The following is a 57,671-nucleotide window of genomic DNA, read 5'->3' as shown; positions in this document are numbered from 1 at the left end:
GCCTCAAGGCTAGTATTCCTTAAAGCTTGTGATAGGTCGGTTTCATATTTGGATAAATCGACACTTAAAACAGAGCCTATATGCTTCATAAACTCGGCCTTAGTAGGGATTTGGCCGTTAGCTGTCTCAAAATATCTCAATTCATATAAAGCGTTAAATACTCTTATTATGTCTGTTTTTGCGCCTCTTTTGCTTTGATTAAGCTTAAACAAAGGTTCTAAGGTAGGTGTAGATATCTGCTCATGCACATCTTGTTTGTTATTAGTATCGTTAGGTTTGAAACCTTCAATATCATACTTAAAGTATGAATTCATAACATTAGGTGCATGAGGGTATTCTCGGTCGAATGCAGTATTTAAGAACCTGAATAGTACATTATGGTAGTTAATCCTACTAGGCTCTTTGCTTTGCCAGTCGTTAAATGTTATTTTATTATGAATTGCTACTAGTACCCAAAAGAATAAAGCTTCAATTCTTCTCCCAGCTTCATTAGGTGTTTCATTTCCCTTTGGTAATTTTAGTAATTTATATAGTGTAGCAGGTTTATCAAATAAGGCTTTTGATAATTCAATAGATTCATAAATTTCATTAAGGAAATGGAGGGGCTGAAATGCATGACCATATCTTTCTTCTAAATCATAATAGATATCTGTATTAAATTCATTGACTAAATAATTATCTATACTTCTTTCAGCTTTTATAAATAAGAATTCAGGAGCTAAAAATTTGTTGCTAGCTAGATGACCATACTTACTATACAATAGTTTATAAATGATGGCTAAATTGATATCAAATTTAGGATTAGAAGAAATTCCTGTCTCGCCAATAAGGATGCAAAACAGAGATTCCCAAAAGCGTTGTGGACTTGCATAATAAATCTCAATGTCCTTATCTCCGAAAGGTAAATCCTCAACCCACTCGAAATATTCAACAACTTCATCTGGAGATGAACTGTGCTTTAATATAATTGCTAACTGATTATGAATGAGATTATAAAATTCTAAGTCAGCTAAATTGCTATAGTAATCCTTTATGAGTTGATTGTATGGATTAGTCAAATAATCGTTGATATCAACTTTAGGAGTGAATGGGGTGAATACATTCAGCATAATTCGTCCTTTTCAAAATAGCTTAAAATTCTAGTTTAATTTTTCCTGCGGCCTCTCGTTTAGCCTTATCAATTACTTTGGCATAAACCTGTGTAGTTTTCAATTCCCTATGTCCTAGCATTTTGGAAACGGTGTAAATGTCGGTTCCTAAGGATAATTGAAGAGTGGCGTAGGTATGTCGGAAACAGTGAAAGGTAATATGCTTTTCTATCCCTGCGAGCTTTACCCAGTCTCTTAGAATCCCGTTGATGTAAGCTGAGTATTCTAATCCCTCAAAGACCTTTTCGGATGGATTGCCACGGTCTGCCAATAACTCAAAAGCTTGTTCGGATATGGGTAAAACCTCTGTGCCTTGCGTTTTTTTCTGTCTGAACTGAATGTAATACCCCTCGGCTTTGCTGTGCTGAACTTCGCTCCATGTGAGCTTTTGAATGTCGGAAAAGCGTAAGCCAGTCAAGGCAGAAAAAATAGCGGCTTTCTTTAAAATAGGTAATGCGCAATTGGTACGGTTAAGAGTATGCAGTTCTTCAAGCGTCAGGTATTGCCGCTGTGTTTCGCCAGCCTTTATACTAGGAATCTGCGGGTTAATGTCTTTAGCTAATAGGCCATCTTTGTAAGCTTGTTTAAGGACCGCCTTTAGCTTATTAAAGTAGGAAACAGCTGTATTCCTAGATATGATTCTAGTCTTCGTGTGGGGCTTGTTTGTCCTTTGGCTGGGGGCTGTTAGAAGATACTCCTTATACTCAGTGCATAGCATAGGCGTAAGCTCAGATAGTTTTACACCATCGTCAAAAAATTGACTTATGTAGTAAAGCGAGCTTTGCCAGTTACCGCTATTCGTGCCTGAGCGTTTGGCCGCTTGTGCCTTATAGTAGTCCGCTAAGGTCGTTTTCTGGCTTTCAGATGGTAGAAATCCATACCGTTTATTCTGAATAGCAAGCTGCCTTTTTGCCTTGATGTTTTCGGCTAAAGCTTGGGTGTCTTTATTGTGTTGTTTGTCTAGCTGGCTTTTGGGCTTATCGAATAGGTGCAGGCCCAGGTATTCCTTGCGTACTAGCTTACCCGTTTCAGGATGGGGGATAGGTGGGTAATAGTCCAGAAACAGCGACTGCCTACCGTTGCTGATAGGCTTTAGCCTTAGCGTTACTTTTGTCATCGTCCTTTTTATTTGTCGTCCTTTGTGTGATTAGCGTTTAAGCTGATTGGTCAAGATAATATCAATCTCAGATTTCGACACATAGCTAATGCGTCCTTGCTTGTGCTTGGTAATGTTGTTGCGCTTTATCACATCGTATAAGGCCTTTTCTGATATAGTGTAAAGGCTCAACACCTGTGATATAGTGTAACAGTAGTCCGCGTTGAACGTGTGTTGTGCAGGCTCTTTCGGGCCTGTATTGAGTGGTTGCAATGCAAAGAGTTTGTCGATTGCTGTCCGCTGTATGATGGTCGTCCTACCAATCTTAGCGGCTGTAAGCTCTCGTTTCTTGATGGCTCTCCAGATAGTCCAGCGGCTAAGCCCTAAAAGCTTGCAAGCGTCCGCAATACTAAGATATTCTTTATTCTTAATATCCTGCAATGGCTTCTCTTTCATCTTCTTGGTTACCTGATTGCTTGCTTCAATAGTGACGGCTTTTTGTCGGGCCTTATAAGCCCTTTTAGCGCATGAATCCCCGCAATACTGGGTTACGGTGGTCCTAGCGGTGAACTCACTTCCGCAGTGCTGGCAAATACGCCGTAAGAATATGTTTGAACTCATGTTAATCTGTTGCTATACGTTTCAGCTTGTTGCTGTATGGTGCAATATGTTGCATGATTTCGCCAAATAAACGGTCTGGGGGACAAACTCAGACCGTAGGGGACAAATGAGGGACAAAACCGATATAAATATACGGATAACAGAATTATATAAGCTATTAAATTAATAAATAAAAAACCCCCTAAACCAGACGTTTAAGGGGTTTGTTATAAGTATGGTATTGTGCTGTTTGTAAGAATTACTTTCCGATGCAGAACTTGGTAAAGATATTGTCCAATAAGTCGTCAGTTGTGATTTCGCCTGTAATCTCACCCAGGCTGTAAAGTGCGCGGCGGATATCGGCCGCTACCAAATCACCACTCATTCCTAAGCCAATTCCATTCAGCACGTCATCAAGGGCTGTATAGGTTTTGTTCAGGCTGTCGACGTGTCGCAGGTTTGTCACGATAGTCTGCTGTTGAGTGTTGAGTTTACCGAGGTTGACGCGTTCTACCAAGGCTTTTTTCAGAACCTCCAGGTTGGCACCGTCCGCTGCGGATATCTGCACCAGGCCGGCTATACCTGCAAAGGAAGCCAGCGTTTCCGGAGAAGCCTCGTCTATTTTGTTAGCCACCGGCAGCAGGGGCCGTTCCTTCGGGTTTAGTTGTTCCAATTCTGACTGTAGTTCCGCTGGAGTAGTGGTGGTCACGTCAAACAGGTAGATGATGAGCGATGATTGGCTCAGCTTCTGCATGGTACGCTCTACCCCGATAGCCTCCACCTTGTCTGTTGTTTCGCGGAGGCCAGCCGTATCGATGAAACGGAAAGTGATGCCCTCGATGCTTATTTCGTCCTCTATGAAGTCTCGGGTTGTGCCTGGCACATCCGACACGATGGCTTTCTCTTCATTAAGAAGCTTATTGAGCAGGGTAGATTTGCCGGCATTCGGTTTGCCCACAATTACAGTTGGTACCCCGTTTTTTATCACGTTGCCCAGTTCGAAAGACTTGAGCAAATCCCGGATGATGTGCTGTATGTTCAGTATGAGCGCACGGAGTTGGTCGCGGTCAGCAAACTCCACATCTTCCTCCCCGAAATCCAATTCTAACTCAATCATAGAGGCGAAGTGCACCAGCTCAGCCCGAAGTCGCTTGATTTCCTGCGAAAAGCCACCACGCATCTGCTTCATGGCTACATCATGCGATAAGGCGGAGTCCGAAGCAATCAAGTCGGCAACAGCTTCGGCCTGTGCCAGGTCAAATTGCCCATTCAGGAATGCGCGTTTGGTGAATTCACCGGCATTTGCCAGACGAGCGCCTTTTTTTAATAGAAGCTTGACAATCTGTTGCACGATGAAATCTGAGCCATGGCAAGATATTTCCACCACATTTTCTTTGGTATAAGAGTGTGGGGCGATGAAAAGCGACACCAGCACTTCATCCAGAATCTTTCCCTTGTCGCGTATGGTGCCGAAATGGATGGTATGGCTAGCCTGCTGCCTCAAGTCCTTACCTCTGAAAACGGAGTTCGTCAACGTTATGGCTTCGGGTCCTGAAAGGCGTATGACGGCGATGGCGCCTGTGCCTGACGCGGTGGCTAGGGCTACAATGGTATCGGTATTAAAGAAATGGTTTGTCAAGATAATGCTGTTTTATGCTTATGCAAAATTAGTGAATTCTTATTAGATGATGGTTTTATGGTATAGTAGCTTAAAAGCTAATGCATAAGAACTACTACCAGTGGAACTACTATTTTGTTTGTAGCTGTTGGCTCTGTAGCTTGCCCTGGCCGGGCGGGCCTCACTTTTTGTCTTGACACAAAAAGTAAGCAAAAAAGTCAAGACGCTCCAAACTCGCTGACCGCTCGAACAGTGGAGCGCCAAGTGGTGCACCTGTCTGCTGTCTTGGCTGCGTGGCTGCTGTTGTAAGTATGCCTTGCTATACCTGCCAGTGTTATGTATAAGGAGTTTCAGATGCAACCGCGCCTATACCTCTGGATTAGCTACTGTAGTTTCTGTCATTCCGACGAAAGGAGGAATCTGTTACGCTGCCCACCGCCGGTTCGAGCGCAGCGTGAACCGGCGGTGAGACATGAGATGGCTACAGAAGTCCTCAAAAGAGCAGCATCTGCGCTGGCGCTAGTTGTGCGGTCAAGGGTATGAGATTCTCCCTCTCAGAAGGGGTGGTTGAAACAGGTATATCAATCACTACTACCGAAATATGCATGCTCTATTTTCGCTTTCCAAACTCCTGCCACGTCATGCTTTTGTGGTGGTTGCCGCCGAAGTAGGTGAGAATCTTGGTGAGGGTAGGGGCATCAAGGTAGCCCGGGACAGGGGTAAGCATGTTGAACTGTTCGTCCAGGTATACGGTGGTGGGGTAGCTCATCTGCCCTTGCAGCAGGGCGACGGCCAACTCATGCGACCTATATTGTTGGTTGTAGGTATAGGTCTTACCTCCCACAGTGATAGGCGCTTTTCCTTCCGCATCCAGTTTCACGGCGTAGTAATGCTTGTTAATGTAGTCTACCACAGCCGGGTCGGTGAAAGTGGACTTGTCCATTTTCTTGCACCAGCCACACCAATCGGTGTACACATCAATGATGACCTTGCGGGGCTGCTTTTTTATCTTGGCCTCGGCCTCTTCCATCGTCAACCAGTTGATTTTAGGCGATCTAGACTTATCTCCCTTGTCAGGGAAAGTGAAAGCCGTCAGTAGAAACAACAGAATAAGGAGCGGAAGGAGCGACACTTTTCGAATCATAAAACTAATTTTCTTTTAGTCAAACGACAAGTTGATGGCCTCAGTATAGTGAATGCCATACCTATACCGGCTGCAGTTGTTTTCGCCTGATGAGCAGCCCGCGTGAAGGGGAGAACAGGATTGCCAGCAGAAACTCCATACCTGTCACAGTGGCAATGGCACCGGCAATAGAACCATCGAGCCAAACCGCTAGGTAATACCCCCCCACTGAGGCCAGTATGCCCAGCAGCACGGATAGCACCAGCATCACTTTAAAGTTATCCGTCAGCAAGTATGCTGTAGCCGGAGGGGCCACCAGGAAGGCCACCACCAGGATAGCGCCTACCGACTCAAATGAGGCTACCGTCGTGAGCGACACCGCCGTCATGAGCAGGTAGTACCACAGCGACGTGGAGATGCCGATGGCAGCCGCAAACGCCGGGTCGAAGGTAGTCAGGAAGAGCTCTTTGTAGCCCAGCACGATGAACAGGATGATAAGCAGCGTGGTGATACTAAGCGTCCAGACGGTGCGCGGTCCCATGCTCAGGCCACTTTCAGTTATCCAGAGGTCGAGCGGCACGTAAGCTATCTCGCCATAAAGCACGCAATCCTGGTCCAAGTCCACCTGTCCGGCAAAGACGGAAATGAGGATGATGCCGATGGCAAACAGCCAGGTGAAGGTAACGCCGATGGCAGCATCGGCCTGAACCCGTGCGTAGCGGTGGAAGAACTCGATGAGGAAGGTGGTAAGCACCCCCAGCAGACCTGCCCCAATGAGCATGGGCACCGAATCGCGGGAACCCGTCAGCAGGAAGGCAATGACAATGCCCGGCAGCACGGCATGGGAAATGGCGTCGCCCACCATGGCCATGCGACGCAGAATGAGGTAACAACCCAGCAAGCTGCAACAGGTCGCTACCAAAGAGCCGGTCAGTATTATCCAGAATGCGTTCACCTATTTTTAATTATGAATTACTAATTATGAATTACGAATGATTGACTCGTGACTCAGAACTCAAGATTCAGAACTCCCATCATGGAATCCTGGCGCTGTGCGGGTCTAGGTCGGGGTAGTTCAGTTCCTCGAGCAGGCGTTTTTCCAGCTCCGGCGTGATGATGTGCTCAATGGTTTCGGCATCTTCGTGCACATGGTCAGCTGCCAAATGCAGGTACTGCGTCAGGTATAGCTCCCATAGCCGGTGCAGGCGCACCACGCGTCTCCCGCGCTTTTTCCCTTCCGTCGTCAGAGTCCAGCTTTGATGGTCCCGCTTCACATAGCCTTGTCGTTTGAGTTTCTGCAAGCCACTTATGGCTTCTCCTTTAGGTATGCTGCGACGCTCCAGTAACTCCGACAGGCTGCGGGAGGTATAGAAATCCTGCTTCAACTCGCCCAGTTGGTAAAGTAGCTTGAGCAGGTTCTCTTCCAGAATCTGGGTCCTGTTGCGGCGCTGCCGCAGGAGGCGAGCCACCCAGCCACGGCCAGGAGCCAGAGCAAAGGAGAATATGGCTATCATGGATACAATGAGCACAATCCAGGGTCCTGTAGGCATGGCCGGCGCGGTATACGACACATAAGCTCCGGCTATACCTGAAAAAGCACCAATTAGGGCAGCCAACAGCAGCATCACCTTCAGGTTTTCGGTCCAGAATCGGGCGGCGGCGGCGGGCGTGATGAGCATGGCCGCCATCAGCACGACGCCTACCGCCTGTATACCTACCACCACGGCAAACACGGTTAAAGTAGTCAGCAGCAGCTCCAGTGCCCGCACTGGGTAACCGATAGTACGGGCATAAGCCTCGTCAAAGCACAGCAGCGTGAGCTCTTTATAGAAGAGGATGACCACCAGAAGCAGCAGCACAGCCACCACACTGAAGGTAATCAGGTCTTCGCCGATTAGTGAGGCTGCCTTTCCAAACAGAAACTTGTCGAGGCCGCTCTGGGCGGCGTTGCCGGAATGTTGGATGGAGGTGAGCAGCAGGATGCCGATGCCAAAGAACACAGACAGAACAAGCCCAATGGCTGTGTCTTCTTTGATGCGGGAGCGGCTCGTGATGAAGTCAATCGTCACCAGTGAGAGCCAACCGGTTACAAAGGCGCCAATGAGCAGGATAAAGGGATTCTTGGTGCCCGACAGGATGAAGGCGAGGCAGACGCCCGGCAGCACCGCATGCGCTACGGCATCGCCTACCAGTGCCCGCTTCCGGAGCAGCGTGAAGCAGCCCACTACCGCTGAACTACTGGCCAGCAAAACGGAGCCCAGCGTGACATAGCGGATGTTGGCGTCTGCAAACGAGAAAAACTCCAGAAACTCCTGCATGTACTAATTGTTGATTGTTTAACAGGTATAACTCTCCAAATCTCCCAACTCCTAAGCTCACTTCACCTTCGTTTCCCGGGCTGGGAATTCCTGTCTGCGCAGTAGGTCGCCCACTTTGGAGAGGAGGGTGAGCTTGCCTCCGTACGTCTGCTCCAGCAGCTCCTGTGTCAGCACTTTATCGGTTGGGCCAGAGGCTACCAAGCGCATGTTCAATAGCACCACCCAGTCGAAATACTCGGAGGCCGATTGCAAGTCGTGGTGCACCACAATGACGGTTTTGCCCTGGTCCCGCATCTGGCGGAGCAGCTGGATGATAGCGGTTTCGGTCGCGATGTCCACACCGGCGAAAGGCTCATCCATAAAATAGATGTCAGCGTTCTGGGCAAGGGCGCGGGCCAGGAACACACGCTGCTGCTGCCCGCCGGAGAGCTGCGAGATTTGCCGGTTGGCAAAACTCTGCATGCCCACTTTCTCCAGTGCCTCCATAGCGGCATCCTTGTCGGCTTTGCGAGGCCGCTTGAAAAGCCCCATATTTCCATAGCGGCCCATGAGCACCACATCAAACACAGAAGCCGGGAAATCCCAGTCCACCGACTCGCGCTGCGGCACATAGCTGATGCGGTTGTATACCTGTTTCAGGGGCTGGTCGAATATGCGCACATAGCCGCTGCTGATGGGCAACAGGCTCATCATGGCCTTGATTAGCGTAGACTTGCCGGCACCGTTCGGGCCAATAACGCCCACCAGGGCGCCTGCCGGCAGCGTCAGGTCAATGCCCCAAAGCACCGGTTTCCGGTCGTAGCTCACGGTGAGGTCGTGTACCTCCACTACTGGATTGTCTACTTGAAGTATCATGTAATATTTATCTTATTTTAAGGAAGATACGATGGTGTTCACATTGTATCTGACCATACCTTCGTAGGTGCCTTCAGGAGTGCTATCTGCGCCCAGCGCATCGGAGTAGAGCGTACCGCCGATTTTGACATCGTGGCCCCGCTGCCTGCTACCCTCCACCACCGCTTCAATGGCTTTGGGCGATACCGAGGATTCTACAAAAACCGCCTTTATCTTGTTATCGGCAATGAACTTCACAAGCGACGATACATCCTGCAGCCCAAATTCAGACACAGTGGAGATTCCCTGCAGCCCCCGCACTTGTATTCCGTAGGCCTCTCCGAAGTAGCCGAAGGCATCGTGCGCGGTAATGAGGATGCGCTGTGATTCAGGTATAGCGGAAACCGCTGCCTTCACTTCATTGTGCAGCTCTGAAAGCCTGCGGAGGTAGGCAGCAGTTTGCTGCTGGTACACTTCTGCATTTTGCGGGTCCTTCTTCTGCAGTTCGGTACTTATGTAAATGACAACCTGCATCCAGAGCGATACATCAAACCAAAGGTGGGGGTCATAGCTGCCCTGAAACTGCGTGGAGCTTCGGAGGTCGGTTTCAGGTATACCCTCACCGGCGGCGATGACGGTCTTCTGGCGGCTCAGCTTCTCCAGTACCTCGCCCATCTTTCCCTCCAGGTGCAGGCCGTTATAGATGATGACATCGGCTCCCGTGAGTTTGTTCAGGTCACCCTGTGTTGCCTTGTACAGGTGCGGGTCCACGCCACTGCCCATAATGGACTCTACTTCCGCCGCATCGCCAACGATATTAGCTACGGCGTCTTTCAGTATACCTGTCGTGGTGACCACCTTCATGCGTTGGCCTGGAGCCACTTCGCCTTTGCTCTCGGTCTGGGTGCAGGCACCCAGGAAAAGTGACAGGAGCAGGCAAACTGCTAATAGTAGGAGAGCAGGCTTCATGCTAAGCAGAGAGGAAAATGTTTCTGGAGACTTCACTCGAAACGATTAGGTTCTTTTTGTTTTCAAGGTTGATTTCTAATGAATTATCGTAAGGCATCTTGTCTATCACTTTAATCTTGGCACCCAGGTATATGCCCATCTTGTCGAGGTACTGCAGGAAGAGTGGCTGCGAGTCGTTCACGCCCACCACGATGCCAGCCTCGCTCACTTCCATATCTGCCAGCAGCTTCTGTTGCTTCACGTTCATCTCTCCGTTCTCAGAAGGTATAGGGTCGCCATGCGGGTCGAACTTGGGGTAGCCTAAAAACTCGTCGAGGCGCTTAATGAGCAGGTCTGATTTGATGTGCTCCAGTTCCTCAGCCACCTCGTGCACCTCGTCCCAGTTGAACTTCAGCTTCTCTACCAGAAACACTTCCCAAAGCCGGTGCTTGCGAATAATCTGCAGGGCCACATGCTCCCCCTTGGCAGTGAGGGTGACACCTTTGTATTTCACATAGTCAGCAATGCCTTTTTTGCTCAGCTTCCGCAGCATGTCTGTAACGGAGGCCGCCTTGGTGTCGAGCGCCTCCGCAATGGCGTTGGTGTTCACGTCCTGTGTGCCGTTAGCCGAAAGCTTGTAGATAGCCTTGATGTAGTTCTCCTCAGTAAAGCTGTGCAAGTCCTTTGGTCAATTATGAATTATGAGTTATGAATTATGAATGGAAAACCAGCAGTCCTCACGTACATAATTCATAATTCATAATCCAGCATTCATAATTCATTAAACTACCAGCGGATTAAGGCGGAAGCCCAGGTGAAGCCGCTGCCGAACGCTGCCAGACATACCAGGTCGCCTTCTTTGATGCGCCCTTCTTCCATGGCCTCGCTCAGCGCAATGGGCACAGATGCTGCGGTGGTGTTGCCATACTTGTGGATGTTGCTCATGACTTTATCAACCGGCAAGCCCATCTTCTGCTGTATATAGGAGGTGATGCGCAGGTTGGCCTGGTGGGGTATAAGCATATCAATATCAGCAGGTTTGTATCCATTCTTATGAAGCGCTTCTTCAATTACTTCCGGGAAGCGGGTGACGGCGTGCTTAAACACCATGTTGCCGTTCATGTGCGGGAATATGGTCCCCTCGTCAATCATCTCATGCGTGAGGCGTTCTTGCTTGTTGCTGCCTGGGTCCAGCACGGCCAACTCCTCGGCGAACTCTCCATCGGCGTGCAGGTGCGTGGACAGAATGCCGCTTTCGCTGCTTTGTGAAGGGGTGAGAACCACTGCACCAGCGCCGTCGCCAAATATCACCGATACGCCTCGGCCGCGTGTACTGAAGTCCAAACCGCTGGAGTGGATTTCAGAGCCTACCACCAATACGTTGTTGTACATGCCTGTCTTGATGAACTGGTCGGCCACCGAAAGCGCATAAATGAAGCCAGAGCACTGGTTGCGTACATCCAGGGCCGGAATCTCCTTAATGCCCAGTTCGCGCTGCAAGAGTACACCAGAGCCAGGAAACACATAATCGGGGCTGAGGGTGGCGAACACAATCATGTCGAGGTCTTCCGCCTGCAGGTTGGCCATTTCAAGAGCCTTCTCTGCGGCCCTGGCACCCATGTTGGCGGTCGTGTCCGTGCCCTCCACAAAGTAGCGGCGCTCTACTATACCTGTCCGCTCCCGAATCCACTCATCCGTCGTGTCCATGAGTTTCTCCAGGTCTTTATTCGTTACGACTCTCTCAGGTACATAGTGACCTACACCGGCTATTCTAGAATTTCGCATATAAAGGGGTTTAGCTTTACAAATATACTGATATCAAGTGAATTTAGATTCGTCTAAAAATATTTTTTATTTTAATAAGTCATGCAAGTAGGGGCTGTACCACCTGCAGGAGTTTTTTCTCCTCGGTCTCCCAATAGATGTCCGCTGGTATTCCTGTTGCATAAAAGGGTTGCTGTAACATTTGGGAGTAAAGCGCCTCTAAATCAGGTTGACTGAAGTCAATTGACATACCTGCTCCAGTTTCATCTACTAAGGTCTCCCACAAAGGGTTTTGCTGGATGAGGATGGAAAGCGCATGCGCCATGTACTCAAACAGTTTGGTAGGTATACAGCGGAATGTGCTCTCGTTGGGGCGGTAGGGCAGCAGCCCTACATGGCTCTGCGTGATTTGCTCCAGTATCTGCTGATGCGGGACCAGTTGATTTCCACCTATCAGCTTGATATACGATTTGCCACTGCTTCGTTGCAAAATGCTTTCCCAGGTAGCGGTGTTGGCGCAGTATCCGATGATGGTCAATGTTGTCTCAGGTCTAATCAGGTATAGCTTCTCAGCCAGCTCAATGGCCTCGAAAACGCCATATTCCTCGGCGATGGTGCCACTGTAGAGCAGCCGAAGCGGACCTTGACTAGGTATAGCTACAGGCGTAATCGCTGGTGCATGCGCTGACGGGGCTTTGAATTTGTTTTCCAGCAAGGTATAGCGACCCTTCAAAAAAGGCAGCTCCTGCGCGTAGCTGCGCTCGGCCAGCAGGAAATGGTCGGTGCCAGTGGCGGTCAGGTGTTCCATTGAACGGACGCCTAATGCCAGCAGCTGCTTCAGGGGCCAATTGTAATTGTGTTGCGCCCGCAGGTTCAGGCTGTAGTTCTCCTGCACATCATAGATGAGGCGGCAGCCATACCTGTTCTTGTACAGAAGGCTAACCAGCAGGAGTTCATGCGTAGTAACTAGTAGGAGTTGAGGTTTTACTTGAAGCAACAGACGGTAAAACTGCAGTTGTGCCTTTGCCCTCCCCAGGCTGAGCCTCTTAAAATTAAATATTGAGTGGAAAACGATGTTAGGCGGCGCGCCAGCCGGAACAGTAGCCCGGAAGCCACAGATATGGACAGTAGCTCCTGGAATTTTGCTCAGAGACAGGCCCAGCTTCTCGTACATGCGGGTGTCACTGATGGGCTTGAGTAAAGAGGCTAAGAGGATTCTCTTTTCAGACATCGCTTAAATTTAATACTTTTGCGCAGTATTTTTACTAACCGAACATAATATGGCGCTTCAGCAAATTATAGAGCAAGCCTGGGAGAACCGGGAGTTATTGAAGGAGCAGGCGACTGTGGAGGCAGTGCGTGCCGTGATTGAGGAACTGGACAAAGGCCGGCTGCGTGTGGCAGAACCTGCGGGCGATGACTGGAAGGTGAATGAGTGGGTGAAGAAGGCGGTATTGATGTATTTCCCAATCCAAGCCATGAAAACCATTGAGGTAGGCCCTTTTGAATTCCATGACAAGATTGCCCTGAAGACGAACTATGCCCAACTGGGTGTTCGCGTGGTGCCGCATGCCGTAGCCCGCTACGGCGCATACCTTTCAAAAGGCGTGATAGTGATGCCTTCTTATGTGAACATAGGCGCTTATGTTGACGAAGGGACGATGGTCGATACCTGGGCTACGGTTGGCAGCTGCGCACAGGTGGGCAAGCACGTGCACCTGAGCGGGGGCGTAGGCCTGGGCGGTGTATTGGAGCCGGTGCAAGCTGCTCCTGTTATCATCGAGGATGGCGCGTTTATCGGTTCCCGAAGCATTCTGGTAGAGGGCTGTCGCATTGGCAAGGAGGCAGTGATTGGAGCGGGCGTGACCATCACGGGCAGCTCCAAGATAATCGACGTGACAGGCTCTGAGCCGAAGGAGTACAAAGGCTATGTGCCGCCACGTGCAGTCGTGATTCCGGGTTCCTATACCAAGAAATTTCCAGCGGGTGACTTTCAGGTGCCTTGCGCCCTGATTATCGGTCAGCGCAAGGAGAGCACAGACCTGAAGACTTCCCTGAACGATGCCCTGCGGGAGAATGCGGTAGCCGTGTAACAATTAATACCTAGCAGTTACCAATAATAAAGAAGGAGCCGTTGCAGTCTGCAACGGCTCCTTCTTTTATAGCTATACCTAACTGTTAACAGCTATGTGTTTACTGTCTACACCCGAGAGTGCAGGGCTACGCGGTTTCCTTCAGTGTCTAGGAAGAGGGCCATATAGCCGATTTCTTCTGTAATCAGTGATTTTTCCCGCAGCACCTTGCCTCCGGCTTTTTCGACTCTGGCCAGTTCATGGGACAGGTCACCCGATGGAGAGCTGAAGTATACGATGGTGCCGTCGGCTGAGGGTTTATAAAGCGTTTCGTGCTTCACCAGCGACCCAGAAGCTCCCGAGCCGCTTTCGCTCCACGGAAACCAGGCCATTTCTTCATCACCAAACTGCTGGCTTTCCATTTCAAAATCGAATACAGCACTGTAGAACCGGATGGCGCGTGCCATATCGTTGACCGGAATCTCGAACCAGCCGACTACGTTGTTTTTTTCTTGTTTCATAGGTATAGCTTTATCTTATTTCTTCTTGAATCGGTCCGCTACCACCAGTTCCTTGCTGCCGGGAGTCCAGGTATAGAAACCCTGTCCGGTCTTAACGCCTTTGTGACCGGCTTGCACCATGTTCACCAGCAGCGGGCACGGGGCGTATTTCGGGTTGCCAAAGCCGTCGTGCAACACGTTCAGGATGGAAAGGCATACGTCCAAACCAATAAAGTCGGCAAGTTGTAGCGGGCCCATTGGGTGCGCCATACCTAGCTTCATGATAGTGTCAATCTCTTCCACTCCGGCCACGCCTTCATAGAGCGAGTAAATTGCCTCGTTAATCATAGGCATCAGGATGCGGTTGGCCACAAAGCCGGGGTAGTCGTTGCACTCTGTCGGGACTTTGCCCAATTGCAGGGAGACGTCCATTATCTGGCTGGTCACCTCATCTGAAGTCGAGTAGCCCTGGATGATTTCTACCAGTTTCATGACAGGCACCGGATTCATGAAGTGCATGCCTATCACCTTATCCGGCCGACTGGTGACTGAGGCGATTTTGGTGATAGAGATAGAAGAGGTGTTGCTAGCTAATATGGCTTCAGGCTTGGCAAAGGCATCCAAGTCCTTGAAGATTTTCAGTTTCAGGTCTACGTTCTCGGTAGCCGCTTCCACAATTAGGTCAGCCTCCTGCACGCCTTGCCGCATGTCGGTATAGGTGGCGATGTGGCTGAGGGTCTGCTCTTTCTGTTCCTCGGTCAGGTTGCCTTTTGCCACGATGCGGTCCAGGTTTCTGGAGATGGTGGCGAGGGCCTTGTTCAAGGCTTCTTCGGATATGTCAATCAGGGAGACCTGGAAGCCGTTCTGCGCAAAAACGTGGGCGATGCCATTGCCCATGGTGCCGGAACCGATAACTGCTACTTTTTTCATAGGTTCTGTCTGTTCTAGGGTTAAAATAGAATACAAATCTAAGATAAATAGGTAAAACCATGTTTTAAAAAACGTTTATCTTGGAAGACTTCAATTTTCAGATTTGCAGGTAGAGGTTCGCCCTAAGGAGTGGAGAAGGAGGCTTGGTGCTGATGTGTCAAAATTTGGATAGAGTGGACCTGTCAGCACCTGCTGTATTTGATTGATAATGTGTGATATGGGCTTGTTTTTCAGGTGTTGCGGTTATTACGACACCTAAAATTGTTTATAACTATATACAAAATTTCGAGTTTATCCAAATCTTTTATTTAGCGAGCCCCGTAAAAAGCTAAAACAAAAAAATACAAAGTCGGCTAAGACCGGCCTGTAGAAGTGGGGGAGCAGCCGGCTCCTGCCCTGATACAACACAAAAGGAGAAATTAAAAAAGAAAACTATGGGAAATTTACTTTACATCATAGCCGTTGTGCTTGTGATTTTCTGGCTTATCGGATTCCTAGGGTTTCCTGATGCCGTTGGTGGAATCATCCACGTATTACTAGTGCTTGCCGTAATCGCAGTTTTGCTGCGCTTAATACGGAGAGCTTAACCTATATAGCGAAACTACGTTAGTACAGGTAACGAATCATTATTTTGACAAACAAAAATACTTAAAACTATGGGAAATTTATTGTATATTATAGCAGTAGTGCTTGTAATCTTCTGGCTCATCGGGTTCCTTGGATTCCCTGATGCCGTAGGTGGTCTAATCCACATCCTACTTGTAATCGCTGTAATCGTGGTGCTGCTGCGACTCATACGCGGTTAACGTTAAACACATAAAACAAAAGAGGGGCTGCTAAGCAATTGGCAGCCCCTCTTTGTTTTATACCTGTCTGTTCTTACCTGAACGGAATACTGAAGCCTGCCCGGATGACCGGGTTTGAGTAAGGCGATGGGAACGTATCGTTGAAGTTATACAGCACCAGGATGTCTGCCGCTGCCTTTGCTCCAATCCGCTGCCTATACCCCAGACCCGCCATAGGTATACCTTTTGATTGTCTTCTGCGGTCCGCTATACCTGTGCCGTTGTTCCAGAAATACTCCACGCTCAAGTGCTCGTACTCAGCATGAACCAGGAAATTATTGAAAACCTGCTGCTGCGCAAAGGCTCGTCCGCCGTAGTTGTTCAGGTTCTCCCGCTGGTACCGCTGAAAATGGTACACACCGCCTACACCCACCCAAAACGTCTCGGTGGCTCTGAAGCCAAGCACCGGAAGCAACGATACGTTGGTGTACGTACCGAACTGCAAGCCAAAACTACCGCCCCAAAACATGCGGTCAAGCAGCGTCTGCTGCTCCTCATCTTCAGGCTTGACTACCTCAGGCAAGATAACCCCGTTCTGCGGTTGCACCACCCGCGGCCTTTGCTGCTGTGGTTGTTGCTGCGCAGGAGGGCCTGTTGGCAACTCGCGTTTACGGCGTACGGTATCAGGCTCCGTCTGCGCAAAGGCAGTGGAGCAACACAAAACTATTAATACAAGAAAAGTAAGCTGGCGTAGCAATGGTAATCGCAGGAACATAGCTATCGTTTTACAGGTATACGCAAGTCTATATTTGTGATTTATACCATTTCGGTGGCGTACATCTTCTTGCGCAGCTCCTTTATATTGGCGTCGTTGAGGTACTCCTCGTAGCCCATGCGCTTATCTATGATGCCGCCAGGTGTCAGCTCAATGATGCGGTTGGCAATGGTATCCACAAACTGCAAGTCATGGGACGAGAACAGGATGGTGCCATCGAAATCGCGCAGCGAGTTGTTCAAAGCCGTGATGGACTCCAGGTCCAGGTGGTTGGTAGGCTCATCAAAAACCAGTGCGTTGCCCGATTGTAGCATCATGCGGGAGAACATGCAGCGCACCTTCTCACCACCCGAGAGCACATTGGCTTTCTTAAGCGACTCCTCGCCAGAGAAAAGCATACGGCCCAGGAAGCCGCGGATGAAGCTTTCGTCTTTCTCCACGGAGTATTGGCGCAGCCAGTCCACCAGGTTCAGGCTACCGTCTGCAAAAAACTCCTGATTGTCTTTCGGGAAGAAGGATGCGGTGATGGTAGTGCCCCACTTGAAGTCACCGGAATCGGCCTGCTCTTCGTTGAAGAGTATCTTAAAGAAGGAGGAGGCAGCCAGGTCATTGCGGCCAATCACAGCTATCTTGTCGCCTTTGTCCACCATGAAATTGATGCCGGTGAAAATCGGCTGGCCATCCACGTATTTGCTCAGGTTCTCTACGTTCAGTATCTGGTTACCCGCCTCACGCTCCGGCTTGAAGGCGATGTATGGGTATTTACGCGAAGAAGGCTTGATGTCCTCTACCGTCAGCTTTTCCAGCAACTTGGCGCGGGAAGTGGCCTGCTTTGATTTAGAAGCGTTGGCGCTAAATCGGCGAATGAACTCCTCCAGTTCCTTGCGCTTGTCCTCTGTCTTTTTGTTGGCGTCAGAACGCTGTTTCAGCGCCAATTGACTAGACTGGTACCAGAAGCTGTAGTTACCCGCAAACATCTGTATTTTGCCAAAGTCAATATCGGCCACGTGCGTACACACGGCGTCCAGGAAGTGGCGGTCGTGCGACACTACTATAACGGTGTTCTGGAAGTTGTCGAGGAAGTTCTCCAGCCACATGATGGACTCGGCGTCCAAGTGGTTGGTAGGTTCATCCAGTAACAGGATATCCGGGTTGCCGAAGAGAGCCTGTGCCAGGAGCACACGTACCTTCTCGCTACCGCTGAGTTCCTTCATGAGAGAGTAGTGCAGGTTCTCGCTGATGCCCAGTCCGCTCAGTAATTCTGCTGCCTCATATTCTGCATTCCAGCCTTCCAGGTCGGCGAACTCGCCTTCTAGTTCGGCGGCACGCTCACCGTCAGCCTCCGTAAAATCGGCTTTGGCATAGATGGCGTCTTTCTCCTGCATGATATCGAACAGGCGCTTGTGGCCCATGATGACGGTCTGCAGAACCGGGTACTCGTCATACTCAAAGTGGTTCTGCTTCAGCACGGCCAGGCGCGCTGTGGCCGGTATATCCACGGTACCAGTGTTGGGGTCTATCTCTCCGGAAAGGATTTTCAGGAAAGTAGACTTGCCTGCGCCGTTAGCGCCGATGAGGCCGTAGCAGTTGCCGGGCAAAAACTTGATGGTTACATCTTCAAACAGAGTACGCTTGCCATAGGACAGGCTTACATTGCTGGTACTGATCATAGATAGCTTAAAATGAGTATGTAAAACGGTTACGGTGCAAAACTACGAAATAAAACCCGTGTTTGTCCAGAGCGGCCGTACACAGGTGTCAGGCCTAATTTTTAGCATTTGCTAATTCCTTTGAAATGAACGGATTCCGGGTGGCAAGCGAAAAAATTATAAGTCAAATCACAACGCCACCCTACCTTCTCTAGTATATTGATTTAATAATATACAACAGATTGCACGCTTTTCTTCTGTTCTGGCTGAATCGTCAGCTACAGATGATAACCAAACGCGCACTTAATATGTTCATTTCAAGAATAATAGATATTGTTATAAAGTAATAAGACATGGCATCTGGAAAAGTATCGTACCGCATGATTTCAGTTAAGTATGGCATCTACACGGGGTTGGCTCATATTGCTTTCTTCTTGCTGATGCGGGTCCTGGACCTGCAGAACAGGGTGGAGCTTTCCCTCTTGAGCGGTTTGTTTTTGGTGATAGGTATAGTGGTGGCTATTTCGAGCTATAAGCGTGCCGTCCATGGCATGATTCCATATCTCAAAGGTCTTGCGATAGGAGGGACTGTTGGCGTGGTCTCTTCAGTAATACTGGCGCTGTTTCTGGTGGTATACCTGACCGTGTTGGATACAGAGTATTTGGAGAGCCTGCAGGTCAGTTCTCTGTTTCCGCAGAGCCTGTCTGTCCTGTCTGTGTTCGTCATGACTATCCTGTATGGCACGGTGCCTGGCGTCATCATAGGCTTTATCGCCATGCAGTGGTTCAAGCGCCCTGACCATACCACCGCTGAGCAAATCAGGTAGGCAAGCAGCCTGCCTTCATCAACCAACAACCTGTGCCCCGCTAACTATGGAAAAAGTCGGCCTTAAGTATGGCCTCTTCACTGCCCTTGGCCTGATTGGCTACTTCCTTTTGATGAGACTCATTGGCCTGGAGCAAAAGGTGGCGCTTCGCTTCTTGAATGGTATCATCATGGCCATTGGTGTCACTATGGCTATCAAGAACTACAAGAAGAGCAGAAATGGTGAGATTGGCTATTTCAAAGGTCTGGGCGTCGGCATCATCACAGGGGTGGTATCTACCATCATTTTTGCAGCTTTTATGCTAGTCTATATCAAAGCGTTTGACGATAGGCTCCTGAAGGTGCTGGCGGGGAATCAATACTTTGGCGAACGAATGGAAATCACACCTGGCATCGTCATCTTCATGGTGCTCATGCTCGAAGGCCTCATCTCCGGTTTCATGATTGCCTTCATTGCCATGCAGTGGTTCAAGCGCCGAGACCACAAGGTGCCCGGCAGCCCCTGAGAACTGGTTTAGGTGATTTCTACGCGCAAACAAAAAGAGGCGGGCCGTGCAACTGCATGGCCCGCCTCTTTTAAAAATTATGCAATCTCTAGCCTACCAATCCATCCGGACGCTGTATGATTTGTACAACTACTTCATGTAAATCGTCCTCCTCATCTTTAAGTTTATAAATCACCATTGGGTTGTCTGTGTCAAGTATGGAGGTTATGCCTACCACCTTGCCTGATGCTAATCTATCTTCTAACTGGGGAGCAAGTTCTTTAAATGCCTTGGCAAAACTGACTTCCAAGGTACTTGGATTATAATTTTTCGTCTTCATGGTTTTTCAATTTCATGTGGAGGTGCCGCTATTCATCCAAGTGAGGCAACACTGGTTAAAATACTATTTCAAGGATATATAAATTCATACTGCTCCTGAGGGGTATAGTTTCATACCGCAGCGAATAAAAGGTAACTTATTTATATAGTTTTAACTATTTATCAAAAAGGTATATTTATGCTGTTGTAGAGGGATTCTTACTTATTAGAAAAATATAACAAATATACTGGCAATTGCTTAACCAAGGTAGGTAGAATCCGTTCAACAGGGGAGAGAGGCGATAAGCCAACGAACTATACCTTAAGACAGACATGAAATACTTTATACCCTTTTTTATTGCCTTTTTTTTAACCGCAACAGCCGGGCAGGCGCAGTTGTTAAAACAGACAGAGGAGAAGCTGGATAATATGGTGCTGGCTGTAGAACTGACTGGTCCTGAAATGCTCACGCTGGAGATGAAACAGGAACTGAAACTTTCCGAAGCGCAGTTTGCCGAAATAGAACTACTAAACGAACAGCATTACCAGCACATGTCCGAAGTGGAGGCTGCTTTTCTGGACCCGCTGGAGCGGCAGAAAAAGTACAGGGAAATGAGCCTGCAACTGGACAAAGCCCTAACTACTATACTGAGCGAGCAACAGCTCAAGCATTTCCTAGAATTGGAAGGACGCCAATTTGTGCGGTACCTGAGCGAAGCAGAAGAGGAATAGACTGGATAGCCGCTGATATAAAGAAGAATTATGATTTAATAGCCTGGCTTTGGTCAGGCTATTTTTTTGTGGTCTGTATCGGGCGCAGGTAGGTGATTTCACTCACTTTGTTGAGCGCGTTGAAGCGTACTTCGGCACGGTTGGCGTTGGAGAGTTGGTTGCGCTTCTCACATTGGCTGCCGGCCTCTAAGTAGTAAATAAACAGGCGCTGCCCTCTGCTCATGAGTTGCTCGGCATCGGGCTTCCCTAGGATGTCCTTCACCTCGTTTTCCGGCTTGCCATACAGTTCCTTACGAATAGCGTCAAACTCTGCGGTCATAGCGAATCGGTTTCCCTGGCAACCTTTTTTGTCCTGCTGCCAGGTTTCACTATCAAAGCCAGGTATGCTGGCAGGCTCAGAACAGCTAGGCAGGAAGGGCACCGCCAGGAGGAAGACGAAGGGTAGAAGCTTTTTCATGCGGATGATTGTTGTCCCAAAATTGCAGCTTAGTGCTGTCTGATACAAGAGAAATCAGGTTTTTCCTATATGATTGCCGTACATTCACTTAAATTTCAGTAAGTTCATATACTAAAGTGCTTGGGTTTGAACGTTCTGAACCTACAATAGTCCTTTTTCAGGAACGTTAGTTTCTGCTATTGCCTCTGCAGATGGAACAATTTCCGTTGCGAATCCTGTTGATACTTTACTTGCGTATAACAGAACCAGAATAATACCCTATGATAAAAGCAGTCATCACCTCTTTTACCTTGAGTTTATTGCTGATGTCCACCCCAGGTGGCGCTCACAGTGATGCTTCCAAATCTTCCGATTACAACAAGTCTACCGTTTCAGTAGTGAATTCCGCTGCGCTTTCCTATGCTGAGAAAAAGCTCGCTTTTGAACAGCATGTAGAGGAGGTATACGAGCAGGCCGGACTGGAGAAAACAGGATTGGATTTTACGGTTTTTGAACGGGCCTATACCGGCTACCGGAATTTCAGGCAGCAGAACCTGGCCTCGGCTGACAAACATGTGATGACAGTGGTCGACTTCAGCAAGCCCAGCAACTCGAAGCGCATGTGGATTATAGACCTGAAGTCTCGCAAAGTGTTGTACAACACCTTAGTAGCGCATGGCCGCAATACGGGCAATGTGAAGGCTGAAAAGTTCTCCAACGAGCCAAACTCCAACATGAGCAGCATTGGTTTTTATGTGACGGACAAGACCTACCATGGCAAACATGGCCTGTCACTTCGGTTGTCAGGTATGGATGAGGCTTATAATTCAAATGCCATGGAACGTGCTATTGTGTTGCACGGTGCCGACTACGTGAGCGAAGACTTTGTGAAACAGTACGGTCGGCTCGGCAGAAGCCTTGGTTGCCCTGCGGTGTCTCGCGCCATATCCAGTGACGTGATTGAGTTGATTAAGGATAACACCGTGCTATATATTCACTCTGGTGACAAAAAGTATACTTCTACTTATTTGGATACAGACGCTGCGGTAGAGGCGTACGCCCTGGAGGCTACCGAATTACTGGATAAATCTGTTTGAACCCTCGCCTGACAAACCAGGCTATACCTATACAAAAAGGCCCCCGCTGTGTGTATCAGCGGGGGCCTTTCTTTTTTATCGAATACTCGTTTAAGTTTGGTCTTTGGTCGTTTTGACCAGGTTGATGCCCGCAAAGAAGAAGATGAGGCCAACTACAAAAGGTACGGCTGCAGTGAATTTGCCTATGGCCACGCCATCTCCTCCCATCACGAAGGCATATGCTCCCCAAATGATGCCTACTATACCCAGTATGGTCAATAAGGCACCGAATGTTCGTTTCATGTTCATATGTCTCGATTTAGTTTGTGCTGCCGCGGCAGCGAATGTAATGTATTACGAAAATCCTATAGAATAGGATAGGTATTTTTTAATTTTTGCCTGCTGCTCCTGTTTATTACTTTACGCTACATTACGGGTGTCCTGGATGTCACTTTACATTCCTGGTTTCTCCTGCGTTGACTCTATCTCGCAATTTCCTTTTCTTTCTATATACTTTTTACGGCATTGAAAGTATATGTTTATGCAACACTTTACTACCCGTCGGGCAGGTATAGCACCCGGACCTTCAGGGGGTAATTGAGAGAATCAGAACCAACTGAGTATGAGAATAATCATCAAGTTTATAGCAGCGCTCCTGATAGCAGGTGTGTCACTGGTCACATACTGGTGCAACAGGCAGGAAAACGAGTACACCGGCGAAGTGCAGCACGTAGATATAACGGTGGAGCAGGAGATAGCCCTGGGACTACAAGCCGCCCCTGAGATGGCCTCACAGTACGGAGGCCTGCACCCCGACGAGCAGGCGGCTGCCAAAGTAAAGGAAGTGGGCCAGCGTATCGTGAGCAACACCAAAGTTAATGAGACGCCCTACGAATTCGACTTTCACCTGCTGGCGGATGAGAAAACTGTGAATGCATTCGCCTTGCCTGGTGGGCAGGTGTTCATTACGGCTGGACTACTGCGCCAACTCAGCACCGAATGCCAACTGGCGGGGGTGCTAGGCCATGAGATAGGCCACGTGGTGGGCCGGCATTCCGCAGAGCAACTGGCCAAGTCTAAGCTGACGCAGGGCCTGACGGGAGCGGCCGCCATCGCGATGTATGACCCTGAGAACCCGGCTACACAGTCCGGAGCCATAGCGGCTGCCATGATAGGCAAATTGGTGAACATGCGTTACGGCCGCGACGATGAGCTGGAATCGGATAGGCTGGCGGTGCGGTTAACCGGAGAATCTGGCTACGACCCGCGTGCCATGGTGGAAGTGATGCGCATTCTGGAGAAGGCGAGTGGGGGAGCCCGGGGACCTGAATTCACACAGACGCACCCTAACCCAGGCAACCGCGTGGCCGAGATAGAGCGAGCCATTCAAGAGGAATACCCCAATGGCCTGCCTGCTAATCTTTTACCTTAGCCATACCTGATTACAGCTACCCACTGTTTCATCTTAGGAATACCAACCGTCAACGTATGCAAAATCCAATTAAACTCCAGCACCTGCTCTTTGTCATCAATCCCATAGCCGGCGACATCGACAAAGAGGAGCTGGAAGAAGAAATAAAAGTCGCTTGCCAGGAGCATGGCCTGCTCTGTGAGTTATACAAAACCACAGGTGATAACGACAAAGAGCAGATTGCCAAAATGCTAAAGGGAAAAAAATATGATGCGGTGTTTGCAGTTGGCGGAGACGGCACGGTAAATGAAGTCGCGGCGCTGCTGATTGGCAAACACATACCGCTCGGTATTATTCCGCTTGGTTCCGGCAACGGTCTTTCTAAAGACTTGAACATACCCCAGGATACAGAGGAAGCGCTGCAGCTCATCCACACGCACGTCATCCGCAACATTGATACCATCGACCTGAACGGCCATCCTTCTATCCATCTGAGTGACCTTGGGTTCAATGCTTTGGTGGTGAAACGGTTCTGTGAAGGAGACCGCCGCGGACCCGGCGCTTACGCCTGGATAGCCCTGCAAGAGTACTTGAACTACGAGCCCAAGTTCTATCGCATCGAGACAGACAGCGAAAATTTCGAGGGAGAGGCGTTCATGGTGACCATCGCCAACGCCAATGCCTTTGGCAGCAATGCAGCTATCAATCCGAACGGGGTGCTGAACGACGGCCGCTTTGAAATATGTTTGATTGAACCCTTCCCGAAGGCGGCAGGCCTGGGCATCCTGTACAGAATGTATACTGACACGATTGACAGCTCCGTCTATACCCGCCGCATAAGTTGCAGGACGGCCACCATTTACAACGTAGATGGTGAAGTGTCGCACGTAGATGGAGAAGATGTGGTATTAGGCAAGGAAATCAAAGTAACCATGCACCCGAAGAGTCTGAAGGTAATCCTGCCAGCCCCCGAAACTGAGTCATAGCCATACCTATACCTATACTTGTCCCTTATTCCGATACCTTCTCCACTGGCTGCAGCATCGGGTGCAGTTCCTTTCGGAACAAGACAAAGCCTGGCTTGGAAGACGCCTCATCGGAATTAGCTGCCACTGCCTCCAGCCACAGTTCCCCAGTATTGTAGTAGTTGAGCACAAAGAAGCCCTTCTGCTCAATTGTGAAGGTGGCTTTGCCGCCTTTCTTCACAAAAGAAGTCTTGCTGGCGGACCCGCTGACGATGTAGTGGTTCTGGCGCACTTCGAAATGCTGCAGGTTGTGGTCATGCCCAGCCACATAAACGATATTGCTGTACTGGTGAAAGATGTTGAGCAGCCGCTTGCGCATCTTGCGGTACTTGCGGTGCGACATGTCCTCGTAGGCTCCAAACATTTTGCGGTAGAAGGGGAAGAGCGAACCGAAGATGGGCAGCGGAATATAAAAGCGCTTGTGCGCCGCCGTGAGCGGGAAAATGTGTTGCTTCATAGTGAATTTGCCGCCATGAAGTGCATTGCTGTAAAGAGGGTGGTGCGCGGCTATCACGATGCGCTGGTGCCTATTGCGGCGTAGCAGCTTGTTCAGGCGCAGGAAGAATTCTTCGATGTTATTATACTGGCAGCCTTGCGCCTTGCCTAGCGGTTTCTCGCCACGTTGCACCCACCACTGCGTGTTGATGATGATGAGCAGCAGCCCCTCTGCCAGTTGTATGGCATCAGGCCCTGGGCAGCCGTGGCGCGGCAGATAACTGCATTCGTCCTGAAGGGCCTCCACCACATATTTTTCCTGGCGCAGTACGTACTCCAGGCCTCTTTTGCGGCCTTTGTTCCAGTCGTGGTTGCCGCTCAGGAAAATGCTCTTGCCGTCATATGATTTGACGATGCCCAGCAGGTGGTCCAGCCTTTCTTTAGCCGTGTGGTAGTGCCGGTTATCCTCAGCTGGCAACCCGACAGGGTATAGGTTATCGCCTAGAAACAGGACACTCCCGTTGGCGCCTGCGCTGTGTTGCCATTCCTGCAGGAGCCTTAGCACCGGGTCTGTGCCATCAATGGACACGGCGCCTACATCCCCCAAAAAAGCAATGCTGTGCACCACCTCCGCCTGCGGGCTGGGCTGGCACTTGCGCCACCCCACATCCGAGAGCCTGTAATAAGGTTTATTGCGGTATTTGAGCTCCTGCCAATAGCTAAACAGCACAAAGACTGTGAAGAGGACGGTGGTAATGATGAGGAAATATATAAGCATGCACGTAACTTAAAAGTTGGGAGGTGTCAGGTTTTTGAAGTGACCGTTTAGCTTCACCCGCTCCTTCAGTTTTTCGGTTTCGGCCACAATGGGCAGGACCTGTTCCAGGTGCTGCAAAATCATCTCCTGGCGCAGCGCCTCACTTTGGCACTGCAGCAAGGTATATTCCTGTTCGGTGTTCAGGCCGAGGTGGTGCCCCACATCGTAGGATTTAAAATCTTCAGGCAAGTCCAGAAATATGCTGCTGATGCCCAGCGCCTCGTAGAGTTCCTTTAGCTTTTCCTGCAACTTGAGTTTAGTCACTATGTCCTCGTCCTGCTGGTTCTCTACTTCCTCCACCATACCGCCGGCATACAGTTTGCCGGGAGCCGTTCTATCAAACGTCGCTATCTTGAATATACCCATACCTTGAGTGCGTATGTCCATCTCTCCGGTTGCATACGTCTTCTCCACGTTCAGGATTTTTACCTCGGTGCCAAACAGCCCCACACCTTTGTTGATGTAAGTAGGTATGCCGAAGGTGCCTCCGCTGGTCATACAATCTTGTATGAGCTGCTTGTAGCGCGGCTCAAATATATGCAGGTTCAGCTTCTCACCCGGAAACACCACAATGTTCAACGGGAAAAGGGGCAGGTACTTTTGCTTTGTCATTGGCTTTTTGAGGTATTAACAGACAAAGGCGCTTTTTGTGTACGGTCAGTCGAGTCTGCTACGTTTGGTTGCTCTCTATTGGGAATACGGCCTTGTTCCTGCCTGTGTTAAGTTGGCCAGCCAGGAGGTGAGTTGGCTACTGGAAATATGATGCAAATGATGTAGCTTTGCCCACTTATTTTTAGCGCATTGCAATTATGAAAAAACGGCTGGGGCTTCGTGAGTTCAAGCTTATTATCCTAAAGCTCATCCTCAGCCTTTTCCTGCTGAGTGTGGTATGGGTGCTGGTATACCGCTGGGTGGCGCCCCCTGCCACGCTGCACATGGTGCAGCGCCGTGCCGAGGCCGGTTCTGCCGGCAAAGAAGACCCTGCCATCAGGTATAGGTTTGTGAAGTTAGAGGAGATGTCGGCTCAACTGCCATTGGCCGTGATAGCTTCGGAAGACCAGCTTTTTCTCCAGCACAGCGGATTTGACTTTGATGCCATAGCGGATGCCTTTAAGCGCAACCAAAAGGGCAAAAACATAAGGGGAGGCAGCACCATCAGCCAACAGGTGGCGAAAAACGTGTTCCTGTGGCACGGGCGCAGTTACCTGCGCAAAGCGGTTGAGGCCTATTTTACGTTTTTGATTGAGGTGCTGTGGGGCAAGCAGCGCATCTTGGAGGTATACCTGAACATTGCCGAGATGGGCGATGGGGTATTTGGTGTGGAGGCGGCTTCCCAGAAGTATTTCAAGAAACCAGCCGCGGATGTGGGGCGTCAGCAAGCGGCCTTGTTGGCGGCGGTATTGCCTAATCCTATACGCTATTCTGCGGCCAGACCATCCTCCTACATTTTAGGGCGCCGAGTGCGTATAGCCCGGGCCATGGGAAGGCTTGGTGGCACCACTTATATCAAAACTATACTTCCTGAAAATGAAGAAAGCTAATAACCCCCTTCTGATTGTCCTATGTGCCGGATTCCTGTTGTTTTCATGCGGGCAGAAGGAGGAACGCCAGGTGACAACAGCCCCGTCTCAAACCGATGAAGCGAAGGGTATTGAAACCGCCAAACGAGAAGTGCGGGAGGTGTTGCAAAACCAGTCTGCCTGCTGGAGCCGGGGTGACTTGGAGTGCTACATGGCTGATTATTGGAAATCCGATTCTCTGCTGTTCGTAGGAAAGAGCGGCCTGACCTATGGCTGGCAGCAGACCTTGGACAATTACCGAAAGAACTATCCAGACACGTCTGCCATGGGCAAGCTAGAGTTTGAGTTGAAGGAGATGCGGCCGCTGTCGGCTGAGACCATGTTGGTGGTAGGGAAGTGGCACTTGCAGCGCGAAGCAAAATTAGGTGACTTGGAAGGGCATTTTTCAGTGATTTTCAAACACTTCCCAGAAGGCTGGAAGATTATAGCTGACCATTCGAGCTAGTTTGCAAATGTAGTGTGGTCTTGTGCGAGTGTAGCAGCGTCTGTTGCTAATTGCTCGCTTTGTTGTTCCATAGCCTCACCTCGCCGGTGAGGCCTTACTTTTCTCCTTGATGAAAATCGAGGGGGCCTACCCCCAGAGTAAGCAAAAGAATCAAGACGCTTTTGAACTCGCTGACCGCTCGAACAAAAAATCGTCACGGGGTGCATCTGGCTGATGTCTTTGCTACGTAACTGCTGTGGATACTCTCCCCTTGAGGGGAGCAAGAGGGGTGTTGAGGCTATAACTGCCAATCTTCTGCGCTACAGCGCCTATACCCTTGAGGTAGTAATGGCAGAAAGTCCCCCCTAGAAGGGGGCAGGGGGATGTTTGTAGCTGCGGGGTTCTCACCCACTAAGTGGCAAATTGGTCGGACCAGGGACCACATAACTAGCTAGATGTCAATTCAACCTTCGTCTCCCGCTGCGTCTATCTCCGTTTCTTTGGCGATTTCAGGGAGTTCCTCTGTGAAGATGTACCCGCACTGAGCGGCGTGTTCGGCGGCTTCCAGCGTCTCCTTTACCAGTACCATCTCTACCTCGCCCGAATCCTTCAGCTCATCAAAAATCGACACGACTTTTTTGGTGTGCTTCTCCACGTTCACATCCCGGATGTAGATGGCCATGATTCTGCCGGGGTGCTTCTTCACGACTTCGCTGTAGATGGCGGCGTCCTGCTGCCCACTGTCGCCTATCAGAATGAAGTTGAGCTTGGGGTAGGTAATCAGGATGTTTTCAATTTCCTTGTACTTGTGGCTCATGTGGTCCGATTTCCCGATTTTACTCTCGTCGATACCGAAGTCGCGGAGCAGGAGCGGGCCCTGCGGTATCTCGTTCAGCTCCAGGAAATGGTAAAGCATGTCATAGGTGTTCCAGGGGCTACTGGAAACGTAGAAAAAAGGGTTGTTGCGCTTGCCGTTGCGCCCCAGCTGCAGCGATTTGTAAAAAGATGCAACCCCGTGGAAAGGGATGCGGGTGTGCGCGTTGTTGAGGAGCACATTCCGGCCGGTCTGCAGCAGGCTGGTGGCACCAGTGCGCACAATGGTATCGTCTATGTCACTGATGATGCCATACTCCGCATCGGGTGGGGGAACCAGCACGTGCGCCTTCGCCGTCACCTCCCCCTCAAATGGGACCGGCGATTCTGTCAGTTTGATGTCGATGGTATGCCAGATATCCTCCAGCTCCAGTGGCTTTTCCGGCGCCAGGTTGAGCACGAAATAGCCTTCTGCATCGGTGGTAATCTCATGTTTTTGGTCGCCGAGGCAAAGCTCCACCCGCGCACCAGGGATTTCGTTGCTGTTGAAGCGCCGGTACATGTTCATCAGGTTTTCCCACAGCGTATCATTTGCTTCTGAAACGGTGATGCCTTTGTCTTCCATCACACGTCCTTTGACATACAAGCGGGTGGGGGTGCCGTAGCTGCGGTAAACTCTAATGTGCAGCGGCCCGAACATGTTAAGCTTGCGCCGAAGCTGGAAGGAGAGCAGGTCAAACTGTTCCTCTGCCTTCAGTACGGTTTTGACTGCCTTGGTTTTAATTTTTTTCATAGTCGTGCTCAGGTATAAAACAGCACCGCCCGCGGTAGGGCAGGCAGCGCCAAGGCTTATAAATTCAGGCTCTTCTTCAATTCATTGAAATCATTGTCTGGTGCGTTGTCGGTGGAGCAACCCTGCTGTTGTGCCTGCTGCTGAATGTTCTCTACGCGGTTGTCTGGGTTGGGGTGGGTGCTCAGGAACTCAGGCGGGTTGCTGCCCTGGGCCTGGGAATTGAGCTTCACAAAAAAGCCAGCTGCCCCATCGCAGGAGTAGTACTTGGTGCCGCCCAGGTATAGCACGGAGGTGTTATCGGCCTCCGTCTCCGCTTCTCGACTGAAGCGGAGCCCAGCCAGTGTGCCGGCCAGCTGCGCCGCAATCTGCTGCAGCGCTCCCGGGTTGTTGCCCAGCGCCACGGAAAGCAGCAGCGCGATGCCATAGTCGCGTTGCAGCTGCCGTACGCTGTGGCGTTTATCGGCGTGAGCAATCTCATGGGCCAGTACGCCCGCCAGGTGGTCTTCATCGTCCAGGAACTTGATGAGGCCAGTGTATACATAGATGTAGCCGCCGGGTGCCGCGAAGGCGTTCAGAGTCTCTCGGTCATCGATGATTTTAACGGTCCAAGCAAAATCATTGCGGTATTTTACTTCTCCGGAGTTGAGTACCCGGTTCACGATGCGGTTCAGGTGCGTGTAAGCCTTCTGCACGTTGGCATTGCTGCTGTTGGGCTCCAGAAGTTGGCCTTTGGCTCGGTAAGTGGAGTCTACCTGCTGCGATACCTGCTCACCCAAGCGGATGTCGTCTTGAGTTGAGAAAATCACGCCTTCGTTGTCCTCGCAGCTGCTGAAAGCAAACAGACTGAAAAGGATGACAAAGCCGCGGGAAAGGTTTTTAAATGGAATCATGGTATACGGAATGTGAAGCTAAATAAGTCGCTGTGTTTGGATTTATGTCCCTTTCTATACCTGGCAACCGGCTTTTTAACCTACGAAATCGAAATTTATTATGCCCTTACGGATTAAAATTCGCTTAGTTGATAGGTATAGCCCGGTCGTTTTTGCCGAAAAAACAGGGCAAACAAAAAAGCCCCCGAAAATCGAGGGCTTTTTCCAAGTGTAGTAATAGCTTATTTAACGGAGGAAGTACCCACTGGGTTTCCGTCTGAGTCGAGCTCTACTACCTCATAGTTAAGCTGTTGCAGCTTGGCCAACACGGTCTTCTTGTCGCCTACCACCACAATGTGCATGTTGTCAACCGGCAGGTTCTTCTTCGCCAGCGCGTCTATCTCCTGCTTCGTGATTTTGTTCAGGATGTCGGTCTGCTTGTTCACGTAGTCCTTCTTGAGGTCGTACTCCAGCAAGCGGCCCAGGAAGCCAGCCTTCTGGGCCGGCGTCTCGTACTTGCGGGCGTCAGACTGCCCGATGGAGCTCTTCATGAAGGTCATTTCGTCTTCTCGGATGCCGTTGTTTCTGTAGTCGGTCAATTCTTTCATGAACTCGGTAACCGACTCAGCCGTGGCATCGGCACGAACGCCGGCCATTGCCGTGAACGGACCTACATGTTTGCTGCCTGCATAATTAGAACGAGCACCATAAGTATAACCTTTATCTTCGCGCAGGTTCAGGTTGATGCGGCTGTTAAATGCACCACCCAATACAAAGTTCATCAGGCCTGTTTTATAGTATTCGCCTGTTGCATCGTAAGGCATAGCCACGTAACCGATACGGATTTCAGACTGAGCGGCGTCCGGCTTGTCCACGAAGTAGATGCGGGTTTTGTCGATAGCCGGTGTTTTGGTATCGGCCATGATTTTCACGTTCTTCTTCTTCCAGTTGTTTAGGAAGCCGAGCTTGCTCTTGATTTCCTTCTCGTCGATGTCGCCTACCACTACCAGTTGGGACACGGAAGGGGAGAAGCTGTCGTTGTAGAACTTCTTCACATCATCCAGCGTGATGCTGTTAACTGTTTCGGCAGTACCAGAAGTAGGGATAGACTCGATGTGGCCTGCACCGTAAAGCAGTTTGTAGTATACATTGTTAGCTATTGCCGTAGGCTGAGTGGCCTGGTTGGCTATACCTTCCAGTTGCTGCTTCTTCAGGCGGTCGAAGTCGTCCTGCGCGAACTTAGGACGGAACATACGCTCTTCCATCAGGGCCAGCGTCGCGTCTAGGTTCTTCTTCAATGATTGCACAACTACGGTGGTCTCATTGGTGCCGCTCATCACACGGATAGAGCTGCCAAGCTTGTCGAGTGCGTTGCTGAAGTCCTCTGAGGTGTAGTTCTCGGTGTCTTCGTTCATGAGCGATGCCGTCAGGGAGCTGATGCCCGCCTTAGATGGGTCTGCCATGGACAGACGGTGGCCGCCTTTGATGGTCAGCTGCATCGTTACAGTCGGAATCTCGTCAGACTTGGAACCGATTACTTTCAGGCCGTTCTTGAACTTGGAGGTCCAGAAGTCGGGCACGGTCACCACCGGGTTGGCTCCAGAGGCAGGGCGCTTGCTGCGGTCAAACGAATCAACCGCCTTGGTGTAAGCCAGGTTGCTGTAGTTCTCTGTGCTTGGGGTGTAGCCCTCTTTGGTAGGCGTGAAGTTGTCGGCTTTTGCAATCAGCTCGCTTTTGCCTTTTGGCACCACGCTCAGAATGACGCTGCTCTTGCCTTTGATGTACTGGTTGTACACGCGCATCACATCTTGTTTCGTCACCGCCTGTAGGCGCTTCAGCTCTTCCTGCAGGAAGTTCGGATTGCTTTGGAACGTTTCATAGGCAGCCAGCTGTGACACCTTGCCGCTCACACTCGCCATGCGGTTAATCAGGCCAGATTCTGCTGAGGCTTTGAATTGAATCAAATCCTCGTCCGTGATGCCACGCTTCTCGAAATCTTCAAACGACTTGCGCACTAGTGCCTCGGTATTGGCAAGGCCCTGGTTCGGGAACGCCGTTACAGACACTATGAATTCACCAGCCAGTTCAGAGGCGGAATTATATGTGCCGGCGTTGATGGCTTTCTGTTCTTTCACAAAGTTCTTGTGGAAGATGGAATTCTTACCTTGGCCGATTACCTGCGCCAGCACGTCCAGCGCAGCTTCGTCCTTATGGCCGGACTGAGGCACTGGGTACGTCATACGCAGCATCGGGAAGCGCACGTTGTCCTCGTAAGACACATAGCGGTCGCTGGTAAGGGTAGGGATGTTAGGCTGCATGTTCTGCACGGCCGGGCCGACAGGTATAGAGCCGAAGTATTTCTCCACCAGCTTCACTACGTCGGCTGGCTTCACGTCGCCACCCACGGTCACCACGGCGTTGTTCGGGCCATACCAGCGCAGGAAGAAGTTCTTGAGGTCGTTTACATTCACGCGGTTCAGGTCCTCCATGTAGCCGATTACCGACCAAGAGTAAGGGTGTCCGTAAGGGTACAGCGTTTTGCCGATAATCTCGCCAGATAAGCCGTAAGGCTGGTTGTCTATTCGCTGGCCACGCTCGTTCTTAACGGTCTCGCGCTGCACCTCGAATTTCTGCTGCGTCACGGCGTCCAGCAGGAAGCCCATGCGGTCAGCCTCCAGCCACAGGGCCGTCTCGAGTTGGTTGCTCGGCAGTGTCTCGAAATAGTTGGTGCGGTCGCGGTTGGTGGTGCCGTTTAGCGTGCCGCCTGCTTCGGAAACTATCTTGAAGTGCTCCTCATCGGCCACGTTGTCGGAGCCCTGGAACATCATGTGCTCAAAGAAGTGGGCGAAACCGGACTTGCCGATTTCCTCGCGGGCCGAGCCCACGTGGTAGGTCACGTCCACGTGCACCACCGGGTCAGAGTGGTCCTCGTGCACGATGAGCGTGAGGCCATTGGAGAGCTTGTATTTTTCGTAAGGGATTACCACTTCATTGCCTTTCTTGGTAACCTTCTCCACTAGTTTTGTCTGAGCCTCCGCCGCGCTGACCACGCTGGCTGTGAGCACAATACTCAGACCGATTTTCTGTAGCATGTTGATTTGTTTAGATGAACGATTGGTAAGACCAATATAAGCCAATTTAGTTTAATGCTGTGTCATAATATAGACGAACGCCTATTTTGTCTCGGCTAACACTTGTTTGGCGAACATCACAGACACCGCCAGCGTCAGCAGCGCCACCACCAGCATGGCCGTGGTCACCAGAAAAGCCATACCTGAGGTTTGGGTGGCGGCTGTATCTTGGGGCTGTTGCACCATCTCCAGCAGGCGGATGAAGTACGTGCCGGCGCGCCAGCCCAACAGCAGCGTGAGCAGGGCAGCCTCTCCTGCGCCCAACAGGAAGCCCCAGCGGTGCCGGCGGTTGAGGAAGTGGCCGGCCACCAAAGCCAGCAAGCCGCCGGCTATACCTGTGATAAGGGCCGTTTGGGCTTGTTCGCCGGCCACATCCACGGCGACAGCGCCGCAGCCGAGCATGAACACGCCGAAGAAGGCGTAGAGGTAGGAAATCTGTTTGTGTATGGTCATAAGACTTGTGTTTGCTACAAGCAAATATAGCGGGAAATGTTGAGGAGCTATACCTGCGTCCCGACAAGTCGGCTGCAGGGCTACAACCTTTGGGCGGAACCGAAGTATTATCCTGATGGGGCGCCTAAAACCCCGCACTATGACCAAGAAAGACGAACTGCACCAATTATACAAAGACCCCGCCCTGTCAGCCGAGTGGGCGGGCTTGCGCTATACCTCTGACGAAAAGCCCGGTATCACTCGAAAAAAAGCTGGCTCCGGCTATACCTACCTGAACAGCAAAGGTGAGAAAGTGACGGATGAGAAGACGCTGGAACGAATCAACAAGCTGGTTATACCCCCGGCCTGGACCGAGGTATGGATTTCACCGAGCGCAAAGGGGCACCTGCAGGCGACAGGCCGCGACCAGAAAGGCCGCAAGCAGTACATCTACCACCCGGAGTGGCAGCAGGCGCGGAGCCTGACCAAGTTCGGCCGCATGATTACCTTCGGGAAGACGCTTCCAAAACTGCGCGCGCAGATAGAAGAAGATATAAATTCCCGAAAACTGGACAAGCGCAAAGTGACGGCCCTGGTACTCTCCATCATGGACAGCGCCCTAATCCGCATCGGCAACCGGCATTATGCCAAATCAAACAAATCCTACGGCCTTACCACCCTCCGCGACCGCCACGTGTCATTCAATGGCAGCACCGTTACCTTCGCCTTTAAGGGCAAGAAAGGGGTGGAGCACGAAATTGACCTGAAGGACCGCCGCTTGGCTCAACTGGTGAAGAAGTGCAAGGAGATTCCTGGCTATGACCTCTTCCAGTACTATGATGAAAACGGAGAGCGGCAAACGCTGGAGTCGGGCGACGTAAACGAGTACCTCCGCGACATCACTTCACACGATTTCACAGCAAAGGACTTCAGAACCTGGGGCGGCACCGTGCGCATGGTGGAGTGCCTGGAACAGGTGCTGGATGTGGACCCGGAGATGGATAAGGAGAAAAGCATCAAGGAGGCGGTGAAGCAGGTGGCGAAGGGCTTGGGCAACACGCCCAGTGTCTGCAGCAAGTACTACATCCATCCGGAGGTGATGAACCTGTTCCGTGAAGACAAACTGCTGAACTACCTCAAAAAGCACGATGCCAGTTCCTCCAAGTCAGAGCACATGACAGGTATGGAGGAGTTCGTACTCAAGATGCTGGAGAGAGTAGCGAAAGAAGCCGCTAAGGCAGCCTAGTTTCCCTCCCTGTCGTAGGCGTGCACCCGTACGTCACGGGTGGTGAAGTCCCTGGCTTCGGTGCCGAAGTCTATCTCATTGCCGCGCTCGGTGTCGTAGATGTGCGTCATCCTGCGCCTGCCTTTCACGGATGATTTGTCTGTGATTTCATCTTCGCCCAGACCGCCGTATACCTCCACCAGTATGCCGTCTGTTGTGTTGCCTTCCAAAAGGAAAGTGTCGTCATTTCCTAGGCCGTGCAGGGTTATCTTTTCTGTTTCTTTCCGGGAAAAGATGCGTTGGTAGAGGACCTTTTCGGGCAGGCTGTCTTGAGCAGGTCGCGTTACAGTTAATTCCGTACGGGCATCATCAAGCCGTTTTACCAGGAAGTTGTCTTGTTTGTCTGTACCTGCCACGGTGACGTGCTTTGCCAATACCTCATACATTTTGCTGGCCACCTCAGGCAACTGGTCGCGGCGGTTCCGGAGGCTTTCCGTCATGTCAGCACCCACCAACTTGTATACCGGCGCAGGCAGTTGCTTCACAGCTCTTTCGATGACGCTATCGGTCAGCTTTTGCTGCAGTTCCTGTGCCACCTGCTGCCACTCTTGCCGGCTGATTTCGTTGAGCAGGCGCTCGTCTATGAACTCCGCGTTAATCATGAGCGCTTTCACATCCTTTATTTGAGGGCCGAAGGAACTGAACTTGCGAGCGACTAACTTGCTTGTCGCCAGGAAAGGTATAGCACCGTCGTTCATCTTCAGGAATACCTGGTCGCGGTCTTTGGGAATTGGTTCATAACGGACATCCTTACCTTCTTGAAAAGCAGCCCAGTCCCACTGTCCCTTATGCCGGTCCCAATCGCCCAGCAGCACGTCCAACAGCCGGGCGCGGGCAAAGGCACGCTGATTGAAGTGGTGGGTATTGGTCTCGTAGCGCTTCCGCAACGCATCATCCGAATCCTCAAAGGTAGCTACGTTTGCAAAGGCAGGAAGCACATTCGCGGCGCTCTTGAACTTCTCTTCCAGCATAAACACCTTTCCCTGCACGGCATCGGCATACGCTCCGAAAGAGGAGTCGTCTGACCGGACATAGTACAAAATAGGAGATGCATGGTACATGCCGGCCGCTTCGGCTAGCACAGGCACCACCAGTGCGCCATACGGGTTGGCCGACGAGGTCTGGTCACGCAGGATGTTAGTCACGAAAGTAGGGCGCCAGAATTTGGCCAGCACCAGCACCGGGTCTTTGTCAATGGAGCGGAAGGCGTACAGGCGGCCAAGACTGTCCTGCAGGTGAAAGCTGCTGGTTTGGTAGCCACCTAACTTTTTGAGCACCTTCATGCCGCCGTTCATGGTAGCCAAATCAAAAACAGGAAGCTTGACAGGGGTAGTCCAAAGGTCGCGGTTGTGCCTGCCCCAGAAGAGGCGGTGGAGCCAGCCCCGTTCATAATGCCGGCCGGCCACCACCCACACGCTGTCAGGACCAGGAGCAGTGGCTATACCTGCCTCTCCTGGTTCTGCCAGTGCATCTTTCTGAAAGAAGTCATTGTCGGCGCAGCTGCCCAGCAAAAGGGTGAGTAGCAGCAGAAGCGCGGTTTTGTAGGTATGCATTTAAAAGGGCGTCTGTTCCCTTTAACGCAGCAGAAGTATAAGGTTTTCGCTATTTCCGGTTTTGTCTGTAGTAGCGAATCAACCCGGCAGTAGAGCTGTCATGGTCGGCCTCTTTGTTGCTGAGTAGTTCCTCCTCAATGGTGCCGGCCAATTGCTTGCCCAATTCCACGCCCCATTGGTCAAAGCTGTACACGTTCCAGATGACGCCCTGCACAAACACTTTGTGCTCGTACATGGCAATCAGGCTGCCCAAGGTATAGGGGGTGAGCTGATTGAACATGATGGAGGTGGAGGGTTTGTTGCCCTCAAACACTTTGTGTGGCACCAGCTGCTCCAGTTCCTCGCCGGCCATACCTTTCCGCTGCAGCTCCTCGCGCACCTCATCGGCAGTTTTGCCTTTCATGAGCGCCTCCGTCTGGGCGAAGAAGTTGGAAAGCAGCATGGGGTGGTGCTGGCCAATGGGGTTGTGGCTGTTCACCGGCGCCAGGAAGTCAGAAGGTATCAGCACCGTGCCCTGGTGGATAAGCTGGAAGAAGGAGTGCTGTCCGTTGGTGCCGGCGGCTCCCCAAATCACGGGCTGGGTCTCATAGTTCACGAATTCACCGTCGCGTCCGGCTGACTTGCCGTTGCTTTCCATTTGGAGTTGCTGCAGGTACTCGGGCAGCAGGCGCAGGTATTGGTCATAGGGCAGCACTGCATGCGATTGCGCTCCGAAGAAGTTAGTATACCAGACACTCAGCAAGGCCATCAGCACCGGGATGTTCTGGCGGAGCGGAGTATTCCGCAGGTGCTTGTCCATACCTTCGGCCCCACGCAGCAGCTCCTCAAACTTGTCATACCCCAAGGCACAGGCCACCGACAGCCCAATGGCCGACCAGAGGGAGAAGCGACCACCTACCCAATCCCAGAAGCGGAACGTGTTTTCCGGCTCTATGCCGAATTTAGAGACGGCTTCGGTGTTGGTGGAGAGTGCTACGAAGTGCTTGCTGATATGGCCCTCATCCTGCGCCGCCTCCAAAAACCAGCTTCGTGCCGTCTGCGCGTTCGTGATGGTCTCCTTTGTGGTAAAAGTCTTCGAGGCGATGATGAAGAGCGTCGTTTCCGGGTCCACTTTTCGCAGTACCTCTGCGGCATCCGTGCCGTCTACGTTGGAGATGAAGTGTACCTCTATATCGGGCTTCTGGTACTTCTTCAACGCCTCACATACCATCTTCGGCCCCAGGTCGGAGCCGCCGATGCCGATGTTCACCACGTGCCGCACCTTTTTACCGGTATAACCCGTCCACTCGCCGCTGTGCAACCTGTCGCAAAATTCTTTCATCTGGCGCTGCACATCACGTACTTCCGCCAGCACATCCTCACCATCTACCATCAACTCTTGGTCTGAGAAGTTGCGCAGCGCCGTGTGCAGCACCGCCCGGCCTTCGGTAGCATTTATCTTGTCGCCCCGGAACATGCTTTCAATGGCGGCAGGCACCTGCGTCTCCTCAGCCAGCTGTGTGAGCAGGTCCAGGGTTTCTTCGTTGATGCGGTTTTTAGAGAAATCGTACAGGGTGTCTTCCACCTGGAAAGAGAACTTTTCGAAGCGCTGCGGGTCTGCCTGAAACATATCACGCAGGTGCTCCTGCTGCAGGCTTTTGAAGTGTGCTTCCAGTTTTTTCCAGGCTTGCGTGGCGGTAGGGTTATGAGATTGTAGCATGTTTTATTTTGCAGAAGTGGTTACGGCAGGAACTACTGTGAAAGTGCCTGCAAGGTTATTGTTATCAGGACAGGGCACGCCTATGTGGGCATAAATATACACTAATTTTTAGGTGGAGAGGGAGGTGAGGTATCATTTAGGTGCCGGCTGCGTAGGTCTATACAGCCCGAAGTGCTACCAGCGGAACCGTATTCCGTATGAATGAGTACCCGAACCAAGAGTATATCCACTATGAAAGAGGACCAAAACCAACCAAAAGGCAAAGGCCAACCAAAGGCAAAGATACTGCGGGAGGACGATGGCAAGCGCACACCCCCGGCCGACAGGAACTATGTGACCGGCGGCGATACCCATGCCACCCGGCCGGAGCAAGGGCCTGACGTGCCGCCACATGAGCAGACAGAAGGCATTCCGTAGCCCTGCGTTCCCTTTGAAGCTACAAAACAGGACAACCGTTGAACTGGGCATCCGTGGTAGGAATGTCCAGTTCAACGGTTGTCTATAACCAGGTATAGCCACTAAGTTGAACGACAGCCTGAACCGGCAGAATCTATAATTTAGCACCATGAGTACCCTCAATCAAACTCTCAAAGACCGTAACATCAAAGCGCTCATACTAGACCTCGATGGTGTGGTGACGCAAACGGCCCGGGTGCATGCACAGGCCTGGAAACGTATGTTTGATGCCTACCTGAAGAAGCGAGGCGAAGAGGAAGGGAAGGACTATGCACCACTTGAAATAGAGACAGACTACCGGGAGCATATCGACGGTATTCCGCGCTACGATGGGGTGCGCAATTTCCTGCAGTCCCGTGGCATCACGTTGCCCGAAGGCGACCCCACCGATGACATTGGAGAGGAGACGGTAGCCGGCCTGGGCAACCTCAAGAACATGTATTTTCAGGAACTGTTGAAGCAAGATGGGGTGGATGAGTATAAAGACACCATCGCCTGGCTGCAGCAACAGCGCAGTAAAGGAATGCGCACAGCCGTTATCTCTGCCAGCAAGAACTGCGTGGATGTGCTGCATGCCGCAGGTATAGCGAAGCTGTTTGAAGAGCATGTGGACGGACTGCAGTCGGCAGAGATGGGACTGAAAGGCAAACCTGCACCGGATATCTTTCTGGAAGCAGCCAGACGGCTGGGTGTTTCCCCACAGGAAGCGGCTATCTTCGAAGATGCCCGAAAGGGGGTACAGGCAGGTAAGGCAGGTGGTTTCGGACTGGTGGTAGGTATAGACCGCACGCGTGATGCGGAAGGTCTGAAGGCGAGTGGAGCCGACATGGTCATACAAGAATTTCCCTCGGAGGTTTAATGCACACAACTACAGACGACATGATAGAGAAACGTGGGGCACACGAGCTCCCCTCCGCACTTCAAAACCGAGAGGAACTGCTTGCGAAACTACAGAACAAAAATCCCGCTGTTTTCCTCGACTACGACGGCTGCTTGACCCCCATTGTAAAGGAACCGGACATGGCCATTCTGTCAGAGGAGATGCGGCAGGTACTGCACGATTTGGCAGGCGTATGTAAGGTGGCCGTAGTGAGCGGCCGCGACCGACAGAACGTAGAACGGCTGGTAAAGCTCGACAACCTCTACTTTGCCGGCTCCCACGGTTTCGACATCACTGGCCCGGGCAACATGCAGGCAGAACCAGGCGGTGCCACAGCGGCATTGGCCGCCCTGGATGAATCAGAAAAACTGCTTCAGGCGAAACTGCAGCACGTGGCAGGCAGTCTTGTAGAACGGAAGCGTTACGCCATTGCAGTACACTACCGTAATGTAGCCGAGGAGCAGGTAAGTGATGTGGAGCAGGCGGTGGATGCTGTACTGGCAGAGCAGCCCCAGCTCAAAAAGGGGCTCGGCAAGAAGGTAATCGAACTAAAGCCTAACCTGGACTGGCACAAAGGCAAGGCAGTGCTGTGGCTCATGGAAGAGCTGCAACTGGATAAGCAGAACACGCTGCCGATTTACATCGGAGACGATATAACAGATGAGGACGCCTTCGCCTCGTTACAAGGCAGAGGTATAGGTATACTAGTAGGTGAGCATGATGATAAAACCGCAGCAACGTACCGGCTCGAAGATGTGGAAGAGGTGCGGGCTTTCTTGCAGGAGCTGACGGATTTCGTAAAGCGTAGGAGTGATGGCTGACTGGAGCATCGCTTATGAGGAGTGGGTGCCGGAGGAGCAGCCTTTGCGCGAAGCCCTGTGCACCTTGGGCAATGGCTACTTCGCCACGCGTGGTGCTTTTGAGGAAGCCGTTGCAGATTCCGAGTTCCATTATCCCGGCACGTACCTGGCGGGCGGCTACAACAGGCTCACGTCAGAGGTTTCTGGCAAGCAAATAGAGAATGAGGATTTGGTCAACTGGCCCAACTGGTTACCTATCTCTTTCCGGTCTGTAGGTGGGGAGTGGTTTCATATGAGCTTGGTAGAAGTGCTGGCTTTCCGTCAGGAGCTGCAGTTGCAGCATGGCCTACTGACGCGGCAAGTGCATTTCCGGGATGAGCAAGGCCGTGAGTCAGAACTAAAGACACGCCGCTTGGTGAGCATGGCCAACCCGCATCTGGCTGCCATTGAATGGGAACTGACACCCATCAACTGGTCAGGTGAGATAGAAATTCATTCAGCCTTGGACGGCAGGGTAATCAACAGTGGCGTGGCCCGCTATAGAGCGCTTTCCAGCCAACACCTGGAACCTCTGGAGCAGGGGCAGCACGATGAGCAAACGATGTACCTGGTGGTGCAGACCACACAGTCCAAGACACGGATGGCGCAGGTGGCCCGCACCCGTTTCTTCCAAAACGGGCAACTCCTGGAGTCCAATCCCGATACAGAAATTGAAACAGGTTATACCCGGCAGCAACTGGTGGTGCAACTGGAGCAGGGGCAGCCAACCAGATTGGAGAAAACGGTTCTCTTCTATACCTCTCGGGATTGGGCCACATCAGAACCCCTGCTGGATGCCTGTGCCAACGTTCACCGCCAAGGTGCATTTGAGGAGCTGCTGGAGGAGCATAAGCTGGCCTGGCAGCGCCTTTGGAACCGTTGCGATTTGCACACGGCCTGCAACAACAAGACACAGTCCATACTCAGGCTGCACATCTTCCACCTCCTGCAAACCGTGTCAGGCCATACCGTGGATTTGGACGTGGGCGTACCTGCACGCGGCTGGCACGGCGAGGCCTATCGGGGACACATCTTCTGGGATGAGCTCTTCATATTTCCATTTTTGAACCTGCGGTTGCCTGCCATCACGCGGGAGTTACTCATGTACCGTTACCGCCGCCTGAACGAGGCGCGGAGTGCGGCCAAAGAAGCGGGCTACAAGGGAGCCATGTTTCCGTGGCAGAGTGGCAGCAATGGCCGAGAGGAAAGCCAGGTTATTCACCTCAACCCACAGTCGGGCAGGTGGCTGCCAGACAATACCTATCTGCAGCGGCATATCAGCGCTGCCGTCGCCTACAATGTGTGGCAATATTACCAGGCTACCGAGGACATGGATTTCCTGAGTTACTACGGGGCAGAACTAATCCTCGACATTGCCCAGTTCTGGTCCACTATCGCTGATCTAAATGAGGAGACAGGCCGCTATGAAATCCTGCATGTAGTGGGTCCTGATGAATACCATACAGAATATCCGGACTCTACTGAAATCGGATTGAACAACAACGCTTATACCAATGTGATGGCGGTATGGGTCATTCAGCGTGCGCTCGACCTGAAGGAGGTGATAGACGATTCACGTTATGAGGAACTGGTTACCAAGCTTCACATCACACCGGAAGACCTGGCGCGTTGGCAGGATATAAGCAAGCGCATGTATGTCCCCTTTATAGAAGGTACCTCCATCATCGCCCAATTTGATGGTTATGAGAAGCTCCTAGACTTTGACTGGGAGAAGTACAGAGCCAGGTATGGCGAAGCCATGCGGCTTGACCGCATCCTGGAGAGCGAAGGTGACAATGTGAACAAGTACAAAGCCAGCAAACAGGCCGATGCACTCATGCTGTTCTACCTGTTTTCTACAGAGGAGTTACTTCAGATTCTCGATAGGCTGGGGTATGACTGTACTCCCGAAATTATTCCTCAAAACATTTCCTACTACGAGCAGCGCACCTCCCATGGCTCTACACTGAGTAAGATTGTGCACTCCTGGGTGCTCGCCCGTTCAGACCGCAAACGTGCCTGGACCAACTTCCAGACAGCCTTGACGAGCGACGTAGAAGATATTCAGGGCGGAACGACTGCCGAAGGCATCCACTTGGGAGCCATGGCGGGAACAGTAGACCTGGTGCAGCGGGGCTTTACCGGGTTGGAGATTCGTGACGACGTTCTCTGGCTCAACCCTGTGCTTCCTGACGAAATGCCGTGCCTGAACCTGCAGCTGCGCTACCGCGGCCACTGGATTGCCTTGCTACTCACAGATAAGAAATTGACCATCAGCATTGACAGAGGCTGGTCGAAGGAGGTGAAGATAGGCGTGAAAGGGGAAGTCTACGCCTTCCGAACGGGCGACAAGCGCGAGTTCGACATCAGCCGGCCTTCTTTGAAAGAAGCCAGTGCCTAGGCATTAACAAATGCACCATCCGCTGCTCAGCTATACTTACACCTATACCTACACCTCCCAAACAATGCAACAGATTCTCACCATCACACTCAATCCTGCACTAGATAAAAGCAGCTATGTAAAGCGGGTGCTGCCTGAAAAGAAGCTACGTTGTGGTGAGCCTCGGTACGAGCCAGGTGGAGGCGGTATCAATGTCTCGCGTGCCATCCGAAAGCTCGGGGGGCAGTCCACTGCTTGGCTGCTCTCGGGCGGCCCGGCAGGTGAAAAGCTCTGTGAGCTGCTGCAGGAAGAAGGGGTGGAATTCTGGTCGGGTCAGACCGAGAGCTGGACCCGCGAGAACCTGATGGTGATGGAGGAGAGCACAGGTGACCAATACCGTTTCGGAATGCCGGGCCCTAAGATTCAGGAATCGGAATGGGGGCAGGTACTGGAGAAATTGCAATCACTGGAAAAGTTCCCGGAGTATGTGGTAGCCAGTGGCAGTCTGCCTCCTGGTGTGCCAGATGATTACTACCAGCAACTAGCCAAACTTGCCCATGAGCACCAGTTTCGGCTGATTGTCGATACGTCGGGAGAAGCGCTCCTTAAAGCGGCAGGAGAGGGGCTATACCTCATTAAGCCCAACCTGGGCGAGCTGGCGAAGCTGGCAGGGAAAGAGCACATTTCTGCCATGGAGCAGGAGGATTTTGCCATGCAGGTGCTGGAGGAGGGTAAATGTAAGGTCCTGGTGGTTTCGCTCGGACCCCGCGGCGCCATGCTCGCCTCCAAGGAAACGGGCATTCACTATGTGGTGCCGCCTACAGTGAAGCAGGAAAGCGCCGTAGGGGCCGGTGACAGCATGGTGGCGGGTATGGCGATGAGTCTGTTGCAGGGTTGCCCTCTGGAGGAGGTGGTACGTTATGGTGTTGCCGCCGGAACAGCCGCCACCATGACGTCGGGCTCAGAATTGTGCCGCAAGGAGGATGTGGAGGAGATATATCAGTGGCTGTTGAAGCATAAGTAGAGGATGTTTATACTTCGTAGCTGCTGCTTTGCTTTTTGCTCGCTGAGTTGTTGTATAGCTTCGCCTGTGCGGCGGGCACCTACTTTTTTTCTTGGCAAAAAAAGTAGGCAAAAAAGCCAAGACGCTCCAAACTCGCTGAACGCTCGAACAGTGGAGCGTCAATAGGCGCACTTGGCTAGTGCCATAGCTCCGTAGCTTCTGTGGTAAGTATGCCTTGCTATACCTGCCAGTGTTCATGTGCCACAACGTTTCCATGTGACGAACAGTAGCGGCAGAAAGTCCCCCTTCGAAGGGGGCAGGGGGATGTTAATCGTTCCTAATTCCTCTCTTCGGCGGAGCAAAGATGGGTGGACCTGGGAAAGCCGAAATCAAATATAATCTAGCGAAACAAAAAGGGTGAGGCACATGCCTCACCCTTTTTGTTTGCCTTCGCTATACCTTAGGCATTCCGATTCACGGCGTTCAAATCTTCAAAGGCTTCTTTCAGACGGGCAATGAAATTCTTTTCGCCTTCGCGCAACCATACCCTCGGGTCATAATATTTCTTGTTTGGGGCATCTGCACCATCTGGATTGCCCAACTGTGCTTGCAGGTAGTCGCGCTTGGACTCATAGTAGTTCTTCACACCGTCCCAAAACGCCCACTGCATGTCCGTGTCAATGTTCATCTTGATAGCACCATATCCAATCGCTTCCGTGATTTTAGCTTTCTCTGAGCCGGAGCCGCCGTGGAACACGAAGTTCACAGGGTTGGCGTCTGTGCCGTACTTCTGCTGAATGAAATCCTGGGAGTTTTTCAATATCTCTGGTCGTAGCTCCACGTTGCCTGGCTTGTATACCCCGTGCACGTTGCCAAAGGCCGCAGCAATGGTAAAGCGGCGACTAATTTTGTTCAGCTCCTCGTAGGCAAAGGCTACTTCCTCCGGTTGGGTATAGAGACGGGAACTGTCCACGCCGCTGTTGTCCACGCCGTCTTCTTCGCCGCCAGTCACACCCAGTTCAATCTCGACCGTCATACCTATCTTGTCCATACGCTGGAGGTAGCTGGCGCAGGTCTCAATGTTTTCCTTTATCTCCTCCTCGGACAGGTCCAGCATGTGCGAACTGTATAGGGGCTTGCCGTGCTGCTCGTAGTATTTCTCGCCGGCATCAAGCAGTCCGTCAATCCAGGGGAGAAGCTTTTTGGCCGCATGGTCGGTATGCAGTACCACCGGAACGCCATAGGCCTCTGCCATAAGGTGCACATGCTGCGCGCCGGAGATTGCACCGGCAACAGCCGCTTTCTGGTCCTCGTTGGCAAGTCCCTTGCCAGCGAAGAACAGGGCGCCACCATGTGAAAACTGAATGATGACAGGGGAATTAAGCTCCTTGGCTGTTTCCAACACCGCATTGATGGAGTTGGTGCCGATGACGTTGACAGCCGGAAGGGCAAAGTTATTTTCGTTGGCGTAGTTGAACAGCTCTGTCACTTCATCGCCGAACAGCACGCCTGCTCTGAATCTTTTTTCCATGTTGTAGTTCTTGTTTTTACAGAGAGGAAATTACGCATAAATATCTATAAACCGAAAATGCACCTCTGACAAGCAGCAATCCGGCTTCATTCAAACACAATCACTTTGTCTTTGTGCTTGCCGCGCATGTGGCCGCGTATAATCTGCTGTATGTCTTTGTTGTCGTTGTAGCGGGTTATTTCTGATTTAAAGTCCTCCAGGGTATGGGCCGAAAAATACTCATCCACGAAGCCGAAGCCCAGGTAAGTGCCATGCTCCACCACCACTATAGATTTCTCACCTAGCTCCCGGCCCTTGCCCACTATCACGAACGTGTTGTGCTCATAAGTGATGGAGTCGATGGCTGCGTCTACCCGCATGTTGTACTCTTCCGGACTCTCCTTGCCAATGCAGGCGCCCTGGCACTGGTGTACCTGGTAATCGAAGCAGGCACCCGCTGTTTTGTACAGGTCGCACAGTTTTTGGCAGAGGTTATACTTGGCCACCTTATGGAAAAGGAAGCCTTTGGCTTTGTAGTGGTTGGAGAGCGCCACCAGCGGCGTCATGCTCATGTTATCGGCCTTATTGATGCTGCCAAAAGTCATGCGCTTGTACCCTTTGTCGTCTTCATATACAAATATACCGGTGTTAAACACGCTGCGGCGCTGCTGCCGGTTGTAATGCGGCTTCATGCGCTTTATCTCCGATGACTCAAACAGAAGCGCCACCAGTTCATTGCCCATCAGTTCGTAGGTGATGTCGGCAATCTGGTTCTTGAACTCAATGGACTTATGGCTCTTGTAATCGATGTTAAAGTGTTGGATGATGCGCTTGCGGATGTTGATGCTCTTGCCTACATAAATCACCTCACCCGCTTCGTTGTGGAAGTAGTATACCCCCGGCACAGTCGGCAGCGCATCCACCTGCTCCTTGCTGATGGCGGGGGGCAGGAGCGAGGCCTTGATTTCGTTTTTAAGTTGCTCTGCCGGGTCGGCCATGTGCTGGGCCCCATCTATCACAGGCCTGTTTATTTTGATTAGCTTATCGAACAATTTGGCCGTGGCTTCGGCGTCTCCGATGGCACGGTGGCGCATCTCCAGCGGAATATCAATGCTCTTGCAGAGTTTGCCCAAACTGTAGGATGGCAGGCCAGGTATAAGCGAGCGGCTGAGGCGCACGGTGCAAAGCGTTTTGCGCTGGAAGGTGAAGCCCAGGTCGGCGAACTCTTTCTTTATAAAAGAGTAGTCGAAGCGTACGTTGTGGGCCACGAATACCTTGCCTTCCGTGAACTGCACTATCTCTTTCGCCACTTCATAGAACTTAGGGGCCTCCTGCACCATGTCGTCTGTGATTCCGGTCAGTTGGGAGATGTAGTAAGGTATAGGGCGCTGCGGGTTGATGAGCGTGCTATACTTGTCCACGATTTGCTGCCCGTCGTGTATGAAAATGGCTATCTCGGTAATCTTGTCCTGAGTAGGCTGGCTGCCTGTCGTCTCAATATCTATGATGGCGTACAAGATGTGTCTGGGTTATGCTTTTTGGATTGCCGCTGGCACAGCGCCGGAGGCTATCCTATAAACCAACATAATTAGCAATACGTTTCAAATTGCTACCGATGCGAATACAGTTAGCACGAATACCCTTTTATTGCTCCTGTTCCTGCTCTTGCGGCTCTTCCTGCTCCAGTTCCTCCCGTTCTTTACGGGCCTTTTTCCTAAGCTTGTCGAACATCTGGTTGAACCTGTTGGATTTCTTCACCTTCACATCATCAATGTCCGCCAGCAGGAAGCCGAAAGGTTGCAAGGGCTCATAGGCATCAAAAAGCACTTTGAGAATCGCAATCATAGGTATAGAAATAATCATACCGGCCGCTCCCCAAATCTCGCCACCAATCAGCAAGGCCACAATGGCCGCAAAGGGATTGATGCTCACTTTAGAACCTACTACATAAGGCGTAATGAAATTACCTTCCAGGAACTGCACGAACATGAACACCAGGACGACCAGCACCGCATCGAACAGGTTGCCGGTGGTAGCCAACGTAAAGAGAGCCGGAAGCATCGCGCCTATCATAATGCCTATATAAGGTATGATGGTCAGGATGGAGGCAAACACCCCAAAGAAGATGGCATACTTAACCCCCAATATGAGCAGGCCGGCAGAATTGAGCAGCGAGACAATGACAATCACAATCATCAAACCCGAAATATAACTCTGTGCCACACTCTGTATGTTATTAATGGTATGGTTCATGCCGCTGCGACGCTCCTTGGCTACGAACTTATACATGAACTGCTCCAGGTGGTCGCGGTAATACAGGAAACAGAACACGAAAATGGGAACCACCGTCAGCACGGCCAGCGCGCCAGTTGTCATGGAGATGGTGCTACCCAGAAAGGTGGTGGTAAGCTCCCGCAGGTTGCCTATAGTACTCCGGATGAAATCACTTTTGTTTGAAGGCTCTACGCCAAAGTTTTGGAAGAGAAAACGCTGCGTCTTGAAAAAGAGCACGTCGATGTTCTTGCCAATCGTCTCCAGCTCCGAGGTCAGGCTAATCACCTGCATGGACAGAAACCAGATGACTAGCCCCAGCACCACCATGACCACCACAATACTACAGATGATGGCCACAGCACGCGGAAGGCGAAATCTTTCCAAGTCGCGCGTCAGGGGAAGGAGCAGCAGGGCGAACAGCAGGGCGAACACCAGGGGCATCAGGACACTTTTAAATGTCTGCAGAATCCAGATGAGCAGGATGAGACCCAAAAGTATAACCACATACTTGAAATAGCCCGGTAATTTAATTTCCATGAAACGCTGGTTTAGGTGCTGCTTGTCCTTGTAGGGACACGGGCCAAAATAAGTAAAAGTCCTGCTTAGGTATAGTAAAAATTTTATATATTATTACTAATTGTATTAGCATAAGGGCGCGTGATAAAATCTGTCTTTTTGTGAACTGTAGAGGCAAAATAGAAGTTATGTATATATGCTTGAGATTGACGCAGAATTTGATTAAATTTGTTGGCTAAATATATTAGCAAAATACCCTTTGAGTGGCGAGAACATCAGGAGGCTGGAACTATTTGCCCCGCCTGTTTTCTTTTATTTTTCTATATTTCCGAGTAATTCCACCTAATCAATTACACTTACGCTTACAGAATGGCAGAGTTAGAGCATAATTACAACGAAGACAGCATTCGCTCGCTGGAGCCGCGCGAGCACATTAGGCTACGACCTGGTATGTACATCGGCAAGCTGGGAGACGGCTCTTCGGCCGATGACGGTATTTACATCCTGGTGAAAGAGGTGATTGACAACTCCATTGACGAACACGTGATGGGTTTCGGCAAGACCATCGACATCAAGATATCGGACCACAAGGTGCAGGTGCGCGACTATGGTCGGGGTATACCTTTGGGCAAGGTGATTGACTGTGTGAGCAAAATCAACACGGGTGGCAAGTATGACAGCAAGGCCTTCCAGAAGTCGGTTGGTCTGAACGGTGTGGGTACCAAGGCGGTAAACGCCCTATCCAGCCACTTCCGTATCCAGTCGGTGCGCGATGGCAAGATGAAGGCCGCTGAGTTTGAGCGGGGCGTGCTGACGCTGGATTCTGAGTTGCAGGAAACAACACAGCGAAACGGCACCCTGACCATCTTCACGCCAGACGATACCATCTTCAAGAACTACCAGTACAACCCGGATTACCTGGAGAACCAAATCTGGAACTATGTATACCTGAATGCCGGCCTGACCGTCAACTTCAACGGCAAGAAGTTCTACTCCGAGAACGGCCTGCTGGACCTGCTCCGCAACAAGGCCGATGAAGAGAGTATGCGCTACCCCATCATCCACCTGAAGGGAGCGGACATTGAACTGGCGCTGACGCACGGCAACGACTATGGCGAGGAGTACTACTCCTTTGTAAACGGCCAGTACACCACCATGGGCGGTACGCACCTAGCAGCGTTCCGGGAGGCGATTGTGAAAACGATTCGCGACTTCTTCAAGAAAGACTACGATGCGGCCGATATCCGCGGCTCTATTGTGGGCGCCATCTCGCTGCGTGTACAGGAGCCGGTGTTTGAGTCACAGACCAAGACAAAGCTGGGCTCTATTGATATGGGGCCTGACGGACCAGCGGTGCGTGCCTATATCAATGATTTCATCAAGGAGAACCTCGATAACTTCCTCCACAGGAACCCGACCACGGCGGAGGCTCTGAAGAAGCGCATCGAGCAGAGTGAGCGGGAGCGCAAGGATATGGCGGGCGTGAAGAAACTGGCTAACCAGCGCGCCAAGAAAGCCAACCTGCACAACCGCAAACTGCGCGACTGCCGCCTGCACTTCAACGAAGACAAGCACGAGAATGCAGCCATCTCCACGCTGTTCATCACAGAGGGTGACTCTGCGAGTGGCTCCATCACCAAGTCCCGCAACGTGGACACAGAGGCTGTATTCAGCTTAAGAGGAAAGCCACTCAACTGTTTTGGTCTCAAAAAGAAGGTAGTATATGAGAACGAGGAGTTCAACCTGCTGCAGCACGCCCTCAACATAGAAGAAGGCCTGGAAGGACTGCGCTACAACCGTGTGGTAATCGCGACTGATGCCGACGTGGATGGCATGCACATCCGCCTGCTGCTGCTCACGTTCTTTCTGCAGTTCTTTCCTGATTTGGTGAAGAACGGCCACGTGTACATTCTGGAGACGCCGCTTTTCCGGGTGCGCAACAAGAAGGACACCATCTACTGCTACAACGAGACGGAGAAGCAGGCAGCCATCGAGAAACTGGGTAAGCGACCTGAGATTACCCGCTTTAAAGGACTTGGGGAGATATCACCGGACGAGTTCGGGAAATTCATCGGGGAAAACATCAAGTTGAAGCCTGTGTTCCTGCAGAAGGACACGACGATACAGAAAATGCTGAGCTACTACATGGGCAAGAACACGCCTGAGCGCCAGCAGTTCATCATCGAGAACTTGAAGATTGAGAAAGACATAGTAGAAGAGATTTATGCATAACGACGAACTGAACAACGAAGGTATAGAAAGAGAAGACGAGCTGGAGATTGCGTTCACCGACGGAGAGGAAGAGAAAATCCATAACGTAACGCCTGTCTCCGGACTCTACGAGAACTGGTTCCTCGACTATGCCTCCTATGTTATATTGGAACGTGCCGTACCCGCCATTGAGGATGGCCTGAAGCCGGTGCAGCGTCGTATCCTGCATGCCATGAAAGAAATGGACGATGGACGCTTCAACAAAGTGGCGAACGTCATCGGACAGACCATGCAGTACCACCCACATGGCGACGCTTCCATTGGAGACGCTATCGTGAACCTGGGTCAGAAGGACCTGCTCATTGAGACACAGGGTAACTGGGGCGATGTGCGCACAGGAGACAGTGCCGCAGCCGCGCGTTACATCGAGGCCCGTCTGTCTAAGTTCGCGCTGGATGTGGTGTTCAATCCACAGACGACACAGTGGCAGCTGAGCTACGATGGCCGCAAAAACGAGCCTGTGACGCTACCTGTGAAGTTCCCGCTGCTGCTTGCGCAGGGTGTGGAAGGTATAGCCGTGGGTCTTTCGACCAAGATAATGCCGCACAACTTCAAGGAGCTCATTAAAGGTTCTATTGATGTTTTGAAGGGTCGCAAGACTACGTTGCTGCCTGACTTTCCAACCGGAGGTCTGGTAGACGTGACCAACTACAACAACGGTATGCGCGGTGGACGCATCCGGGTGCGTGCTACCATCGAAAAGGTGGACAAGACTATGCTCATCATTCGGGATGTGCCTTATGGCATTACAACGACCGGTTTGATGGAGTCCATCGTGAAGGCGAGCGAGAATAACAAGATTAAAATCAAGAAGGTAGTCGATAACACGGCTGCCAATGTGGAGATACAGGTACAGCTTCCTCCCGGAGTGTCGCCTGACCTGACCATGGATGCGCTATATGCCTTCACGGATTGCGAGGTATCCATTTCTCCTAACACTTGCGTTATCATTGATGAGAAGCCGCACTTCATGAGTGTGGACGACCTGCTGCGCCTCTCTACCTTTAAAACCGTAGACTTGCTGAAGCGTGAGTTGGAAATCCGCAAAGGTGAACTGGAAGATAAGTGGCATTATTCGTCGCTTGAGAAAATCTTCATTGAGAACCGCATCTACCGCGATATTGAGGAGTGCGAGACTTGGGAGGCGGTTCTCAACGCGATAGACACTGGGTTGGATCCGTTCAAGCACCTTCTGCGCCGTGAGGTGAGCGAAGAGGACATTATCCGCCTGACGGAAATCAGAATCAAGCGCATCTCTAAGTTCGACTCCTTCAAAGCGGATGAGTACATCAAGAAGCTAGAAGAGGAAATGGCCGAAGTGGACGACAATTTGGCAAACCTGGTACGATACGCTATTGCTTACTTCGAAGGCTTGCTGAAGAAGTATGGCCAGGGACGTGACCGCAAGACACAGGTGAAAACCTTTGATGTAATTACTGCACAGAAAGTTGCGATAGCCAACCAGAAGCTTTACATGAATGCGAAAGACGGTTTCATCGGTACCGGATTGCGCAAAGACGAGTTCGTGTGCGACTGCTCTGACATGGATGACATCATCGTGTTCCGCAAGGACGGTAAGTTCATGGTGACCAAAGTGGCCGATAAGACGTTCGTAGGCAAAGACATCGTGATGGCCAGCGTGTACAACAAGAACGACGAGCACATGGTCTACAACATGATTTATGTGGATGGCAAGACCGGTGTATCTTTTGCCAAGCGATTCTCTGTCAAGTCTATCACCCGTGATAAGGAGTACGACCTGACCAAAGGCAACAAAAACTCCAAGGTGCATTACCTGACAGCCAACCCGAATTCTGAGTCAGAGGTGGTAACCATCACGCTAGCTCCAAACGCCTCTGCACGCAACAAAGTCTTCGACTATGACTTCGCTGAACTGATGATAAAAGGCAAAGGGTCAAATGGTAACACCGTGACCAAATACCCTATCAAGAAGGTGGTGCAGAAGAGCCTGGGTGACTCTACATTGGGTGGTCGTGAAATATTCTATGACGAAGTGATAGGCAGGCTGAACACGGAAGGACGCGGCCGTTATCTTGGCTCCTTCAATACAGAAGATACGATTCTGGTCATCTACGAAGACGGAACCTACGAGCAGACCTCCTTTGATTTGAGCAACCACTATACCGTAGAGAAAATCAAGGTGCTGCAGAAGTTCGAGCCGGAGCTAGTGGTGTCAGCCATATATTTTGAAGGCGAAAATAAAACCTATTATGTGAAGCGCTTCAAGATAGAGACCACGACAGTTGGCAAACGCTTTCCGTTTATACCTGAGACCAAAAATTCAAGACTTGAGGCCGTGTCCACGCATCCGGAGCCGCTAGCTACCATCTCCTTCAAGCGCGCACTGCGTGGAGAGAAGGAGACTGAGAAACTGCTGCTTAACGAATTCATTGATGTGAAAGGCTGGAAGGCAATGGGTAACAAACTCAGCTACTTCAAGATTTACGATGTGACGGTGCCTAAGCAGGAGGCAGTGGAACTGGAGGAGAAACCAAAGTCTAAGAAAGTTTCTACGAAGCGAGAAGCTGTCACCTTGCCTACCGAACTTTTAGAGTTGGCTGAGGCGGCCGCTAAGGCAAGTGGGACTCAACCTGTTACAGAAGAAGACGTACAAGAAGTAACGGAAGAGCAAAATGCAAGAAAAGTGCTGAAAGAGAAGAAGCAGTTGGATTTGTTCTAGATTTAGTCCTCTTTTTTTGCATAAGTTGTTCCAGAGCAATATATTAGGTTGCTTAAACTACTGTATGCAAAGAATCTGTAAGGCAATTTCTTTTATAATCGTGTTCAGTCTCCTGCTCTCTCCGTGTGAGGCAGCAGGGGATTCTGAACACGATTTGCTTTTAAAACGCGCCTCTGAGTTAAAGCAGCAGTACAAGGAAACAGAGGCCTTGGCGCTGTATGAAGAAATAATTTCCGCTGCTCCAGATAATTTTGAGGCCTTATGTAGCGCCAGTCTGCTGCACAACCGGATGGGCGAGCGCTATGCTGATGACAGCCGCAAACTCAACCATTTCAACCAAGCCAAGTCATATGCCCTTCGTGCCTATGAGATAGACTCTCTGGATGCGAATGCCAACTATGCGATGGCGCTCTCGCTGGTTTCCCTGGCCATGATGTCAGGGCCAAAGCAGCGCCTGGCGGTTACAAATCAGGTGAAGCACTATCTGGATGCCGCGCTTCGGCGCAATGCAACCCATGCCGATGCCTGGCATTTGCTTGGCCGTTGGTATTTCAAAATGGCTAACCTCAACTTCGCTGAAGTGGCAGCCGCTAAGATGCTATTTGGTGGGATAAGAGAGAAAGTGACCAATCAGGATGCCATCAGTGCCATTGAGGCTGCTATCACTCAGAACCCAAACAACTTGCAGTACTACTATGATTTGGCTTGCATCTTTCAGGAGATGAAAGACAAAGCAGCCTGCGCGTCTACCTTGCAGCGTGCCCTTTCCCTGAACCAAACGCTTCAGACGAAGGAGGAACTGGAACTGAGCAGGCGCTGCAAAATCATGTTGGATAGTCAGCAAAGGTAATCCGACCATAAACTGAAGCGAGAGGGCCTGCCACTGGAAAGGAGCAGGCCCTCTCGCTTTTTAAAGGTATAGCAGGGGGAGGTATCGTTATTTACCCAAATTATCCATAATTTAGCGCACTTGTATAGAAAAGTATTTTTTTGCGGATGATGTCACGGGTTTGCTGGTGGTGTGTGATGGCTGTGGTGCTCTGCTTTTCAGGCTGTATCTCTGAAGAGGATAGCCGTGAACGAATGGTAAACCTCGAGGCCGTGGTTGACAACCCAGACATTGAACTCGCCAATCTGAATGAGGCCATAGGCCGTTCAGGACGCGACGGCAGCCTCTATACAAGAAGAGCCATGGTGCTACTCCGAAAAGGGGAGCTGGAGCAGGCGCTGGAGGATGTGGACCAAGCCATTAGTCTGTCCAAGAGCGACCCAGCCAACTTCTTTGTGAAGGCGCAGGTGCTTTACCTGATGGGTAGGAGTGGAGAGGCGTTGCCGTTGGCATTGCAGGCCGCGCGAAATTCTTACCAGAGTTCCTCATTGTATGTGTTGCTGGCAGAGCTATACCTGCAGCGAAAAGCGTACGGACCTGCGAACCAGTATATCAGCAAAGCGCTCGAGTTGTCACCCACCAGTGAGTATGCCTTTTATTACAGAGGGCGCATCTTGGAAGAGACCGGTGACACAGCGAAAGCACTGCGAAGCTATAGGCTGGCCTTGGAGCAGAACCCGGATTTCATGCACCCTCATCGGGAACTGGCAGGGCTATACCTAGCCAAGAACGAAGTGCAGTTGGCTAAGCCGCACCTGCAGCGGGCAGAGCAACTGGCACCTGACGATGCGATGCTTTGGTATTACAAAGGGCTTTTGCTAATCCAGGCACAGAAGAAGGACAGTGCCTTCTACAGTTTTGGCAAGGCAGTGGAACTTGCAGATACCTTACATGCGGCCCATTTTCAGCTTGGGTTGTTGCATCACGGCAACGGTGATTACAATGCTGCACTAGCGCATTTGGAAATGGCTGAGCCAAGGTATGGCGACAACATCCGTTACCTGACCACCAAAGGCAGCAGCTATGAGCGGTTAGGGGATAACCAGACAGCGTTGCAGTTGTATCAGCGTGCTGTGGCCGTTGCACCCAACCATACAGCGGCACAACAGGGTATGGCCAGGCTGAGGTATAGAATAGAGAGACCAAGACCTGTACTAGACAGCATGGCTGTCCGGCAGCGGGACTTATTTACACAATAGCTAAGATAAAACATGATTAACATCACACTGCCAGACGGCTCTGTGCGCCAATATGAAAAAGGCGTGACAAGCTATGAGATTGCATCCAGCATCAGTGAGGGCCTGGCCCGGAATGTGCTGGCCGCGAAAGTGAACGATTCGGTATGGGATCTTTCACGCCCCATTGAGGAAGACGCGCGCGTGCAGCTGCTCACCTGGAATGATGATATGGGAAAGAACGCCTTCTGGCACTCCTCGGCTCACTTGTTGGCGGAGGCACTGGAAGAGCTATACCCTGGGGTAAAGTTCGGCATAGGACCGCCCGTAGAGAATGGCTTCTATTATGACGTGGATTTGGGTGACAGGCATTTCTCCCAGGACGACTTCGCCAAAGTGGAGCAGAAAATGCTCGAACTAGCCCGTAATAAAAGTGAATTCCAGCGCCGCGAGGTTTCCAAAGACGAGGCCATTGCCTATTTCACTGAAAAAGGGGATGAGTACAAGCTGGACCTGATCAAAGACCTGGAGGACGGTACCATCACCTTCTATACACAAGGCAACTTTGTGGACCTATGCCGAGGACCGCACATCCCGAACACCGGGATTATCAAGGCGGCTAAGCTCATGAACGTGGCCGGTGCCTACTGGCGCGGCGACGAATCCAGAAAGCAGCTCACCCGCATCTACGGCGTGACCTTCCCGAAGCAGAAGGAGCTGACAGAGTACCTGGAGCGCCTGGAGGAGGCTAAGAAGCGTGACCACCGCAAGCTGGGTAAAGAGTTGGAATTGTTCGCCTTCTCTGAAAAGGTAGGTATGGGCTTGCCGCTGTGGTTGCCAAAGGGCACCCTGTTGCGCGAGCGCTTGGAGCAGTTCATGCGCAAGGCGCAGGTAAAGGCCGGATACCAGCCGGTTGTTACTCCGCACATCGGCAGCAAGGAGCTTTACGTGACTTCGGGCCACTACGAGAAGTATGGCGCGGATTCATTCCAGCCAATCAAGACGCCTAATGAGAACGAAGAGTTCTTATTGAAGCCGATGAACTGCCCACACCACTGCGAAATCTATAAAACACGGCCGCGTTCTTATAAAGAGTTGCCGGTACGGCTGGCAGAGTTTGGCACCGTTTACCGCTACGAGCAGAGTGGTGAGCTGCATGGCCTGACCAGGGTAAGAGGCTTCACCCAGGACGACGCGCACATTTTCTGCCGTCCCGACCAGGTGAAAGAAGAATTCATCAAGGTGATTGACCTGGTACTGTATGTCTTCAAGGCCTTGGGCTTCGAAGACTATACCGCCCAGATTTCGCTGCGCGACCCAGAGAACAAAGCCAAGTACATAGGTACCGATGAGGTATGGGAGAAAGCCGAGAGCGCCATCATTGAGGCGGCCGCCGAAAAAGGCCTTCGCACCGTAACCGAGTTGGGCGAGGCTGCGTTTTACGGTCCTAAGCTTGATTTCATGGTGCGCGACGCGTTGGGCCGCAAGTGGCAATTGGGAACTATTCAGGTGGATTATAACTTACCAGAGAGATTCCAGCTCGAATACATCGGTGCCGACAACGCCAAACACCGTCCAGTGATGATTCACCGTGCGCCTTTCGGCTCGTTAGAGCGCTTTGTGGCGGTTCTGATTGAACACTGCGGCGGAAACTTCCCACTGTGGCTGAGCCCGGAGCAATTTGCCATACTTCCCATCTCGGAGAAATACCAGGATTTTGCACAGCAGGTATACGATGCGCTGCAGCAGGAAGACATCCGTGGCTTCGTAGACAACCGCGACGAGAAAATCGGCCGCAAAATACGTGATGCCGAAGTGGGCAAAGTGCCCTACATGCTGATTGTAGGCGAAAAAGAGCAGGAGGGCAATGCAGTCTCTGTGCGCAAACACGGCGAAGGGGACTTGGGCACGATGGCAGTGGAGGAGTTCATCCAGCTGTTCAAGGACAAAGTTGCCGGAATGTTGAACAATTAAGAGGAGATATTTTTTTCTTGATAGATTAATTGCGATATTCGCAGCCTAATTGTAGAAACTAAATTAAGGAGGTAAGACTATAGCTACTCAAAACAGGCGCTACATCCCACGCGGAAAAGTGGAGGAGCCATACAAAGTCAATGAGAAAATAACTGCCAGAGAAGTCCGGTTAGTTGGTGACAATGTAGAGCAGGGTGTGTTCTCTACTCGGGACGCACAAAAAATAGCAAATGAGCAGAATCTGGACCTGGTCGAGATTTCGCCGACCGCTAATCCACCGGTATGCCGTATCATCGACTACTCGAAATTCAAGTACGAGCAGAAGAAAAAGACGCGGGAGCTGAAGGCGAAGGCTCAGAAAGTAGTCATCAAGGAAATCCGTTTCGGCCCTAACACAGATGACCATGATTTTGAGTTCAAACTGAAGCATGCCAAGTCTTTCCTCGAAAGCGGTTTCAAGATAAAGTCGTATGTGCACTTTGTCGGCAGAACCATCGTGTTCA

53 protein-coding genes (2 of these 53 only partly in view) are annotated in these 57,671 nt (G+C 51.2%); 23 read left to right on the top strand and 30 right to left on the bottom strand.

The genetic code is table 11. The features are described 5' to 3' along the window. The 12 genes from B051_RS0110365 to B051_RS0110310 form a co-directional block, all read right to left on the bottom strand. A protein-coding gene (locus tag B051_RS0110365; RefSeq protein WP_018478135.1) for a hypothetical protein crosses the window boundary here: on the bottom strand, positions 1-1,109 show its 5' portion. Its footprint begins 67 nt before the window's first position; the window shows 1,109 of its 1,176 coding nt (coding positions 1-1,109); it begins with the start codon at positions 1,107-1,109; the stop codon falls past the left edge of the window. A gap of 22 nt (positions 1,110-1,131) precedes the next feature. Beyond that, positions 1,132-2,265: a site-specific integrase gene (locus tag B051_RS0110360; protein ID WP_018478134.1), complete on the bottom strand. Its 1,134-nt coding sequence runs from the start codon at positions 2,263-2,265 to the stop codon at positions 1,132-1,134. A 30-nt stretch (positions 2,266-2,295) separates the two neighbouring features. After that, positions 2,296-2,700 (bottom strand): helix-turn-helix domain-containing protein, encoded by a 405-nt coding sequence (locus B051_RS0110355; RefSeq protein WP_245539607.1) that lies wholly within the window; start codon positions 2,698-2,700, stop codon positions 2,296-2,298. A 403-nt stretch (positions 2,701-3,103) separates the two neighbouring features. Next, the gene (mnmE, locus tag B051_RS0110350) at positions 3,104-4,483 is read right to left on the bottom strand and encodes a tRNA uridine-5-carboxymethylaminomethyl(34) synthesis GTPase MnmE (RefSeq protein WP_018478132.1); all 1,380 of its coding nucleotides are present in this window, start codon (positions 4,481-4,483) and stop codon (positions 3,104-3,106) included. 589 nt (positions 4,484-5,072) lie between these two features. Continuing rightward, on the bottom strand, positions 5,073-5,606 hold the full coding sequence (locus B051_RS0110345; RefSeq protein WP_026236324.1) for a thioredoxin family protein: 534 nt from the start codon (positions 5,604-5,606) through the stop codon (positions 5,073-5,075). Positions 5,607-5,667: 61 nt separating this feature from the next. Beyond that, positions 5,668-6,540 (bottom strand): metal ABC transporter permease, encoded by an 873-nt coding sequence (locus B051_RS0110340; RefSeq protein ID WP_026236323.1) that lies wholly within the window; start codon positions 6,538-6,540, stop codon positions 5,668-5,670. A 79-nt stretch (positions 6,541-6,619) separates the two neighbouring features. Further along, a complete protein-coding gene (locus B051_RS0110335) occupies positions 6,620-7,903 on the bottom strand; it encodes a metal ABC transporter permease (protein ID WP_018478129.1) in 1,284 nt (427 codons plus the stop codon). Positions 7,904-7,960: 57 nt separating this feature from the next. Beyond that, complete coding sequence (locus B051_RS0110330) at positions 7,961-8,758, bottom strand: metal ABC transporter ATP-binding protein (protein ID WP_018478128.1); 798 nt, start codon at positions 8,756-8,758, stop codon at positions 7,961-7,963. A gap of 12 nt (positions 8,759-8,770) precedes the next feature. Continuing rightward, positions 8,771-9,706, bottom strand: a complete 936-nt coding sequence (locus B051_RS0110325) for a metal ABC transporter solute-binding protein, Zn/Mn family (RefSeq protein WP_018478127.1) — start codon at positions 9,704-9,706, stop codon at positions 8,771-8,773. A 1-nt stretch (position 9,707) separates the two neighbouring features. After that, entirely contained in the window at positions 9,708-10,364 is a 657-nt protein-coding gene (locus tag B051_RS0110320; RefSeq protein ID WP_018478126.1) for a metal-dependent transcriptional regulator, read from the bottom strand. 107 nt (positions 10,365-10,471) lie between these two features. Continuing rightward, positions 10,472-11,470, bottom strand: a complete 999-nt coding sequence (locus tag B051_RS0110315) for a 3-oxoacyl-ACP synthase III family protein (protein WP_026236322.1) — start codon at positions 11,468-11,470, stop codon at positions 10,472-10,474. Positions 11,471-11,549: 79 nt separating this feature from the next. Next, entirely contained in the window at positions 11,550-12,680 is a 1,131-nt protein-coding gene (locus B051_RS0110310; protein ID WP_018478124.1) for a glycosyltransferase family protein, read from the bottom strand. 49 nt (positions 12,681-12,729) lie between these two features. Between B051_RS0110310 and B051_RS0110305 the strand changes: the two genes are divergently transcribed. Continuing rightward, entirely contained in the window at positions 12,730-13,542 is an 813-nt protein-coding gene (locus tag B051_RS0110305) for a 2,3,4,5-tetrahydropyridine-2,6-dicarboxylate N-succinyltransferase (protein WP_018478123.1), read from the top strand. A 107-nt stretch (positions 13,543-13,649) separates the two neighbouring features. Here the strand turns inward: B051_RS0110305 and B051_RS0110300 are convergent, their stop codons facing one another. Both B051_RS0110300 and B051_RS0110295 read right to left on the bottom strand, forming a co-directional pair. Continuing rightward, a complete protein-coding gene (locus B051_RS0110300; protein ID WP_018478122.1) occupies positions 13,650-14,042 on the bottom strand; it encodes a VOC family protein in 393 nt (130 codons plus the stop codon). Positions 14,043-14,057: 15 nt separating this feature from the next. Further along, positions 14,058-14,951, bottom strand: a complete 894-nt coding sequence (locus B051_RS0110295) for a 3-hydroxyacyl-CoA dehydrogenase family protein (protein ID WP_018478121.1) — start codon at positions 14,949-14,951, stop codon at positions 14,058-14,060. Positions 14,952-15,385: 434 nt separating this feature from the next. Here B051_RS0110295 and B051_RS22435 point away from each other — a divergent pair, with 434 nt between their 5' ends. Together B051_RS22435 and B051_RS22430 are read left to right on the top strand one after the other, a co-directional pair. Beyond that, positions 15,386-15,538: a lmo0937 family membrane protein gene (locus B051_RS22435; RefSeq protein ID WP_018478120.1), complete on the top strand. Its 153-nt coding sequence runs from the start codon at positions 15,386-15,388 to the stop codon at positions 15,536-15,538. Positions 15,539-15,607: 69 nt separating this feature from the next. Then, on the top strand, positions 15,608-15,757 hold the full coding sequence (locus tag B051_RS22430) for a lmo0937 family membrane protein (protein WP_007660460.1): 150 nt from the start codon (positions 15,608-15,610) through the stop codon (positions 15,755-15,757). 73 nt (positions 15,758-15,830) lie between these two features. On the opposite strand, the gene B051_RS0110280 is transcribed toward B051_RS22430, so the two are convergent. Then, the gene (locus B051_RS0110280) at positions 15,831-16,511 is read right to left on the bottom strand and encodes a hypothetical protein (protein ID WP_071594872.1); all 681 of its coding nucleotides are present in this window, start codon (positions 16,509-16,511) and stop codon (positions 15,831-15,833) included. A 41-nt stretch (positions 16,512-16,552) separates the two neighbouring features. Then, positions 16,553-18,181 (bottom strand): ABC-F family ATP-binding cassette domain-containing protein, encoded by a 1,629-nt coding sequence (locus tag B051_RS0110275; RefSeq protein ID WP_018478118.1) that lies wholly within the window; start codon positions 18,179-18,181, stop codon positions 16,553-16,555. Positions 18,182-18,513: 332 nt separating this feature from the next. Between B051_RS0110275 and B051_RS0110270 the strand changes: the two genes are divergently transcribed. Next, positions 18,514-18,987 carry a DUF4199 domain-containing protein gene (locus B051_RS0110270; RefSeq protein ID WP_018478117.1) on the top strand — a complete coding sequence of 158 codons (474 nt, stop codon included), beginning with the start codon at positions 18,514-18,516 and terminating at the stop codon, positions 18,985-18,987. Between the two features lie 46 nt (positions 18,988-19,033). After that, positions 19,034-19,492: a DUF4199 domain-containing protein gene (locus B051_RS21155; RefSeq protein WP_018478116.1), complete on the top strand. Its 459-nt coding sequence runs from the start codon at positions 19,034-19,036 to the stop codon at positions 19,490-19,492. Positions 19,493-19,580: 88 nt separating this feature from the next. On the opposite strand, the gene B051_RS0110260 is transcribed toward B051_RS21155, so the two are convergent. Continuing rightward, positions 19,581-19,811, bottom strand: a complete 231-nt coding sequence (locus B051_RS0110260; RefSeq protein ID WP_018478115.1) for a hypothetical protein — start codon at positions 19,809-19,811, stop codon at positions 19,581-19,583. 311 nt (positions 19,812-20,122) lie between these two features. On the opposite strand from B051_RS0110260, the gene B051_RS0110255 reads away from it, so the two are divergent. Further along, entirely contained in the window at positions 20,123-20,521 is a 399-nt protein-coding gene (locus B051_RS0110255) for a hypothetical protein (RefSeq protein ID WP_018478114.1), read from the top strand. 58 nt (positions 20,522-20,579) lie between these two features. On the opposite strand, the gene B051_RS0110250 is transcribed toward B051_RS0110255, so the two are convergent. Then, complete coding sequence (locus B051_RS0110250) at positions 20,580-20,978, bottom strand: hypothetical protein (RefSeq protein WP_018478113.1); 399 nt, start codon at positions 20,976-20,978, stop codon at positions 20,580-20,582. A 260-nt stretch (positions 20,979-21,238) separates the two neighbouring features. Here B051_RS0110250 and B051_RS0110245 point away from each other — a divergent pair, with 260 nt between their 5' ends. Next, positions 21,239-22,054, top strand: a complete 816-nt coding sequence (locus tag B051_RS0110245; RefSeq protein WP_018478112.1) for a murein L,D-transpeptidase catalytic domain family protein — start codon at positions 21,239-21,241, stop codon at positions 22,052-22,054. Positions 22,055-22,144: 90 nt separating this feature from the next. On the opposite strand, the gene B051_RS0110240 is transcribed toward B051_RS0110245, so the two are convergent. Further along, positions 22,145-22,336 (bottom strand): hypothetical protein, encoded by a 192-nt coding sequence (locus B051_RS0110240; RefSeq protein ID WP_245539606.1) that lies wholly within the window; start codon positions 22,334-22,336, stop codon positions 22,145-22,147. Between the two features lie 319 nt (positions 22,337-22,655). On the opposite strand from B051_RS0110240, the gene B051_RS0110235 reads away from it, so the two are divergent. Next, on the top strand, positions 22,656-23,465 hold the full coding sequence (locus tag B051_RS0110235) for a M48 family metalloprotease (protein WP_018478110.1): 810 nt from the start codon (positions 22,656-22,658) through the stop codon (positions 23,463-23,465). A 56-nt stretch (positions 23,466-23,521) separates the two neighbouring features. After that, a complete protein-coding gene (locus B051_RS0110230) occupies positions 23,522-24,430 on the top strand; it encodes a diacylglycerol/lipid kinase family protein (protein ID WP_018478109.1) in 909 nt (302 codons plus the stop codon). Positions 24,431-24,455: 25 nt separating this feature from the next. Here the strand turns inward: B051_RS0110230 and B051_RS0110225 are convergent, their stop codons facing one another. Both B051_RS0110225 and B051_RS0110220 read right to left on the bottom strand, forming a co-directional pair. Then, entirely contained in the window at positions 24,456-25,682 is a 1,227-nt protein-coding gene (locus tag B051_RS0110225) for a metallophosphoesterase family protein (protein WP_018478108.1), read from the bottom strand. Positions 25,683-25,691: 9 nt separating this feature from the next. Next, positions 25,692-26,333 (bottom strand): LON peptidase substrate-binding domain-containing protein, encoded by a 642-nt coding sequence (locus B051_RS0110220; RefSeq protein ID WP_018478107.1) that lies wholly within the window; start codon positions 26,331-26,333, stop codon positions 25,692-25,694. A gap of 197 nt (positions 26,334-26,530) precedes the next feature. On the opposite strand from B051_RS0110220, the gene mtgA reads away from it, so the two are divergent. Both mtgA and B051_RS0110210 read left to right on the top strand, forming a co-directional pair. Beyond that, the gene (gene mtgA, locus B051_RS0110215; protein WP_018478106.1) at positions 26,531-27,262 is read left to right on the top strand and encodes a monofunctional biosynthetic peptidoglycan transglycosylase; all 732 of its coding nucleotides are present in this window, start codon (positions 26,531-26,533) and stop codon (positions 27,260-27,262) included. Further along, positions 27,249-27,746 carry a YybH family protein gene (locus B051_RS0110210; protein WP_083919442.1) on the top strand — a complete coding sequence of 166 codons (498 nt, stop codon included), beginning with the start codon at positions 27,249-27,251 and terminating at the stop codon, positions 27,744-27,746. Before mtgA ends, B051_RS0110210 begins: the two co-directional genes overlap by 14 nt. Positions 27,747-28,188: 442 nt before the next feature. On the opposite strand, the gene B051_RS0110205 is transcribed toward B051_RS0110210, so the two are convergent. The 4 genes from B051_RS0110205 to B051_RS0110190 all read right to left on the bottom strand — a co-directional run bounded on the left by B051_RS0110205 (position 28,189) and on the right by B051_RS0110190 (position 33,784). Next, positions 28,189-29,331, bottom strand: coding sequence for an App1 family protein (locus B051_RS0110205; RefSeq protein ID WP_018478104.1), 1,143 nt, complete (start codon positions 29,329-29,331; stop codon positions 28,189-28,191). Positions 29,332-29,387: 56 nt separating this feature from the next. Then, positions 29,388-30,221: a M48 family metalloprotease gene (locus B051_RS0110200; protein ID WP_018478103.1), complete on the bottom strand. Its 834-nt coding sequence runs from the start codon at positions 30,219-30,221 to the stop codon at positions 29,388-29,390. Between the two features lie 221 nt (positions 30,222-30,442). Next, positions 30,443-33,292 (bottom strand): M16 family metallopeptidase, encoded by a 2,850-nt coding sequence (locus tag B051_RS0110195; RefSeq protein WP_018478102.1) that lies wholly within the window; start codon positions 33,290-33,292, stop codon positions 30,443-30,445. Between the two features lie 81 nt (positions 33,293-33,373). Further along, positions 33,374-33,784: a hypothetical protein gene (locus B051_RS0110190; RefSeq protein ID WP_018478101.1), complete on the bottom strand. Its 411-nt coding sequence runs from the start codon at positions 33,782-33,784 to the stop codon at positions 33,374-33,376. Positions 33,785-33,923: 139 nt separating this feature from the next. On the opposite strand from B051_RS0110190, the gene B051_RS0110185 reads away from it, so the two are divergent. Beyond that, positions 33,924-35,009, top strand: coding sequence for a DNA topoisomerase IB (locus B051_RS0110185; protein ID WP_018478100.1), 1,086 nt, complete (start codon positions 33,924-33,926; stop codon positions 35,007-35,009). Here the strand turns inward: B051_RS0110185 and B051_RS21150 are convergent. Further along, positions 35,006-36,601: a prefoldin domain-containing protein gene (locus B051_RS21150; RefSeq protein ID WP_018478099.1), complete on the bottom strand. Its 1,596-nt coding sequence runs from the start codon at positions 36,599-36,601 to the stop codon at positions 35,006-35,008. The two genes, B051_RS0110185 and B051_RS21150, sit on opposite strands and share 4 nt — an antisense overlap. Positions 36,602-36,650: 49 nt before the next feature. Then, entirely contained in the window at positions 36,651-38,300 is a 1,650-nt protein-coding gene (gene pgi / locus B051_RS0110175; protein ID WP_018478098.1) for a glucose-6-phosphate isomerase, read from the bottom strand. Positions 38,301-38,531: 231 nt separating this feature from the next. On the opposite strand from pgi, the gene B051_RS0110170 reads away from it, so the two are divergent. The 5 genes from B051_RS0110170 to B051_RS0110150 all read left to right on the top strand — a co-directional run bounded on the left by B051_RS0110170 (position 38,532) and on the right by B051_RS0110150 (position 43,879). Further along, on the top strand, positions 38,532-38,717 hold the full coding sequence (locus tag B051_RS0110170; protein ID WP_018478097.1) for a hypothetical protein: 186 nt from the start codon (positions 38,532-38,534) through the stop codon (positions 38,715-38,717). Positions 38,718-38,865: 148 nt separating this feature from the next. Then, positions 38,866-39,615, top strand: a complete 750-nt coding sequence (locus tag B051_RS0110165; protein ID WP_018478096.1) for a beta-phosphoglucomutase family hydrolase — start codon at positions 38,866-38,868, stop codon at positions 39,613-39,615. A 20-nt stretch (positions 39,616-39,635) separates the two neighbouring features. Then, on the top strand, positions 39,636-40,457 hold the full coding sequence (gene otsB, locus B051_RS0110160; RefSeq protein WP_157578734.1) for a trehalose-phosphatase: 822 nt from the start codon (positions 39,636-39,638) through the stop codon (positions 40,455-40,457). Next, a complete protein-coding gene (locus B051_RS0110155; RefSeq protein ID WP_018478094.1) occupies positions 40,450-42,876 on the top strand; it encodes a glycoside hydrolase family 65 protein in 2,427 nt (808 codons plus the stop codon). The genes otsB and B051_RS0110155 overlap by 8 nt, the downstream gene beginning before the upstream one ends. Before the next feature lie 64 nt (positions 42,877-42,940). Continuing rightward, a complete protein-coding gene (locus tag B051_RS0110150; RefSeq protein WP_026236320.1) occupies positions 42,941-43,879 on the top strand; it encodes a 1-phosphofructokinase family hexose kinase in 939 nt (312 codons plus the stop codon). A gap of 439 nt (positions 43,880-44,318) precedes the next feature. Here the strand turns inward: B051_RS0110150 and fbaA are convergent, their stop codons facing one another. The 3 genes from fbaA to B051_RS0110135 all read right to left on the bottom strand — a co-directional run bounded on the left by fbaA (position 44,319) and on the right by B051_RS0110135 (position 48,179). Next, entirely contained in the window at positions 44,319-45,389 is a 1,071-nt protein-coding gene (gene fbaA, locus B051_RS0110145; protein ID WP_018478092.1) for a class II fructose-bisphosphate aldolase, read from the bottom strand. 86 nt (positions 45,390-45,475) lie between these two features. Continuing rightward, positions 45,476-46,885: an exonuclease domain-containing protein gene (locus B051_RS0110140; RefSeq protein ID WP_018478091.1), complete on the bottom strand. Its 1,410-nt coding sequence runs from the start codon at positions 46,883-46,885 to the stop codon at positions 45,476-45,478. A 127-nt stretch (positions 46,886-47,012) separates the two neighbouring features. Continuing rightward, positions 47,013-48,179: an AI-2E family transporter gene (locus B051_RS0110135; protein WP_018478090.1), complete on the bottom strand. Its 1,167-nt coding sequence runs from the start codon at positions 48,177-48,179 to the stop codon at positions 47,013-47,015. A 348-nt stretch (positions 48,180-48,527) separates the two neighbouring features. Between B051_RS0110135 and B051_RS0110130 the strand changes: the two genes are divergently transcribed. The 6 genes from B051_RS0110130 to infC form a co-directional block, all read left to right on the top strand. Continuing rightward, positions 48,528-50,390: a DNA topoisomerase IV subunit B gene (locus B051_RS0110130; RefSeq protein ID WP_018478089.1), complete on the top strand. Its 1,863-nt coding sequence runs from the start codon at positions 48,528-48,530 to the stop codon at positions 50,388-50,390. Next, the gene (locus tag B051_RS0110125; RefSeq protein ID WP_018478088.1) at positions 50,383-53,130 is read left to right on the top strand and encodes a DNA gyrase/topoisomerase IV subunit A; all 2,748 of its coding nucleotides are present in this window, start codon (positions 50,383-50,385) and stop codon (positions 53,128-53,130) included. The genes B051_RS0110130 and B051_RS0110125 overlap by 8 nt, the downstream gene beginning before the upstream one ends. 154 nt (positions 53,131-53,284) lie before the next feature. Further along, positions 53,285-53,980, top strand: coding sequence for a tetratricopeptide repeat protein (locus B051_RS0110120; protein ID WP_018478087.1), 696 nt, complete (start codon positions 53,285-53,287; stop codon positions 53,978-53,980). Positions 53,981-54,213: 233 nt separating this feature from the next. Continuing rightward, the gene (locus B051_RS0110115; protein ID WP_018478086.1) at positions 54,214-55,218 is read left to right on the top strand and encodes a tetratricopeptide repeat protein; all 1,005 of its coding nucleotides are present in this window, start codon (positions 54,214-54,216) and stop codon (positions 55,216-55,218) included. 12 nt (positions 55,219-55,230) lie between these two features. Next, positions 55,231-57,168, top strand: coding sequence for a threonine--tRNA ligase (gene thrS, locus B051_RS0110110; protein WP_018478085.1), 1,938 nt, complete (start codon positions 55,231-55,233; stop codon positions 57,166-57,168). A 118-nt stretch (positions 57,169-57,286) separates the two neighbouring features. Beyond that, a protein-coding gene (infC, locus tag B051_RS21145; protein WP_018478084.1) for a translation initiation factor IF-3 crosses the window boundary here: on the top strand, positions 57,287-57,671 show its 5' portion. 140 nt of this gene lie beyond the right edge of the window; 385 of the gene's 525 nt are visible here — the first part of the coding sequence; the start codon lies at positions 57,287-57,289; its stop codon lies beyond the right edge, outside the window.

The organism is Pontibacter roseus DSM 17521, assembly GCF_000373265.1.
Taxonomy (GTDB): Bacteria; Bacteroidota; Bacteroidia; order Cytophagales; family Hymenobacteraceae; genus Pontibacter; species Pontibacter roseus.
The sequence above is the reverse complement of the archived record's forward strand: the minus strand, read 5'-3'. Positions and strand labels throughout refer to the sequence as shown.

Excerpts from the sequence above, each read along its gene's own strand:
- B051_RS0110360 (WP_018478134.1), bottom strand. The coding sequence starts at position 2,265 with ATGACAAAAGTAACGCTAAGGCTAAAGCCTATCAGCAACGGTAGGCAG.
- B051_RS0110355 (WP_245539607.1), bottom strand. The coding sequence starts at position 2,700 with ATGAAAGAGAAGCCATTGCAGGATATTAAGAATAAAGAATATCTTAGT.
- B051_RS0110345 (WP_026236324.1), bottom strand. The coding sequence starts at position 5,606 with ATGATTCGAAAAGTGTCGCTCCTTCCGCTCCTTATTCTGTTGTTTCTA.
- B051_RS0110335 (WP_018478129.1), bottom strand. The coding sequence starts at position 7,903 with ATGCAGGAGTTTCTGGAGTTTTTCTCGTTTGCAGACGCCAACATCCGC.
- B051_RS0110330 (WP_018478128.1), bottom strand. The coding sequence starts at position 8,758 with ATGATACTTCAAGTAGACAATCCAGTAGTGGAGGTACACGACCTCACC.
- B051_RS0110325 (WP_018478127.1), bottom strand. The coding sequence starts at position 9,706 with ATGAAGCCTGCTCTCCTACTATTAGCAGTTTGCCTGCTCCTGTCACTT.
- B051_RS0110315 (WP_026236322.1), bottom strand. The coding sequence starts at position 11,470 with ATGCGAAATTCTAGAATAGCCGGTGTAGGTCACTATGTACCTGAGAGA.
- B051_RS0110310 (WP_018478124.1), bottom strand. The coding sequence starts at position 12,680 with ATGTCTGAAAAGAGAATCCTCTTAGCCTCTTTACTCAAGCCCATCAGT.
- B051_RS0110305 (WP_018478123.1), top strand. The coding sequence starts at position 12,730 with ATGGCGCTTCAGCAAATTATAGAGCAAGCCTGGGAGAACCGGGAGTTA.
- B051_RS0110300 (WP_018478122.1), bottom strand. The coding sequence starts at position 14,042 with ATGAAACAAGAAAAAAACAACGTAGTCGGCTGGTTCGAGATTCCGGTC.
- B051_RS0110295 (WP_018478121.1), bottom strand. The coding sequence starts at position 14,951 with ATGAAAAAAGTAGCAGTTATCGGTTCCGGCACCATGGGCAATGGCATC.
- B051_RS22435 (WP_018478120.1), top strand. The coding sequence starts at position 15,386 with ATGGGAAATTTACTTTACATCATAGCCGTTGTGCTTGTGATTTTCTGG.
- B051_RS22430 (WP_007660460.1), top strand. The coding sequence starts at position 15,608 with ATGGGAAATTTATTGTATATTATAGCAGTAGTGCTTGTAATCTTCTGG.
- B051_RS0110280 (WP_071594872.1), bottom strand. The coding sequence starts at position 16,511 with ATGTTCCTGCGATTACCATTGCTACGCCAGCTTACTTTTCTTGTATTA.
- B051_RS0110275 (WP_018478118.1), bottom strand. The coding sequence starts at position 18,181 with ATGATCAGTACCAGCAATGTAAGCCTGTCCTATGGCAAGCGTACTCTG.
- B051_RS0110270 (WP_018478117.1), top strand. The coding sequence starts at position 18,514 with ATGGCATCTGGAAAAGTATCGTACCGCATGATTTCAGTTAAGTATGGC.
- B051_RS21155 (WP_018478116.1), top strand. The coding sequence starts at position 19,034 with ATGGAAAAAGTCGGCCTTAAGTATGGCCTCTTCACTGCCCTTGGCCTG.
- B051_RS0110260 (WP_018478115.1), bottom strand. The coding sequence starts at position 19,811 with ATGAAGACGAAAAATTATAATCCAAGTACCTTGGAAGTCAGTTTTGCC.
- B051_RS0110255 (WP_018478114.1), top strand. The coding sequence starts at position 20,123 with ATGAAATACTTTATACCCTTTTTTATTGCCTTTTTTTTAACCGCAACA.
- B051_RS0110250 (WP_018478113.1), bottom strand. The coding sequence starts at position 20,978 with ATGAAAAAGCTTCTACCCTTCGTCTTCCTCCTGGCGGTGCCCTTCCTG.
- B051_RS0110245 (WP_018478112.1), top strand. The coding sequence starts at position 21,239 with ATGATAAAAGCAGTCATCACCTCTTTTACCTTGAGTTTATTGCTGATG.
- B051_RS0110240 (WP_245539606.1), bottom strand. The coding sequence starts at position 22,336 with ATGAAACGAACATTCGGTGCCTTATTGACCATACTGGGTATAGTAGGC.
- B051_RS0110235 (WP_018478110.1), top strand. The coding sequence starts at position 22,656 with ATGAGAATAATCATCAAGTTTATAGCAGCGCTCCTGATAGCAGGTGTG.
- B051_RS0110230 (WP_018478109.1), top strand. The coding sequence starts at position 23,522 with ATGCAAAATCCAATTAAACTCCAGCACCTGCTCTTTGTCATCAATCCC.
- B051_RS0110225 (WP_018478108.1), bottom strand. The coding sequence starts at position 25,682 with ATGCTTATATATTTCCTCATCATTACCACCGTCCTCTTCACAGTCTTT.
- B051_RS0110220 (WP_018478107.1), bottom strand. The coding sequence starts at position 26,333 with ATGACAAAGCAAAAGTACCTGCCCCTTTTCCCGTTGAACATTGTGGTG.
- mtgA (WP_018478106.1), top strand. The coding sequence starts at position 26,531 with ATGAAAAAACGGCTGGGGCTTCGTGAGTTCAAGCTTATTATCCTAAAG.
- B051_RS0110210 (WP_083919442.1), top strand. The coding sequence starts at position 27,249 with ATGAAGAAAGCTAATAACCCCCTTCTGATTGTCCTATGTGCCGGATTC.
- B051_RS0110205 (WP_018478104.1), bottom strand. The coding sequence starts at position 29,331 with ATGAAAAAAATTAAAACCAAGGCAGTCAAAACCGTACTGAAGGCAGAG.
- B051_RS0110200 (WP_018478103.1), bottom strand. The coding sequence starts at position 30,221 with ATGATTCCATTTAAAAACCTTTCCCGCGGCTTTGTCATCCTTTTCAGT.
- B051_RS0110195 (WP_018478102.1), bottom strand. The coding sequence starts at position 33,292 with ATGCTACAGAAAATCGGTCTGAGTATTGTGCTCACAGCCAGCGTGGTC.
- B051_RS0110190 (WP_018478101.1), bottom strand. The coding sequence starts at position 33,784 with ATGACCATACACAAACAGATTTCCTACCTCTACGCCTTCTTCGGCGTG.
- B051_RS0110185 (WP_018478100.1), top strand. The coding sequence starts at position 33,924 with ATGACCAAGAAAGACGAACTGCACCAATTATACAAAGACCCCGCCCTG.
- B051_RS21150 (WP_018478099.1), bottom strand. The coding sequence starts at position 36,601 with ATGCATACCTACAAAACCGCGCTTCTGCTGCTACTCACCCTTTTGCTG.
- pgi (WP_018478098.1), bottom strand. The coding sequence starts at position 38,300 with ATGCTACAATCTCATAACCCTACCGCCACGCAAGCCTGGAAAAAACTG.
- B051_RS0110170 (WP_018478097.1), top strand. The coding sequence starts at position 38,532 with ATGAAAGAGGACCAAAACCAACCAAAAGGCAAAGGCCAACCAAAGGCA.
- B051_RS0110165 (WP_018478096.1), top strand. The coding sequence starts at position 38,866 with ATGAGTACCCTCAATCAAACTCTCAAAGACCGTAACATCAAAGCGCTC.
- otsB (WP_157578734.1), top strand. The coding sequence starts at position 39,636 with ATGATAGAGAAACGTGGGGCACACGAGCTCCCCTCCGCACTTCAAAAC.
- B051_RS0110155 (WP_018478094.1), top strand. The coding sequence starts at position 40,450 with ATGGCTGACTGGAGCATCGCTTATGAGGAGTGGGTGCCGGAGGAGCAG.
- B051_RS0110150 (WP_026236320.1), top strand. The coding sequence starts at position 42,941 with ATGCAACAGATTCTCACCATCACACTCAATCCTGCACTAGATAAAAGC.
- fbaA (WP_018478092.1), bottom strand. The coding sequence starts at position 45,389 with ATGGAAAAAAGATTCAGAGCAGGCGTGCTGTTCGGCGATGAAGTGACA.
- B051_RS0110135 (WP_018478090.1), bottom strand. The coding sequence starts at position 48,179 with ATGGAAATTAAATTACCGGGCTATTTCAAGTATGTGGTTATACTTTTG.
- B051_RS0110130 (WP_018478089.1), top strand. The coding sequence starts at position 48,528 with ATGGCAGAGTTAGAGCATAATTACAACGAAGACAGCATTCGCTCGCTG.
- B051_RS0110125 (WP_018478088.1), top strand. The coding sequence starts at position 50,383 with ATGCATAACGACGAACTGAACAACGAAGGTATAGAAAGAGAAGACGAG.
- B051_RS0110115 (WP_018478086.1), top strand. The coding sequence starts at position 54,214 with ATGGTAAACCTCGAGGCCGTGGTTGACAACCCAGACATTGAACTCGCC.
- thrS (WP_018478085.1), top strand. The coding sequence starts at position 55,231 with ATGATTAACATCACACTGCCAGACGGCTCTGTGCGCCAATATGAAAAA.